Below are 57671 nucleotides of genomic sequence, written 5' to 3'. Positions count from 1 at the left end.
AACGATTATTCTTGATGACCCGGATACGGTAAAAACCGTTGCCGATCAAAATGCTGACGGTCCTGCTCACACGGAATATTCACCTCAGCACCCTGCTTATATCATTTATACCTCGGGCTCAACGGGCAGACCGAAAGGCGTTGTCGTCACATTAAAAAGCGTAAGCAATTTCCTCCTATCCATGCGGGAAATGTTCCCGCTCGGCGCACATGACCGCCTGCTTGCCGTTACGACTGCTGCGTTTGATATTTCCGGACTTGAGCTCTTCCTTCCGCTTATCAGCGGGGCGGGCTGCGTCATTGCCCGTAAAGAGACGATTCAGGAACCGCAGGCGCTTGCGCACATGATTCACTCATACGATATTTCAATCATGCAGGCAACGCCGACACTGTGGCATTCATTGGTCACAAATGAACCGGATTCACTCCGGGCGCTGCAGGTGCTTGTCGGAGGTGAAGCGCTTCCGAATACACTTAAGCATGCTCTGCTTGAATTGGACTGTACGGTGACGAATCTGTACGGGCCGACTGAAACAACAATCTGGTCGGCCGCACAGCCGCTTGCAAAAGGCCATAAAGGGACGCCTCCGATCGGAACGCCGATTTGGAATACGCGGGTATACGTGCTGGACGCCGCATTGCAGCCCGTCCCGCCGGGGGTTGCGGGCGAGCTTTATATCGCGGGCGAAGGACTTGCCAGAGGATATTGTAACCGGCCTGATTTAACAGCCGAGAGATTCATTGCCGATCCGTACGGGCCTGCAGGTGCGAGGATGTACAGGACGGGGGATCTCGTGCGCTGGCGTGAGGACGGCTCACTTGATTATATCAGCAGAGCCGATCATCAAATTAAAATTCGCGGATTCCGGATAGAATTAGGAGAAATTGAGACGGTGCTGTCGAACTATCCGGGTATTTTGCAGGCCGCTGTCATTGTCAGTGAAGATCAGCCGGGAGACAAGCGGCTGGCGGCTTATGCTGTTGCGGATCATCCCCTTGATATCGGCGGACTTCGTGCATTTATGGGCGAAAGCCTGCCGGATTATATGGTGCCGGGCGCATTTGTACAGCTGGAAGAATTGCCGCTGACACCGAATAAGAAGCTCGATCGCAGCGCTCTGCCTGCCCCGGATTTTTCCGCCGTCCTGTCTGACAGAGGGCCGCGGACGCCGCAGGAAGAAATATTATGCGATCTGTTTGCCGAGGTTCTCGGGCTCGCTCGGGTCGGAATTGATGACGGATTCTTTGAACTGGGCGGACATTCACTCTTAGCCGGACGCCTGATGAGCCGGATTCGGGAGACGATGGGCGCAGAGCTCGGCATTGGCCGCCTGTTTGATACACCGACTGTTGCCGGGCTCGCTGCACAGCTTGACACCGCAAAGAGTGCGCGCCCTAAGCTCAAGCCGTTTGACCGGCCGGAGCACATCCCGCTGTCATTTGCGCAGCTGCGTTTGTGGTTCCTTTACTGCCTTGAAGGTCCGAGCCCGACTTACAACATTCCGGTGATTGTCCGCATGTCAGGAAACCTTAACCAGTCAGCGCTGAAACGCGCCTTTTACGATGTTGTCAGCCGTCATGAAAGCCTGCGCACCGTTTTTCCGGAAAATAAGGGATCATCCCATCAGCTCATTTTACCTGCTGAAGAAGCCCGGCCTGCGTTTACAGTGACACGTGCAGACAAAAATGAGCTTCAAGACATGATTGCCGCTGCAGCACGCTACCGGTTTGATCTCGCAAAAGAGCCGGCCGTCCGGGCTGAGCTGTTTGATCTTGGTGACGATGAGTATACGCTGATGGTTCTCCTGCATCACATCGCGGGTGACGGCTGGTCCTTGAATCCGCTCATGCGTGACTTATCCGCAGCCTATACCGCCCGTCAAACAGGCGAAAAAGCAGAATGGACGCCGCTGCCGATTCAATACGCGGATTATGCGCTCTGGCAGCAGCAGCTTTTAGGCAGCGTGTCTGATTCTGAGAGTTTAATAGCGCGGCAGCTTGATTTTTGGAAGAAAACGCTTGAACATGTGCCGGATCAGCTGGAGCTGCCGTCTGATTTTCCGCGTCCCGCCGAATCAAGCTACAGAGGCGGCGTCATTCCGGTTAAAATCGGCGAGGAGCTTCATAGCCGTCTCCTCTCGCTAGCCAGAAATCAGTGCGTCAGTCTGTTTATGGTGCTTCAATCAGGACTTTCGGCGCTGCTGACCCGGCTCGGGGCAGGAACCGATATTCCGATTGGCAGTCCGATTGCCGGCCGCAGTGATGACGCATTGGGCGATCTTGTGGGCATGTTCATCAATACACTGGTACTGAGAACCGATGCCTCAGGCGATCCAAGCTTTAGTGAGCTTCTTGAAAGGGTGCGGGAGATGAATCTCGCGGCATATGAAAACCAGGACGTGCCGTTTGAACGTCTCGTGGAAGAATTGAATCCGGTTCGTTCCCGCTCAAGACATCCGCTGTTCCAAGTGATGCTCGCATTCCAAAATACGCCTGATCCTGTGCTCAGCCTTCCGGAAATGGAAACAAGCCTGCAAATCAGCAGCGTCGGGGCGTCCAAGTTTGATTTGACACTTGAATTGGCTGAACAGCGCCATGACGACGGCACGCCTGCCGGTATTGAAGGCCTGCTGGAATTCAGCACGGACTTATTTAAAAAAGAAACGGCTGAAGCACTTGCGGGACGTCTGCTTCTTCTGCTCGAAGATGCTGCGGCGGATCCGGATAAGCCGATCGGAAGCTTAACCATTCTTTCCGATGAAGAGCGCCGAAAGCTGTTGCCGGTTAAACGGACTACACAGCACATTCAGCCTCAGCAGACACTGCCTGAACTGTTTGAAATACAAGCCGCTGAAAAACCTGATGAAACGGCAGCAGTATTTGAAGAGCGCCGACTCACTTATAAAGAGCTGAATCAAAGGGCTAATCAGCTCGCGCATATGATGATCGCCCGCGGCGTCGGTCCGGAGCAGTTTGTCGCGCTGGCGCTGCCGCGCTCTTTAGATATGATTGTCGGGCTGTTAGCCGTCCTGAAGACGGGAGCCGCGTATTTGCCGCTTGACCCTGATTATCCGGCGGACCGCATCGCTTTTATGTTACATGATGCCAAGCCCGTATATATGCTCACCAATCGTGAAGGCGCAAGTAAGCTCTCTATCGGAAGCGGTATGCCCGCTTTCATCTTAGATGACCCGCAGAATAAAAAAATACTTGAGCAATATGCCGTCACCAACCCTGCGGATGCCGACCGGCTTTGTCCGCTGTCGCCGCTTCACCCGGCCTACGTCATTTACACGTCGGGATCGACCGGTGTGCCGAAAGGTGTCATCATTCCGCACAGCAATGTTATCCGGCTGTTTGAGTCGACACAGCACTGGTATCACTTCGATTCTGATGATGTATGGACGATGTTTCACTCTTACGCGTTTGATTTTTCTGTCTGGGAAATTTTGGGGCCGTTGCTTCACGGCGGACGTCTCGTCGTCGTGCCGCATGACACTAGCAGGTCGCCGGAAGCGTTTCTGCATCTCCTCGTGAAAGAGCGAGTGACCGTGCTTAACCAAACGCCGTCAGCATTTTACCAGCTGATGCATGCGGAAAAAGAAAACAAAGAGCTGGGGCGTCAGCTCGCACTCAGATATATCATCTTCGGCGGCGAGGCGCTTGAGCTGAGCCGGCTTGAGGACTGGTACAGCCGCCACCCGGACAATAAACCTGTGCTTGTGAATATGTACGGCATTACGGAAACGACGGTGCATGTCAGTTATCTTGAATTAAATAAAAACATTGCCGAACTGAAAGCAAACAGCCTCATTGGCTGCGGTATTCCTGACCTGAACGTATATGTGCTAGATGATCGGCTGGAGCCTGTACCCCCGGGCATAACGGGCGAAATGTATGTTGCCGGAGGGGGCGTGGCCCGCGGTTACTTAGGGCGGCAAAGCCTGACCGCGGAACGCTTCGTTGCTGATCCGTACGGTCCGCCGGGAACAAGGATGTACAGGACGGGAGACTTAGCCCGCCTGCGGCCGGACGGTTCTCTTGATTATATGGGCAGGGCGGACCACCAGATTAAAATCCGCGGCTTCCGGATTGAACTAGGAGAAATCGAAGCGGTTCTCGTCAAACATCCGGGTGTCGAGGACGCTGCCGTGGTCGTCCGTGAAGATCAGCCGGGAGATAAACGGCTCGCCGCTTACCTTGTCCGATCTGACACCAGTACCTTGGATGCGGGGGACATGCGCCGGTTTGCCGGAGAAAGCCTGCCGGATTACATGGTGCCGTCGGCTTTTGTCCAAATGGATGAACTGCCGCTGACACCGAATGGAAAGCTTGACCGAAAAGCGCTCCCTGCGCCTGACTTCCAAATGGAGGTCTCCGGCCGGGGGCCGAGAACCCCGCAGGAAGAAATACTGTGTGAACTGTTCGCAGAGGTGCTTCACCTGCCGCGTGTCGGTATTGATGACAGGTTCTTTGATTTAGGCGGCCATTCTTTACTTGCGGTTCATTTAATGAGCCGTATTCGGGAGGCGATGGGAGCTGAGCTGAGTATCGGAACATTATTCGAAGCTCCTACTGTGGCAAGCCTTGCTGAAAGGCTTGAGACGGGCACGGGCACAAGCGCGCTTGATGTTCTGCTTCCGCTCAGAACGGCGGGAGAAGAAACACCGCTCTTCTGTGTCCATCCGGCCGGGGGTCTCAGCTGGTGCTATGCCGGACTGATGTCTTCTTTAGAAGCTGATTATCCGATATACGGCTTACAGGCGAGAGGCATCGGGAAAAAAGAAGCGCTTCCGCAAAGCTTAGATGACATGGCGGCGGATTATATTGAAAAAATCCGCACCGTGCAGCCGAAAGGGCCGTACCGTCTGCTGGGCTGGTCACTCGGAGGAAATGTCATTCAGGCCATGGCGACACAATTACAGAGCCGGGGCGAAGAGGTTTCCCTCTTGGTGATGCTTGACGCGTACCCGAATCATTTTCTTCCGATAAAAAATGCGCCTGATGACGAGGAAGCCGTCATTGCCCTGCTTGCCCTTGGAGGGTACGACCCGGACAGCCTCGGGGATCAGCCGCTTGATTTTGATACCGCGCTGACCATTCTCCGCCGTGAGGGAAGCGCATTAGCCAGCCTGGACGAGTCAGTGATGATGAATTTGAAAGACACATACGTTAATTCTGTCGGTCTGTTAGGAACATACAAGCCGAAGCCATTCCATGGAGATGTTCTGTTCTTCAGATCCACGATTATTCCCGATTGGTTTGACTCGATTGAACCGGATACTTGGAAACCGTATATTACGGGGAAAATCGAGCGGTATGACTTAGACTGCCGCCATAAAGATATGTGCCAGCCGGGCCCGCTTGCCGAAATCGGCGCGATTCTGGCGGAGAAATTAAACGGACGGCGTACAGTCCGGTAAAGAAAGGAATGAGCTGATATGACAAATCCATTTGAACGGGAAGACGGCTTATATCACGTGCTCGTCAATGCTGAAGGCCAGTACTCACTGTGGCCGGCCTATCTGGATGTGCCGGACGGGTGGGAAACCCGCCTGACGAATGAAAACCGTTCCGTTTGTCTCGAATATATTGAAACAAACTGGCGTGACATGAGGCCTGAAAGCCTGAAATGGGCGGAACCCGCTGAGATGTAATAAAAAAAGCCTGCCGTTGATTCGGCAGGCTTTTTATGCGGAAATCAGCCGTTAAGCTGTGTGTGATTACAAAATTTATAAGGGTGGCCTTCTTCATTCGTGCACCATGACTGAGACAGAAAAGCCAAAAAGACCGCGGCCCACTGGTCTGCAAACTGGATTAAAATACCGCCGTCATGCCACGTTCCGTTATCCTTCTTCCAGCGTGTATCAATTGGATTTCCCTGATTCATATGAATATTATGCATGCCGTTTGTCGGTTTGAACCCGAAAATCTTATCAGCGTCCTGCTCCGGCCCGAATTTAGAGCCGTAAATATAGACGGTGGCTTTTTCTGTTTTTGCTTTTTGCATATACGTTTCAATAAAATCATTTAAGTCATTATCCGGCCCGGTGACTTCATGCGGGAGCGGCACCATGTTCCGGGGATCAAACAATCCGCCGCGGACATAATCCAGCGCCAGCTCACGGCTGGTTTCATCAATTGGGGTGTATCCATACGGTATGTTCGGCAGCAAGGTGATCGCGCTTGCGTCAAAATGATCGCGCGCCGCATACAGAACCTCTGATTCTTTTGAACTTGACATGACATTGATCGCACAGCGATAGTGCGTATCAGGCTCGCCTAGCACCTCGACTTGAAAATGCGGAGAATCATCATCTGTTTCCCTTCTCATATCTAACACAGTGCCTTTTAATACACCATAGTGCTGAACAGCCATATGAATCCTCCTTTTTCTTCCGGGATATGAATTGATATTCGAGACAGGGGGCCGTTTTTCCTTTTACGAGAAAGAAAAAAAGGACAGCCTGCTGGTCAGGCCGTCCTCTTCATATCTATTAAGCTTTTGCGGCTGAACCTTGCATCGCTTTTTCAGCAGGCACGTAGTCATAGCCTAAGTCTTTGGCTACCGCTTCATACGTGACGTGTCCGTTAGCCGTATTCAGGCCGGCTTTAAGCGCCGGGCTGTCTGCAATGGCTTTTGCCGCGCCTTTATTGGCGATTTCAAGCGCGTAAGGAACGGTCACATTCGTTAATGCGAGCGTAGATGTACGCGGTACGGCGCCAGGCATATTGGCGACAGCGTAATGAACGACGCCGTGTTTTTCATAAGTCGGATTATCATGTGTTGTAATATGATCAACGGTTTCCACAATGCCGCCCTGATCGATGGCAACATCAACAATGACGGAACCTGGTTTCATTTGTTTAACCATTTCTTCCGTAACGAGAGTCGGCGCTTTGGCTCCCGGGATGAGCACGGCGCAGATCAGAAGATCCGCTTCCGCGACGGAGTCTGCAATATTTACAGGGTTTGAGATCAATGTTTTAATCTGATGCCCGAAAATATCATCAAGCTGACGCAGGCGGTCTGCGTTCAAATCGATCATCGTCACATCGGCACCGAGTCCGACAGCCATTTTCGCGGCATTTGTTCCGACGCCGCCTCCTCCGATGATCGTAACTTTTCCGCGGGATACACCCGGTACGCCGGCTAATAAAATTCCTTTTCCGCCCTTTGGTTTTTCAAGGAACTGAGCTCCGATTTGAGCGGCCATTCTGCCGGCCACTTCAGACATCGGCGTAAGCAGCGGAAGTGAACGTCCGTCCGTTACCGTTTCGTACGCAATAGCCGTCACGCCTTTTTCTGTAAGCGCTTTAGCTAATTCCGGCTCTGCGGCTAAATGAAGGTAAGTGAATAAGATCAGGCCTTGACGGAAATACGCATACTCCTCAGCCAGCGGTTCTTTTACCTTCATGACCATTTCTGCATCCCATACTTGCTTTCTGTCTTCAAGAATTTCCGCGCCTGCGGATACATAATCTTCATTTGTAAAGCCGCTTCCGAGTCCTGCTCCGGATTCCACAAGAACCCGATGGCCGTTTCCGATAAGCTGTGAAACGCCTCCAGGTGTTAATGCCACTCGATTTTCATTGTTTTTGATTTCCTTTGGAACCCCGATAATCATGTCTGTTTCCCCCAATGTTTGTGTGATGTTTCAAGTGTAGCGCGATTGTTGCGAAAATTCTTTGTTTGAAACAGAAAATAAAAAAACACGGATTTGTGAAATTTCACGAATCCATACTGCGAAGCTTGATATCAAGGTAAATCGTAAACTTTTCATTCACATTTTTTAAGTCGATTTCTGCGATCTGGCTGATTCTTTTCAGCCTGTAATTCAATGTATTGACATGGATGTTAAGCGCTTTAGCGGCAGTGTTGACATTGCTGTCGGCATCGATAAAATGTTCGAGCGTTTTTACCATATCGGCCTGGTGCTCTCTGTCATACTGCTCAAGCTTTGACAGGGAATAGTTCATATAGCCGCTGTGCTTGCGTTTTTCATCCAAAACATCAAGGTACTGATAAATTCCGAGTTCAGAAAAGCTGAAAAGGTGTTTGGTTTCTCTCACAAACCGCTCTTTCGCTTTCAATACGGAGAGCGCTTCCTGATAGGAGCGGTAAACGTAAGAAATCGATTCGTAAATACCGCCGAAAGCAATCGACGCATCCTCAATTTTATATCGTTCTTTCAGCTGTTTTTGAACATAGAGGGCGAACTGCTTTAAATCTTTAAAAGGCTGATCGGATTTCGGCGCGGCTAATAAGATTAATTCATTTGAATCGACAGTCGCCAGCATGACATGGATCTGCTGTGTCGTTTCCTGCAAATATTGCAGCTGCTGTTCCGTCTTTTCAGTCAGCTCATCATGTAAACGGATGATCATGACGCTGAACACGGACGGCAGCGCCATTCCGAGCTTATGAAATCCTTCGGCCATCTCGGCTTCCTGATAAATATGGCCGGTCAGCATTTTCCAAAAAAACTCTTGGCCCCGCTCTTCGATTTTTGTTTTGCGGATCTGCAGGTGCAAAAGCTTGTTCCGCACCGCTTTGGCGGCCAGCTGAAGCGTCTTCAGATCGTCGTCATTGAGCTTTTTTTTGATCTCAAGCGCCCATATAAATCCGAGAACCTGGCTGTTTTTCCAAATGGAAATCGCCACGCGGTTGCTCAGGCCCACCTCGTCGATTTCTTTCACTTTGATCGGCTGGTCTGTTTTTAAAAGCGCCGGAATGGTTCCGTCTTTCCACAGTTTGTTGATGACTTTTTCAGGAACCCTCCGTCCGATAATCGTTGACGTCCGGGCCGGATCTGTACAATCGCTGTGCGTGCTGTATGCAAGCAGTTTATGATTCACGTCTTCTATTGTAATGGGGCATTGAAGAACTTCACTGATATGATCGGCTACGTCTTCAAGCCTGTCGAAACTGTACTTAAATGGATCTTTTGGATTGGTCATCTGTATCCCTACTTTTTCATAGCTTCATATCTTGATCTTACCATCTTGCTTTTCAGACTGAAAGGCATCTTTGAACGGAAATAAAATAGGAAAAAAAGATCATTTGATGAAATCAAAAAGAATAAGAAAATCATACCATTATATTTACAAAATGTGTAAATGTGACGAAAAATCCAGTATATCATAAGACTCATTTTGTAAAATTAAAACAGATTTGTTTGACTGTGCCGAATTGTTGTTTTTATAATAATGACGTTCAAAAAATAAGTGAATTAGCCCATATTTAGGCTGATGACACAGGAGGGTATAAGGAATATGTCTGGATTAATTCGTGTCACACCCGAAGAGCTAAGAGCGATGGCTAAGCAATATGGCGTTGAAAGTCAGGAAGTCATGAATCAGGTTGACCGCCTGAACCGCATGATTTCTGATTTGAAAGGCATGTGGGACGGTGCTTCAAGTGAAGCATTTGCGGATCAATATGAGCAGCTGAAACCTTCATTTATTAAAATGTCTGAATTGCTGCAAGATGTGAATCATCAGCTCGAACAAACGGCAAATACGCTTGAGTCTACTGACCAAGATATCGCTAACCAAATTCGCGGATAATAAGATGAATGAAGAAACGGAGCGCCTGATTCAATCAAGAAGACGGCGCTCTTTCTATGTAAGGGTGATATGAAAATGTATATCGATATTACAATAGATTTAACACATTATAACGGCAGCGTCTTCGATCTCAGATTGTCAGATTACCATTCTGTGAAAAAAGTCATCGATATTGCCCGGCAGGCTCAGCATGTATCCGTTCCGCCGCGTGAAGGCTATTGGATCAGAGTGGTCAATAAAGAAACGGTTTTTTCCGGAGAACAAAAATTATCTGACTGCGGTATTACGAACGGAGACCGTCTTGAAATTTTATGAGAGGACATGGTGGAATGACAGATCATAACAGATCTTATTTAGAAACTGAATTAGACGCCGTCCGGGCAGAAACCGAATCAGGCTTCACCTTCACCTTTCAGCGGGAAAAAGTCAAGCTTCTTGACGGGCTGGAAGCAAACGTGATTAAAGATGCTGATCCTTTTTTTCAAAAAGAGGTTTCAGTCTCAGAAGACGAAGTAACCATAACAATCAGACCCCCTTCTTCTTATCAGGCTTTCCGCTATATAAAAGGAAAAGATAAAAAAAGCAGATGGCAATTTGCCTACCGCCTCGTGCAAGCTGTGAAACAGCACAAGCTGAAACGCCTCAATCTGATTGCCGCGCCGGAAAATATCGTATTTGATAAAGCGCTGACGCCTTACTTTCTTCATTACGGCGTAAAGGAGAGTCTCCCGCCTTATGAAGAAGACAGACAAAGGGTGTGGAAAGAGCTCAAAGCCTGCGCGGCGCTTGCAGCTGACGGGGCGTACACCTTCGAAGAATATCTGAAGTACAAGGAGACGCTTCAATTCTCTCCTGAGGTGAAAAGCGTGTTAGAGGCTGAGACGTTTGAAGAACTGGAAGAAATAATTCAAACCACAATTGATTCCCTCGAAGCAAGGGACAAGACATACATAAAACTGCCGAAAAAGAAATGGAAAATCCAAAGATACACCGGCCTGGCGCTTGCAGTTCTCCTTGTGCCGGCGCTTCTGTATTCCTTGTACGTGCTGTTTTTCGCCCAGCCGAAGCAAGAGGCAATTACGGAAAGCAACCGCTATTTTCTAAATCAGCAGTACAGCAAAGTCATTGACACACTCGCTAAATACGATGCGGAAAGTCTCCCTGAATCTGTGCAGTACGAGCTTGCTTCCTCCTATGTGGCGGTTGAAAATCTGAGCGAAGAACAGCGGAAAAACATTGGGAATCTGGTCACGCTGCAATCAGATCCGAAGCACTTCCTTTATTGGATCGATATCGGCAGAGGGGAAAATGAAGAAGCCATCAATATCGGCCGCAATCTTGAGTACAACCCGTATATCTGGCTCGGGCTTACAAAATATAAACAGCAATTATTAGCGGACGACAGTATGAAAGACGATGAAAAGCAGAAAGAACTGGACGCCGTGGAAAGCGAGCTGGCGAAGGCGAAAAAAGAGCAGGAAGAGCAGAACAAAGAAGCGGAGGAAAACACCGCTGAAGCTTCCGCCGGACAGGATGAAGGCGGCAAAAAGGACGAAGCAAAGGATAACAAAGAGAGCGACAAGAAAGATGAGAAAAAAGATGAAAAAAAATAACAGCACACATCAAATGGCCGTAAGTAACGATCAGGCTGTCAGGAGGTTCGCCATATGAGTCTGTTATGGGTCTTTTACCGAGAGCACGTACAAAAGATTCAGCTGTCTGAACTCCCGCCGTCTCAGCCGATCACGATCGGCCCGGATATGAAGGATACAATCACGGTCGGCACACTGCCTTTACGGCAAACCGCCGCCACCCTTTATCGTAAAGAAACAGATCGTTATGATGTTTTCCTGGGAAATAACTGTGCCGGCGAATTGACAATAGGAAATGAAATTCCTTGCAGAATTGAAGAAGAGACGATGCGGCTTCTTCTCACTCCTGATCAGGAAGAATCCTCCGTTTATTTTGTCGGCGGTAAGGACGAGATCGTTTTCTCATCAGAAACAGAGGAAGCAGATATATACAAAGAGCCGTCGTCCGCTCAAAAAGGCGCTTTTTATCTCCGAAAAGCGGGAGGAAGCTGGTCTGTCATTCCTGATGACCAGGAAGTTTATGTGAACGGAGAGCTCGCAAAAGTCCCTGAAAGGCTCCGGACGGGAGATGAGCTTCTGTGGAGTTTTCTGCGTCTGAGGCTGGCGGAGGACGACCTTTTAGAAGTCGTTCATCACGAGAAGTTTCAAACCGGCTTAATCAAAACGGTAAAGCCAAGCACCGAAATGAAGAAGAAATACCCGCAATATCGAAGAACGCCGCGGATGGTCTACGATCTTCCCGAAGACCGCGTTTCATTCAGCTTCCCCTCACAGGAAAGCGAGCAGAATAACAGGGGGCTCTGGCTCGTCATTCTGCCTCCTTTGGTCATGCTGATAGTAATGGGGGTTGTCGCCATTATACAGCCGAGGGGCATTTTCATTCTCGTTTCTTTGGCGATGTTTATGATGACTCTCATTACGTCCACCGTGCAATATTTCCGAGAAAAAAACCAGCGGAAAAAACGGGAGGAAAAGCGTGAGCGTGTGTACAAGCAGTATTTAGAGAGCAAACGGAAGGAACTTCAGACGCTGTCGGAAAAACAATTGCAAGTACTGACGCACCATTTTCCCACGTTTGAAAAAATGAAATATTTAACCTCTGAAATCAGCGGCCGCATTTGGGAGAAATCGCTGGAAAGCAGGGATTTTCTGATACTCCGGCTCGGAACGGGCACGGTCCCGGCAAGCTACGAGATTTCGATGAGCGGGGGGGACCTGGCGAACCGCGATGTGGATGACTTGATGGAGCAGTCGCAGCACATGCAGCGTGTATATAAAGATATCCGCCATGCACCCGTGACCGTTGATTTACAAGAAGGGCCGATGGGGCTTGTCGGGAAACCCCAGATCGTCAAAAATGAAATTCACCAGCTGATCGGCCAGCTCGCTTTCTTCAACAGCTACCATGACCTGCGGTTTGTCTTTATCTTTCATGAAGACGAATATAAGGAATGGGAATGGATGAAGTGGCTGCCGCAATTTCAGCTGCCCCATATGTATGCGAAAGGGTTTATTTACAATGAGCAGACCCGTGATCAATTGTTATCTTCCATTTACGAGCTGCTGCGGGAGCGGGATTTGGAAGAAGATAAAGAGAAAAAGATCTTCCAGCCGCATTTTGTCTTTGTCATCACGAATCAGCAGCTGATCGCAGAGCACGTCATTTTAGAATATATCGAAGGCCGGCATGAGCATCTCGGCATCTCGGCGATCATCGCCGCGGAAACGAAGGAAAGCCTGGCAGAAAACATTCACACCCTCGTCCGCTACATTAATGAAGATGAGGGAGACATTCTCATTCAGAAGAAAAAAGCGGTGCAGATCCCGTTTAGGCTGGACAGGCATGAACGGACAAACAACGAACGGTTTTCCCGAACGCTTCGGACATTGCACCATCAGGTCGGGATGACGAACTCCATTCCCGAAACGGTCTCATTTTTGGAGCTGTTTCATGCGAAGGAAGTAAAAGAAATCGGCATCAGGCAGAAGTGGGAGACAAGTGAGTCGGCAAAATCACTGGCTGTTCCGATCGGCTACAAAGGTAAAGACGATATCGTGTATTTAAACCTGCATGAAAAAGCCCACGGGCCGCACGGATTGCTGGCGGGAACGACCGGTTCCGGGAAAAGTGAATTTCTGCAAACGTATATCCTGTCATTGGCCGTTCATTTTCACCCTCATGAAGCGGCGTTTTTGCTGATTGACTATAAGGGCGGAGGGATGGCGCAGCCGTTCCGCAAGATGCCGCACCTTCTCGGAACCATCACGAATATCGAGGGAAGCAAAAACTTCAGTATCAGGGCGCTTGCCTCTATAAAAAGCGAGCTGAAAAAACGGCAGCGGCTGTTTGATCAATATCGCGTCAATCACATTAATGACTATACAAAGCTGTATAAACAGGGGGAAACGGATATTCCGATGCCGCACCTGTTTTTGATTTCAGATGAATTCGCCGAGCTCAAAAGCGAAGAGCCTGACTTTATCAGGGAGCTTGTCAGCGCGGCACGCATCGGGCGGAGCCTTGGTGTGCATTTAATCCTTGCCACGCAAAAACCGGGAGGCATCATTGACGACCAGATATGGAGCAACTCACGCTTTAAGGTCGCGCTGAAAGTCCAGGATGCAAGTGACAGTAAAGAAATTCTGAAAAACAGTGATGCGGCGAATATTACAGTCACCGGACGCGGCTATTTGCAAGTCGGAAATAATGAAGTGTATGAGCAGTTCCAGTCAGCCTGGAGCGGCGCCCCTTACATGGAAGATGTATACGGCACCGAGGATGACATTGCCATCGTTACCGATACCGGCTTAATTCCGCTGTCTGAAGTGGATGCGGACGACTTGGCGAAAAAAGACGCCCCGGCAGAAATAGAAGCCGTAGTCGAAGAAATCGAGCGGATTCAAAAAGAAATGGGCATTGAAAAGCTGCCGAGCCCGTGGCTTCCGCCGCTTGCCGAACGTATTCCGCGCACGCTTTATCCCGCGAAGGAAAAAGACCGCTTCTTCATCGCCTGCGTTGATGAGCCTGATCAGCAAAGACAGGCGCCTCTCGCTTATACGATGATGGATGACGGCAACATCGGCATTTTCGGCTCATCCGGATACGGCAAGTCAGTGGCTGCCATCACTCTCCTGATGAACTTCGCGGAAGGGTACACGCCAAAAGAGCTTCATATGTACATCTTTGATTTCGGAAACGGCACGCTTCTGCCATTGGCAAAGCTTCCGCATACCGCAGACTATTTCTTAATGGATCAAATGAGAAAGATCGAAAAATTCATGATCCGCATCAAGGAAGAAATCGAGCGGCGGAAACGTTTGTTCAGAGAAAAAGAAGTCAGCCATATCAAAATGTACAATTCGCTCAGCGAAGAAGAGCTGCCGTTTATATTTATCACAATTGACAATTTCGACATCGTAAAAGACGAAATGCATGAATTGGAAACGGAGTTTATCCAGATTTCACGCGACGGGCAAAGCCTAGGCATTTACTTCCTGCTGACCGCAACGAGGGTAAACGCCGTCCGCCAGTCATTGTTAAATAACATAAAAACGAAAGTCGTCCATTATTTAATGGATCAGTCAGAAGGTTATTCCATTTACGGGCGCCCGCCGTTCAGTCTCGAACCGATCCCGGGCCGCGTCATGATCCAAAAAGAAGAACTGCATTTCGCGCAAATGTTTCTTCCGGCTGAAGCGGAAAATGACCTCGAGATGTTCCAAGCGCTGAAAGCCGATGTCAAAGCTTTAGCTGAGCGCCATGCCGGAACAGCCGGCCCAAACCCGATTCCGATGCTCCCGGACATGCTGACGGCCGGCGAATTTTCGCTCCGTCTCGGCCCGGATCAAGAACCGTTCCGCATTCCTGTCGGGCTTCATGAGGAAAAGGTCAGCCCTGTGTACTTTGATCTGGGTAAATATAAGCATTGCCTCATCTTAGGCCAGACACAGCGGGGAAAAACAAACATCCTGAAAGTCATGCTGAACCACCTGCTGCGTGAAGGCACGGAACGGATCGGACTGTTTGACTCGATTGACCGCGGACTGTCACAGTATGCGCAGGAAACAAAGGTCAGCTATCTGGACACAAAAGAAGACATACAGAAGTGGATTGAAACGGCTGAAGCCATTTTCACGGAGCGGGAAGCCCAGTATGCACAGGCCGTCAAAAATGGCGATGTGCACAAACTCAGTTTCTCTCCGATCGTGTTAATGGCCGACGGCATTACAAGATTCCAGCAGACAATCGATACCGCCATTCAGGACAAGCTGGCGATGTTTATGAAATCTTACGCGCATGTAGGCTTCAGTTTTATCCCGGCGGGCAATCACACCGAATTCTCAAAAGGCTATGATTCCTTAACGACGGAAATGAAACAAATCCGCCACGCGATGCTGCTTGTGAAAAAATCTGAACAAAATGTCATTCCGCTGCCTTACCAAAGGCAGGAACCGGACATTCAGCCGGGCTTCGGCTATTTGGTTGAAAACGGGAAGGAGCAAAAAATCCAAATACCTTTATGTTCAGAGGAAAGGGAGGCCGTCAGATGACTGAACAACGAAAAAGCCTGATCAAATTAATAGCCGCGGTCGTCATCATTCTGCTGCTGCCGGTGCTGTTTTTCCGGTTTATCGGCGATGACCCGGGAAAACAAAAAATCAATGCCACCCGCCAAATCGCAGTCGTGAATGAAGACATGGGCTTACAGGATGAAACAGATGAAAATGAGGATCGGGAATCCGTCCATTTCGGCAAAGAAGTAGCGGCGGCTCTCGGCGACCGTCCGGATTATTCCTGGACGGTCGTCAACAGAAGTGCGGCTGAAAACGGCCTGGCGGATAAGAAGTATGACGCAGTCGTTTACATTCCATCCGATTTTTCAAAAGACATTTTAAGCTATGACAAGGAGCGTCCGCAAAAAGCCACGCTGACATTCAATATTCAAAGCAACCTGAACGCCGTCAACAAAGAAAAAGTGCAGCGTGAGCTTGAAGACGCCCAAAAATCAATGAATAAAAAGATGTCGGCATTGTATTGGAATTTCGTCTCACAAAAAGTGAACAATGTCAGAGGCGATTTTGACAAGATCGTCAATAAAGAATCAGAATTTCAAAATGTCATGTACAACTTTTACAAGCCGAGCTCCAATGACTTGGCAGGTGAGATCAAACGGCAAAAAGACCTGATTGACGAACTGAAAAAATCAATGAACGAAGCGCAGGGCGCAGCAAAAGAAAAATTGACCTCGGCAGATGAAGCCAAAAACACGCTCAAAGACTTTGCCGATACGGTTGAGCGCTATAAACAATATCAAGAAAATCAGAAAAAACTGCTGCTGGCCGCGCAGGAACAAAATCAAAAGCAAATCACAACCGGACTGAACGCCATTAAAGCGCAGCAGGCCGCCAACCAGTTCAGCACCATGATGAGCGGGCTGTCTTCAGGCATAAACCGGGCGCAGACACAGCTTGACCAGACAGGATCGGCACTGGCAGCCGCCCAAAAGGTGAGAGAAGCGCAGGTTCCTGAGCAGGAACACGGGATGGCAAATATTCAATCCAATTTACTTGACAATTATTTGACTCAATATAAAGCCCAAGCAAGATTTGAAACACTGAACAGCATTCAAACCCTTATGAAAAGGGATCGCCAGAACTTAACCGTTCCGGAAAAGGACCCGGGGGATGACGGCTCGGATGAACCGAAAGAAGAAGAAAAACCGGAAGAAGAAAAACCCGGCGATCTGAAAATTGACCTTGATGATCAGCGTAACGAATTAAAACGTATCTCCGCTGAAATCAATTCGATTTCTGACGGTTTAAAAGAACCGGAAAAAGAAAATCCAGACCCTGAAAACCCGGGCCATGGGGATAATGGTGAAAACTCCGGCGGTACCGAACCGAATGAAGGAACGGCTCCCGGAGAAGACGGAAAAACGGATGACGGCACAAAAGAACAACAGCCTCCTTCCGATAACACAGGCGATCAGCAGACAAAAACAGCCGCAACCGCTAAAAACGTCACTCCGCTTGCTGATGACCCCGCGGATGATCCGAACGGCTCTGAAGGAGACGGCGGCACAGAAGTATCTAAGGCGAAAGAAAGGCTGAACCAAGCCGCAGAGCGCATTCAGCAAATTGAAAAAGAGTTGGAAGAGAAACAGCAGACACATAATGAAGAATTGAAAAAACGTCTTGATGCTCTTGATGAAGAAATCAAAGGCCTTAAAGACCAGATTGCCAAAGTTACAAAACGTGCGGACAAATTACAAAAAAAGCTTGAACAATCAGAAGAAACGAGAAAACAAGACTTTAATACCGTTTACAGAATGATTTTAAAAACAGAACAGAACATTCTGAACTACCCGTCATTGGACGGCGGCCGTAAATCTAATCTTGAACAGATATTTGCCGCTGACATCAATACAAAAGTGATATCCGATTTAATGAGTTACTATAATGATTTATCTCTGTATGAGGCAACACTTTATCATTCTCTCGACGCAGGCTCGCTGCCTGATGTGAAAAACAGGGTGCTGAAAGCCCAGCAAGGCGAAGTCCAAACCGTTCTCGCCATCAAACCGGTTGAAACGGCAAGCTGGGAAAACCTGAAAAACAATAAGATGCAGACAGATGAAGACATCAGCAATTTCATTAAAGGCATGACCGAATTCTCGGATAACTACAGCTCATATATCAGAGATGAACAAGCCGGAGTGCTCGATGAGCTCGCCAGCATCGCAGACAGCGCGGCTAAAGCATCTGATCAGCTTGCTGAAGGCGCTGTGCAGGAAGCGGCAACGTTCAGCGGAGACGGATTAACCGGAACGATGGCGCTCGGCGCTCAGGATACCGTCGGCCGCGAAGTGCTGCAAATGTCCGACACGATGGGCCATCTGTCAGAACGCCAGTCCGGCATCATCAGCTATACCGACAATATGCAGCAAAGCGTAAATGACGTCCAGCAGAAAGCGGACACCCTGAACAGCAATTGGGGGAAAAACGTTGATTCCACGAAATTGATCAGAAATGACGTGTACGGCATTTTAGGGAACGCGCTCGTTGACGGACAGGAAAACGGATACGTTTACGATTATCTCGCCAATCCGCTTAAAATCAGCGGAGAGGTGCCGGAAGACCGGGCTCAGAATGTTCCGCCGGTCGTCATTTTGGTGATCGTTTTGATCAGCAGTCTTCTGATCGGCTATTTCAGCTCGTATTATCAGCAGGCGCCGCTTCTCGTCAAAGGCGCGCTCTTTGGGATTTTAAACATTATGGTCGGACTGATGATCAGTCTGTTCGGTCTGAATATCTACTCGCTTCCGGACGATCAGACGATTAAATGGTCAATCTTTACGATTCTCTTGCTTGCGGCGAGTTCCGCTTTTATCCGGGCAGCCTTTGTCTTCGGCTCGATCACCGGATGGATCGCTTCGTCAGCGCTCATTCTCTTTTATGTGGCGCCTTTGATCGACTTGATTATGCCAAACTTTACCTTTGACAGCCCGGTTTCCAAAGTCTATATCGATATCCAATACGGAACGGGCCATCTGTTTGCGATGGGAATAACGGTTCTTGTGATTATTACGCTGATTGCGGCGGTGCTTCCGCTCATTATTCGACTGTTTGCGGAAAAAACGGAGGAAAGTGATCAGTCTTATGAGGCGTAACATATTCATGGAAAAAGGGGTCTTGCTGTTTGCTCTCTCCTTTTTCCTTTTCCTTCCTCAAGCCGCAGCCGCGAATGAGGACAACACTGATGTCAAGCCGAATGAATATGAAAAGAAAGACATTGAAATTCGTACGGATTACCTGCACGATGACGCCTACTCCGAAGAAAAAACGGCGCTCCCGAAAGAGCAGAAGGATATTACGTTTGATCAACCGGCCGAAAGCCCGGATGAAAAACTGATATCAAATTTGTTTACATCGTCAGACACTGAGCCGAATACGATCAAAGCGCAATCGAAAAAACTGGGGATCACTTTTGCCGAGCCGGCGGTACGCCATACCTCGGCAGACATGGAAACGGATGAGAAAAAGACTTCTTTGCTTTTGCCTGTCATTTATGCCGTCCTGATCCTCTTCGGCATTGCGGCGATGATTTATTTGATCCCGAAAGTCACGGCGCAGGAAAAGGCAAAGCGGTAAACAGATCGCTTGTGTTTGCGGGAAGACAGTCCGTAAAATAAGAAAAAAAGGAGGAGTTTCATGCAGTTTTTTCTGATAACAGGCGCATCAAAAGGATTGGGGCGGGCGCTTACGGAACAGGCCCTTCAAGAAGGAGCCGAAGTCGCCGCGCTTTCAAGAACGATAAGCGGAGAAAAGCGCGAGGGACTGACAGAATACAGTGTTGATTTAACCGATCTGGCAGACACCGAGCGGCAGATGAAGGCGATTCTTGATCAAGCTGATGAGAAGCGGTATTCCGCTGTCACACTGATCAATAATGCCGGAATGGTAGAACCGATCAAGCGGGCGAAAGAAGCTACCGCGGAAGAATTGAACCGCCATTACACCCTTAATCTGACGGCGCCCGTTTTGCTCAGCCAAATGTTCACGAAGCGTTTCGAAGCGTTCAGCGGCAGCAAAACCATTGTCAACATTACATCGGGCGCGGCGAAAAATCCTTATAAAGGCTGGAGCGCGTATTGCAGCTCAAAAGCGGGGCTTGATATGTTTACGAGAACATTCGGGTTTGAACAGGAAGATGAAGAGCTGCCGGTCCGCATGTTGTCATTCTCACCGGGAGTGATGGATACAGACATGCAGGCCGTCATCCGTTCTTCATCCAAAGAAGATTTTCACGACATCGACCGGTTCCGCAATCTGAAGGAAACGAACAACCTCAGAAGCCCGGAATACATCGCCGGTGTCATCCGCTCACTGATCGCAGGAGAGCCGGAAAACGGACGGATATACGATATCAAAGAGTTTTTGTAGAGCAGCTTCCGCGCTGCTCTTTTTTATTTGTACAATCACTTCGCGGCCCGGCGGCATATTATGACTGAAACGCAGTATAAGGGGTATAATAATGTATCGGATGAATTGAGTTTCTTCACGATTTATGTTAGGATTCTAAAAATATAAATAAGGAGGGGTTTCCATGAGAAATGTAACGTTAATGGATGTCTTCACCCATCCAATCGCACAAAAGTATTTACAGCGTTCCGGTGTCGCCCATGCGATTGCCTGCGCGTTTCATGCATACCGTCTTGCCGTAAAAGCAGGTGTCAGCCCGGATCTTGCGGCGAAAGCGGCTTTACTGCATGACATCGGCCATTACGAATGGTACACAGACGGCAAATGGGATTATGAAAAGTACAGAAGAAACGATATCCATGCCATTAAAGGCGCTGAACGGGCGCATAAGCTGCTCATACGGCTCGGTGAAGAACCGAAAGCGGCGAAAGAGATTGCGCTGGCGATTCTGCTTCACACCGATTCCTATCTGCCTGAAGGCGAACTGGACAAGAATACGCTCCAGCAAATCGTGAAACAAGCGGATGAACTCGATGAAGAACCCGGCGGACATCACCATTACCGCCAAATGGACCATACGGCCGCGCTCAAACAAATCCAAAAGCTTGATCAGTTAATTGACCAAGCCCAATATCCCATAGGAAGCTCAGTCTAGGCCACTCTTGCGGCCTTTTCCGCTTACATAACTCCGCATGCTCACTAACCCTTTTCCCCTCCGATAGACGTACTGTGTCAAAGCCTTTGTCCGCTGCATATGCTGAAGGAAAACATAGTAAAGGGGATCAGCGAAAATGGCCCATCAAGGAAGCCCGCAAATCGTCTCGTTAGTAGATCCTTACGTTTATCAGACCATCCATAAGCTTATCGGCTCAAGGTTTATCATTCAAACCGTCAGACGCATTGTCAGGGGACGGCTGATTGATGCCACTCCAGATCATATCGCCATTGAAGAAACGCATGACCGCGTATTTTATATCAGAAACCGCCATGTGGTTTCTGTCATGCCTGATTATACCGAACGTGTGTAACAGCCCGATAAGGCGCAAACCGGAGGCGGTCCTTACAAAACCCCGGTGCGTCTTCTTTTTTGAGATACATAGATGCACGGCGGCTTTTTTTGGTACAATCACAGTACAAGTTCACATGACAATAGGAGGAAACCGCTTGTTGAAATCAAAGGTCCATTTTTGGACGCTGCAAATTTTGCTCGTTTTGCTCATTATTTACGTATCAACAAAAGTCTCGTTTATTTTCGAGCCGTTTTTCGGTTTTATCACCACTCTGTTTTTTCCGATTCTGATCTCGGCCATTTTGTTTTTCATTTTTAATCCGATCGTGCGCCTGCTTGAGAAAAAAATCCCCCGGACATTGGCGATTCTGCTCATTTATCTCGTTTTCATCGGGCTGATAGCCTTTATGTTCGCCGCAATCGGACCGATCGTGGCTTCCCAGGTTACGGGGCTGTTTAACAATTTCCCTGATTACATTAATCAGATTCAAAGCTTGACGACACAATTATCCCACTCCAAATGGTTCACGTGGATGATGACGCAGGATTATGTGTCGATAGAAAAAATTCAGCAGTCTCTGACGGGATTTTTACAAAGTCTTCCGCAAAATATTACCGCAAGCCTGTCCGCCGTGTTTGGTGTCGTTACGAATATAACGCTTGTTGTGATCACCGTTCCGTTCATTTTGTTTTATATGCTGAAGGACGGCCGGCGTTTTCCGCTCTTGGCGGTCAAAATCCTGCCTTCTTCCTACCGGGCGGAGGGCCGGAAAATATTCAATGACTTATATGTCACATTGGCCGCATATTTCCAAGGCCAGCTGCTGATCTGTCTCTTTGTCGGGACGGCATGCTTTATCGGATATTGGATTATCGGCCTGCCTTACGCGTTAATTCTCGGGATGGTGATTGCCGTCACCAATATTATTCCGTACCTCGGACCGTTTCTCGGGGCTGCGCCGGCGGTAATTATCGCGTTTATGGATTCTCCGGCTAAGGCGCTGTTTGCCGTTATTGTTGTCGTTGTCGTCCAGCAGCTTGACGGAAACCTGCTTTCTCCGCTTGTTATCGGGAAACGGCTCAATACCCACCCGCTCACCATTATTCTTCTGCTTGTCGGAGCGGGCAGTTTCGGCGGCATTCTCGCAATGATTCTGGCCGTGCCGGTTTACGCGGTCTTAAAAGCATTCGTCTTAAATATCGTCTGCCTTATCAAACTTCGTCAGCGGTCAAAGCACGAAGATAACCGCAAGCCGAAATAAAAACGGGCACAACTCCCGGCGCACCGCATAAAATGCTGTAAAGAAAAGCGGAGGTGTGGGTATGCCTGCAATTGTGGGACCGATTTATATTATGAGCTTAGCCGGAGACGCTGCGGCGAGCTTCGGTGACGTGTTTGCCATTTCTCCCAAAGCCGTTGACCACTCAGGCGCGGGGGCAGGGGCGTTTCATTCCGGAGATTTTGTCAAAGTCACTAATAAATTCAGCAAAACGCTCTTTGAAGATATCGATCTGTTTGACGAACCTGATTGGTTTAACGCGTGACAGCCTCCCTTTAGGAGGCTGTCGCTTTTTTGTAGTATAATAGAATCAGTCTTTATAAAAGGGGAATTTTTATGAAAATCAGAAAAGCGAATATTACCGTTCAGTCCGGAATGATCGGCGATGTGTATCTCCATGAAAATAAAAAAGAACAGCATACCCTCGTAGCCGTTCCGGAACTTGAATGGAGCACGATTATTTCCTATGAGGAAGAGAAAAAGGCGCTGGCACAGCGGCTTTTACAATCATTCAGCAAGCTCATTGATGAAGAGCCTGCCGGAGAGCTCGCCGGCAAGATCTCCCATTGGGTCGCTGAAATGTAACGAAACGGTTTACCGCGTCCATGCCGGGGCGATAATTGTAAAACAAACTGAGGAGGGACAGGCCGATGAGCGACAAAACAGTTGACCTTTATTTACAGCAGGGTATGTACGGCCCTCTGCAGACGAAACCGGATGAACGCCATTTATTTTTAGGCTCGCTGCGTGAAAGAGTCATCATTGCCCTGACGAAGGGGCAGGTGCTGCAAAAGAAGCCGTATGAAGAAGTGAAACAGGCGCTGAAAAACCGAAAAGACGCAGTGCTCTATATAAACGGAAGGCTGCCGTATCATGCTTATTCACCATATATGAAGCTTGCCGCACTGGACGGTGTCCGAAGCTCCGTGATCTCGGACCTTCAATTTGAAACGCCGCTCGGCCTGGTTTTTGCCGCCGATCATGCCGTGAACCTGGACGGCATTTATGTTCAGGATGACATTTTTCAGCGTTCACTCCTGAAATAAATGTCATTTTACAATGCCAATTCACTTACAGGTGGAGATAGGATATAATGGTTTTCATATGAATGGCGGGGAGGCCGGCTATGAAAAAAGCATTTATATGCATTGATTATACGAATGATTTTGCAGCAGAGAACGGAGCATTGACCTGCGGAGAACCCGCAAGGCAAATTGAAGATACGATTGTCAGTTTGACGCAAGCTTTTATAGAAAACGGTGATTACGTTGTCTTTGCGGTGGATTCACATGATGCAGACGATGACTTTCATCCCGAAACACGCCTGTTTCCTCCGCATAATATCAACGGCACGGAGGGCAAGGAGCTGTACAGAAAGCTTTCGCCTCTTTATGAGAAACATAAAAACGCAAAAAACGTAAGCTATATGGAAAAAACGAGATATTCTGCTTTTGCGGGAACGGATTTAGAGCTGAAACTGCGGGAACGGCAGATCACTGAGCTGCATCTTGCGGGCCTGTGCACCGACATCTGCGTTCTTCACACGGCGGTTGACGCCTACAACAAGGGCTTTCAGATCGTCATTCATCAAAACGCTGTGGCCAGCTTTAATCCTGAAGGGCATGAATGGGCCCTGTCCCATTTTAAGAACAGCATCGGAGCGCAAGTGGCAGAGTAAGGAAGGGGAAAATAATTTTGGTGGAGCATGGTTTTAAAGACGACAGTTTGTCTTTACATACAGATCTTTATCAAATTAATATGGCCGAAACGTACTGGAGAGACGGCATTCATGAGAAAAAAGCGATTTTTGAGCTTTTTTTCAGAAAGCTTCCCTTTGAAAACGGCTATGCGGTATTTGCGGGCTTAGAAAAAGCAATCGAATACTTGGAGAACTTCAAATTTACCGACAGCGATCTGAATTATTTAAAAACGGAATTGCACTATGATGATGATTTCATTGAGTATTTACGGGATCTTACTTTTACAGGGTCTCTTTACAGCATGAAAGAAGGAGAGCTCGTTTTTAACAACGAACCGATTATGCGGGTTGAAGCGCCCCTCATTGAAGCGCAGCTGATTGAGACGGCTCTGCTTAACATTGTGAATTACCAAACATTAATCGCGACGAAAGCGGCCCGCATTAAAGGCGTTGTCGGTGATGAAGACGCCCTTGAATTCGGCACGCGGCGCGCCCATGAAATGGATGCGGCTATGTGGGGAGCGAGAGCGGCCCTGATCGGCGGCTTCAGCGCGACGAGTAATGTAAGAGCCGGAAAGCGCTTTAATATCCCGGTATCCGGCACGCACGCCCATGCGCTCGTGCAAGCGTACCGCGATGAATATACGGCTTTTAAGAAATATGCGGAGACCCACAGAGACTGCGTGTTTCTCGTAGATACGTACGATACGATCCGTTCAGGCATGCCGAATGCGATTAAAGTCGCGAAGGAATTCGGCGACCGGATCAACTTCATCGGCATCCGCCTGGACAGCGGGGATTTGGCGTACCTGTCAAAAAAAGCGCGTGAAATGCTTGATGAAGCGGGTTTCAAAGACGCAAAGGTCATCGCTTCAAGCGACCTTGATGAGCATACGATCTTAAACCTGAAATCGCAGGGAGCGAAAATCGACACGTGGGGAATCGGCACAAAACTGATTACCGCATACGATCAGCCGGCCCTCGGCGCGGTTTACAAGCTTGTGGCCATTGAAGAGGACGGCAAACTGACCGATACCATCAAAATTTCGTCAAACCCTGAAAAAGTGACAACGCCGGGAAGAAAGAAAGTATACCGGATTATCAACAAGCTGAATCATCACTCTGAAGGGGATTATATCGCTCTTTATGACGAGCGGGTAAATGACCAGAAACGCTTAAAAATGTTCCATCCCGTTCATACATTCGTCAGTAAATTCGTCACTGATTTCTATGCGAAAGACTTGCATGAGCCGATTTTTGAAAACGGCGTTTTATGCTATGATAATCCCGAAATTACCGACATCCAGCAATATGTGCAGGAAAACCTCAAACTTCTGTGGGAGGAATACAAACGGATCAGCAAGCCGGAAGAATATCCGGTCGATTTAAGTGAAGACTGCTGGAGCAACAAGATGCAGCGGATTCATGAGATCAAAAGCAAGCTGAAACGGGAGCTTGAATAGAAGATAAAACGGCCTTTCCTTTCTCTGGAAAGGCTTTTTGTTTGTGATAATATTTTTCACATTTAGACAAATTTCGTCAAGTTATTTGATATACTTATGTTCGAAGGCCGCACCTAAGGGGGTAAATGAATGAAGGTGTTTGTTGCGAGACAGCCTATCTTCAACAGAAACGAACAGGTTGTTGCTTATGAACTTCTTTACCGGGAGAGTGAAGAGAACCGTTATTCGGCCGCGGACGGAGATAAAGCTACTACTGATCTCATTATAAACAGCTTTATCAACATCGGGATCGAAAAGCTGACAGAGGGGAAACGCTGCTTTGTGAATTTTACAGAAAGCCTGATGTTTTCAGATCTCCCTACCTCCTTTGATCCTGACCAGCTCATTATCGAAATTCTTGAAGACATACCGATCACTCCGGCACTGATCTCAAGATGCAGACAGCTGAAGAAATTAGGATATACATTAGCACTTGATGATTTTTACGCCATCAATCCGGCAAATGAAGAATTATTGGAACAGCTGATGAAATATATTGATATTTTAAAAATCGATTTCTTGCAATCCTCGCGTCTGGAACGCAAAAAAATCATTCAGGCGTACAGCTGTAAAAATCTGATTTATTTAGCGGAGAAAGTGGAGACAAGAAAAGATTATAAACAGGCAGCCATAGACGGCTTTCACCTGTTTCAAGGATATTTTTTCAGTGAACCGCGTGTCATCAGCGGAAATGATCTGACGTTTCATTTTCATTCTTACTACCAGCTTTTAAACGAATTAAACCAAGACCAGCCCAATATAGAGCGCGTAACGGAATACATAGAGCGGGACGTTACATTATCGTATCAGATTCTGCGTTTTTTAAACGGATCGCAAACAAGGCTGAAAAAAAAGATAGACAGCATCCAGCAGGCCATCATGATGCTTGGGCTGAATGAGATTAAGCGTTTGATTTACATTCTTTCATTCAGAGATTTAACGGCGAAAAGCCACTCAAGCCAAAGAGAAATCATTAAGATTTCTTTAATCAGGGCCAAGCTGTGCGAACTGCTGGCGAAAAGAACCGGAAGACCGCAGCCTTCCTCTTACATGCTGATCGGCATGTTTTCACTCATCGATACGCTTCTCCAGAGAGAGCTTGAGGACATAGTCAAAGAACTGCCTTTAATCGATGAAGTCGGACAGGCGCTGCTCGGTCATGAAAACGATTATTATATGATGCTCGGGCTCGTCAAAGCTATTGAATGCAACAACTGGGACTGTGACGAGTGGGGAAAAGAACTGGACAAAGAAGAAGCGTATGAATGTTACTTACAGGCGATCGAATGGTGCCGGCAGCTTATCGTGAATTGAGGCGTTTAAGCCGACCACCTGAGGGCGATGATGAACCGGCTTTGCTCTCTGAACAGACTGACACGGATGCCGTCGGGATTAAATGTCACATCAAAATCATTTTTGATGCCGGTCTGCTTAATGAGCCGCTTGACCGCCGCGGCGTCAGATGATTGCGCTGCGGTGAGGATACGGCTCGCAAGCTCTTGTGACGCCGACAGCCGCGCAAGGAGCAGGCGGGCATCCTCCAGCATGCCCGCAGCCTCTTTTGCGGACGCTGTCAAAATATCTGCGTGAATCGGGGGAGCAGGCGAAGGATTGCGGTATGGCGCGGCGAAAACAGGACAGCATGGATACACATAAAGCATGCGGCGGCCTCCTTCTGAGATAACATTCGTTATACATGAGTATAGGCGGCGTGATAACGAGTTATGACATGCAAAAAGACCACAATGCGGGGGTTGCGGTCTTTTCGGTGTTTGTCGGTGGTTATGCGACGCTGTTCGCCCATTCTGTTTTGAAATTGCGACGTCAGGGACTATAGTCCTTATCGATTTGTCGGAAAACCGTTAAAAAACCAGCAGAACCACCAGATTGATCTGCTTCATCCCAAACGTCTGTCTATATGGTAGTTATATAGTCCTGTTCGCTAAATGCTCTGTTCGGGACTATAGAATTACCGCGGTTTGCGGTGTCACGCAGATACTTTTACACATACTTTTCGGTGAAAAATCCCGCAAAAACGTTTACACTATTAGTAACAGATCAAATACCTAGGACTCGTTCACCATACACAATTCATTGATCTTTCAAAAAAAGGAGTGTGGAAACGGTGAAAAAGAAATTAGAAGAAGTAAAGCAATTATTATTCCGACTTGAAAATGATATCAGAGAAACAACCGACTCATTACGAAACATTAACAAAAGCATTGATCAGCTCGATAAATTCTCATATGCAATGAAAATTTCTTAAAAAGACTTGGAAACAAGTCTTTTTTTTGTGCATTTTTCATCCATTTCATGGATAAAGTATTATACGATTGTTAAAAAACGAAAAACCTGCTGTCTTTCATCACCTGCATTTAGTAAAATAGAATGGGAGGGTGAAGACAATTATTGAGCAAATGTGTTTAGATGCCGAAACGATTAAAGGGAAGATGAAGGAGATTGTAAGTGTTAACCTTTACAATTTAGATTTGATCGGGACACTTGGTTCCTTTATCGACTCTAAAGAATCCTTTTTGTTCGGCAATTTAGCTTACAATCATTACATCGCATTTAATGGAGACAACAGAGCAGAAATTGAGTTACTGGCTGCCGGAATTGAACTGTTAATTTTGTCATTTGATATATTGGATGATCATGAAGATGAGGATAATGACAGTGCTCCTTGGATGAAAATTGACCGCTCAGTATCCCTAAATGCATCAACATCTCTCTATACAATTAGTCTACAGCTCATTTGTTCCCTTCAACCGATTGCGAAATTTTCTCAGTTGCCCTTAAAGTATGCTTTAGAAGCAATGCAGGGACAACATGATGATTTAAGGAATTTGGCTGAGACAGAAGAAGAGTGCCTTGAAATGATTAAACATAAGTCTGGTTCACTTACAGCGATGGCCTGTGTACTTGGTACTTTACTTGGTAGCGGCGAGTATAACGAGACAGTGGAGAATTATTCTTACTTTTTGGGAATTATTAAGCAAATAGAGAACGATTATTATGGGTTATTTAATGAAGAACGCAGTGATATTAGAAAAAAAAGAAATAATTTAATTTATCTGTATTTAAAGCGGAAATTTAATCCGATGTCGGTAACTATTCTAAATTTAATAAACTCAAAGAAAGATTATCAAGTGCTACTTTCAGATAAAAACAAGTTTAAAAAAAAGCTTTGGGATGCTGGAGTAACTCAATACATTTCTATAATGATCAAATTATATGAAGATAAAATAACTCAAGAATTAAGTAAACTAAATATTAAAAATAAGTTATCTATTATAAAACATTGAATGAGGGTACTATTATGAACCAAGACATCGTTAATTTTTTAATGAAAAATCCAGAAGTACTGGAAAAATTAAAAAGGGGAGAAGCAAGCTTACTGAGTATCCCAAATTCACTTATTCCGGCAGTTATTGAAATTTTTAATAATAAAATCAAATTAGGGAATGATGATCCTGCTTGGCGTACATAAAAAACAAGAGGGCCGCAGCCGTTTAAAACTGTTGATTAGATTTTTTTCGTTTGCTTTATTATTGTTCAGTATTTTCTACTTTATTCTTATCTTTTATTATACGTAAAATGGAGTAATAATCGGCACAAAAGTAGTGAAAACTTCCAACCAAGAATTGAAGGTCGTAGATATGACTAGGTCTTCATTTGGAAGATTCGTAGGATTGGAAATTGGAGATAAAATTGTTGAAATAGATGGGGAAAAACCTAGAGAAGAAAATAAATATGGACCATATTTGGCAAAAATTAAACAATTGAAAGTAGTAAGAGACGGTCATTTAGTTGAACTTAAAAATTTTGAATTCATTTATTTAGACAGTCCATACAGCTTCTTTACCTACATTGTGCCATGTATCTTTTTTATGCTCAGCTTAATATGTGTTTTTTACATTTTTAAGGTTAACTTAAAGAAAGATACCATATCCGCTTATATACTTATCTGTTTTTTGTTGTGTGTATCCCTTGCATATTTAAGTGCAGGGGGAGTAACAAGAGGTTATCCTATAAATAGGTACCTCAATCTCTTATCTTTTTTAGCAGTGCCTGTTTTATATCTTAATTTTTTGTATCAATATTTTAAAGAACTTAAAGTGAAATTTTCTAAAGGTATTTTCATTCTAATATTATATACGCTTCCTTTAATAAACATCATTTGTGAACTATTTGAAAAATATATAAATTATAATGTAATCACAAACCTAAACCTTTTAACTTTTTTATTTGAAATGATGGTAGTGTATGTATGTCTTATAATGTATCAAATAAAACACAGAAAAAAAGACTTCTCTTATTTATTAAAAGTATTATTGGTGTCTAATACCATTGCTTTCTTACCTTTTACTTTATTATATATTGTTCCGTTGGTCTTGTTTGGACAATATGTATATAGTGCTGTGGTTACCGCGCCTTTTCTTCTGCTTATACCTTTAGCATTGGTATATCAATTTGTTGTCAATAAGATTTATAACATTGATTTCTTATTAGGCCGGCTTCGGTACTATTGTTTATTAGCTGTAATTCCGACTACAGGAATTGTGTGGGTTTTTGTTGCATTTATTAACAACAAAGATGAAAATTTTAACACTTTTCAAATCACACTATTTGTATTTTTAATTATGCTTGCAGTTTTTTACTTTAAAGAAGTCCTAGACTATAAGTTTCGTTTGAAACGCTTTTCAGAAAAATATAATTACCAAGACAGCGTATTTAAATACACACAACTGATCAAAAGTGTGTCAGTTTTAAACCAAGTATTTATACATCTCAAAGCTACGATCTTAGATGTTTTGCCTGTTAGCAAAGCTTATATTTTTGAAATTAGTTCTGACGGAGAAATTGTGTATTTTGATAAACAAAGTACAGAGCCAAATTGGTATCCTTATAAGGACAAATTTGAAAAGGTCACATCGGAAATCGGCAAAATCATTGAAATCAATCAAGGGTTTCTTATGAAAATAGGTGAGCGAGGAACAAGTTCTTATGTGTTACTTTGTTTATCAAGCATAAATACACCAAGACTTACAATGGACGAGACCTCATGGCTGAAGACATTATCTTTCTACACTAGTGTTTCAATGGAAAACGTTGTACAGATTGAAGAACTCATGGACCACTTGCAAAATTTAAAACAAGAAGGCTCAAACCCTGTCTGGCTCAAAAAGCTGATGTTTACGATTGAGGAAAAGCAGCGGTCGGATTTGGCGCGTGATCTGCATGATTCGGTGCTGCAGGATTTGATTTCTTTGAAACGCCAGTGTGAGCTGTTTCTGGCCGATTTTAAGAAAGAAGAGCCTTGTCACATAGAGGTGCAGGACAAGCTTCATCAGATGAATGAGCAGATGTCGGATGTGATTTTGATGACCCGGGAGACGTGCCATGAGCTTCGGCCTCAGCTGCTGTATGATTTGGGTCTGGTGAAGGCGGTATCCAAGCTTGCCGCTCAGCAGCAGGAGCGTGCACCGTTTCATATCCGTCTGAATACGGGACGATTTACGGCGGCGCTGGATTTGGATACGCAGCTGAATTTGTACCGCATCATTCAGGAATTTCTTTCGAATGCAATGAAGCATTCACAGGCGAATGAGGTGCTGATTATGCTGATCAGCATTCAAAATAAAGTGATTCTGCATTATGAAGATGACGGGGTCGGATGCAATCAGGAAGAAGGCGGCGGACAGGCGATGAGTATGGGGCTTTCGGGTATTAAGGAGCGCGTCCGGGCGCTTGACGGCCGGATGAAAATCGACACAAGTGAAGGAAATGGTTTTAAAGCGGATATTGAAATGGAATTGTAACCAATTTATCACCAAATCGACTTGGCAGAAGCCAAGTCTTTTTAATAAAATGGAAATGAATGAGTAAAAGGGAGGAAACCATGAAAAAGATACTAGTGATTGATGATCATCCGGCTGTCATGGAGGGCACCAAGACGATTCTGGAAACGGACACGAATCTTTCTGTCGATTGCCTTAGTCCCGATGCCAGTGAACAATTCGTTCTTCGGCATGATTTTTCAGCTTACGATCTCATATTAATGGATTTAAATCTGGGTGATGACCTCAGCGGCATAGAGCTTTCCAAGAAAATCTTAAAAGAGAATCCTCTCTGCAAAATCATTGTCTACACAGGCTATGAGGTTGAAGATTATTTTGAAGAATCCATCCGCGCGGGCCTGCACGGCGCCATCAGCAAAACTGAATCTAAAGAGAAAATCATGCAATACATATATCACGTGCTTAACGGACAGATTTTAGTTGATTTCTCCTATTTCAAACAGCTGTTGACCCAGCAAAAAACAAAAACGTCTTCTTCCCCTCAAAGTGAGCAGGATCGGTTAACACCGAGAGAGCGCCATATTCTCCAAGAGGTCGAAAAAGGTTTGACCAATCAGGAAATCGCCGATGCGCTTCACTTAAGCAAGCGGTCGATTGAATACAGCCTGACATCCATTTTTAACAAGCTGAATGTCGGCTCCCGCACTGAAGCGGTGCTGATCGCCAAGTCAGATAATGTACTATAACCCTTGAAAGGAGAATGACCTATGAATCTGAACAATACATTGCTCGGCGCACTCGGCATTGAAATCACTGAAAACACGGCGGGAAGATGCGTCGCGGTTATGCCGGTGGATAAGAGGACGGTGCAGCCTTTCGGATATCTGCACGGAGGCGCGTCAGCAGCGCTGGCGGAGACCGCAGCCAGTGTCGGGGCCCATCATTTTATCGATCAGTCGTCACAGGCGTGTGTCGGACTTGAGATTAACGCCAATCATTTAAAATCCGTGAAAGAGGGCGGTACGGTCACGGCGATTGCGGAACCCATTCATACAGGCAGAACAACCATTGTTTACGAGATTAAAATTTTTGATGAAAGAGAAAGGCTGATCTGTGTTTCCCGCTGCACGCTGGCTGTTATAACAAAATAAACAAACAGCCGGAACCCTGAATCGTCCGGCTGTTTGTTTTTACAAATATGAATCTTTTTTTCGTTTGATCACAAAGTTTCTGATCCCTCTATAATCATCCTGAACGCTTCTTTTATCAAGCGCCGCTCCTGAATTGTACGCGGCCCTGCAGATGAGGTGCGCCCCGACCGGAGCCGTCAGCAGGATAAAAATAATCCCGAGCAGTATTTTTACAGAAATTTCTCCGGTCAGCATCCACAAGTAACCCAAAACGCCGAGCAATATCAAATTAACGCCGAGTGTCGAGCCTTTTGAAGAGGCGTGGGCGCGTGTATACACATCAGGAAGCCTGAGTGTGCCGAAAGACGCGACCAGACAGATCAGCGATCCCATCAGAATAAAAACGGCGACGGCCCATTTAACGATTTCGATCATTTTCGATAATCTCTCCTTTCTCCAAAAACTTAGCGAAGGCAATCGTACCGATAAATGATAAAATGCCGAGCAGCAGAATGATGTCCAAAAAGGCCGTTGTTTTTATGAGAATGGATACAAGCGCGGTCATGGCAATCAGATTAATGCCGATCCCATCAAGCGCGACGACCCGGTCCGGTATCGTAGGCCCTTTAATAACACGAATGACGTACAGAAGAGTCGAGACCGCCATAATGCCGAGCGATAATTGCAGAATAAACGTAAACATCAGCGGCTCACCTCCTGAATGGCTTTCTCAAAAGAGACACGGATGTCATGAATCGCTTTCTCCGCATCTTCAATGTCCATGGCGTGTATATAGAGAATCGACCGATCATCGGAGATATCCATCACAAGCGTACCCGGTGTTAAAGTGATTAACAGCGAGAGCAGCGTGATCTCCCAATCCTCCGTCAATTCCGTCTTAAACGCGAAAATACCCGGGCGGATGTTCATTTTCGGAGACATAATAGTTTTCAGCACGCTGACATTGGCCAGATATAATTCTTTTATAAAGATCAGCATCAGTTTGATGACTGAGCATATTTTCCAAATATAAAACGGCTGCGAGAAGAAGCGCCGGAAAAAAAACAGCGCCGCCAAGCCCGCGATAAATCCGGTAATAAATCCCGCCGCGCTGAGGCTGTTAGTGAGAAACATCCAGCAAACAGCGAGAAACACATTTAATAATAGTTGAAAAGCCATGCCATCTACTCCTTCAAAACAGCTTCAATGTATTTTTCCGGATTCAGCAGATTCTCAGCCGTCTGATTGACATACGGTGAAACCCATTCGGTTCCGAGTCCGAACAGAAGCGACAATAGGAGAAAAGCGGCTGCCGGATAAAGAAGTCCTTTTGCGGACCGTCTTGCCGCGCCCGGGATTTCTTTTTCTTCCCCCCAAAAAGCCGTCGTAAAAACCTTCAGCACGGAATACAGTACAAGCAGGCTTGACAGCAGAATCAATACGGAAAACAATGTTTCCCCCTTATCGAAACCGCCTTCCGCGATCTTCAGCTTGCCCACAAATCCGCTGAACGGCGGGATGCCGGCCAGAGATATGGCGGAGATAAAGAACATCCAGCCTAAAACCGGATAACGGGTGATCAGTCCGCCCATTTTATGCAGACTGGCAGTGCCTGTCAACGAGATAAGCGTGCCCGCCAGCATAAACAGCGCTCCTTTAATCAGCATATCGTGAATCAAGTAATAAACCGCTCCTTGAATGGAGGCCGGCGTGTTCATGGCAATGCCGAACAAAATCACGCCGACGGCTGTAATAATATTGTAGATGACGATTTTCATGACATCCGAAAAGGCGATAGATCCGATTACGCCGAATAACACCGTCAGCATCGCAAGCCACATCATTAATTGGTGGGTAAAACCTGTATCGTGAATAAAAATCAGGGTGAATACTCTCAAAATGGCATACAGGCCGACTTTCGTCAAAAGAGATCCGAATAAGGCCGAAATTGCAGCCGGCGGGGCGTAATAAGAGCCCGGCATCCAGAAATACAGCGGGAATATCCCGCCCTTTAAACCGAAAACGACGATAAACAGGACGCCGATGACGGTTATCAGCCCGGTCTGGCCTGATTCGCTTATTTTTACGCTCAGATCAGCCATATTCAGCGTGCCCGTCACCGCATATAAGTAACCGACACCGATGACAAAAAACGCGGATGACACAATGTTAAACACGATATACTTCAATGATTCTCTTAATTGAATTTTCGTTCCGCCAAGCACGATCAGCATGTAAGACGCGATCAGCAGTAACTCAAAAAAGACGTACATGTTGAACAGATCACCCGTCAAAAACGCTCCGCTTACACCGGCCAGAAGAAACTGCACCCCTGAATAATAGAAAGCGCGCTCCCGTTTTTCTCCGATGGAGCGGAAGGAGTACAAAATGACGAGTAATCCGATGACCGCGGTTGTCAAAACAAGCAGTGCGGCGAGCTGATCTGCGGCGAGCACAATGCCGTACGGCGCTTTCCAGCCGCCGAGCGTCAGCGTCTGAATCCCGTGTGTAAATACCGTCTGTACGAGAATCGCGCTGATGACGATGGAGACAGCGGAAGCGGCAGTGCTGAATATCCGCATCAGCATAATGTGCCTGTTCATAAAAATCAGCAGCACTGCGGCAAGCAGCGGCACCAGGATAGGCAATATCACAAAGTTATTCATGTTGATCATTTCCCCTCATTCGATCCATATCGTCCGATTTCAGTTCCTGATAGGCGCGAAACGCCATCACAAGCAGGAAGGACGTGACGCCGAACGAAATAACAATCGCCGTCAGTATGAGTGCCTGCGGCAGCGGATCGACAAACAATGTGCTTTTCCCGCCCAGTATGGGAGGGGCGCCTTTTTTCAGTCCGCCCATGGTCAGAAGCAGCAAATGGACGCCGTGGCTTAAAAGCGCGGTGCCGATAATCACGCGCAGCAGACTTTTAGAAAGCAGCAGGTAGGTTGCCGCCATAAACAAAATACCGGCAATGACAGACATTAAGATTTCCACTATTCTTCCTCTCCAATCGTTTGAATAATGGTCATCGTAACGCCGACAACAACGAGATACACACCTAAATCAAACAAAGTGGCCGTCGCAAGCTCCGTATTCCCAAGCACCGGGAGATGAAAATGGCCGAATGTATGGGTGAGAAAGGGCGCCCCGAATAAGAACGAACCTGCACCCGTCGCAATTGCGATAAGCAGACCCGCGCCCGCTACATAAATAAAATTGACGGGCAAAATCGATTTAACGGTTTTTAAATCAAAGGCCAAAAGCAAAAGCACGATGGCCGAAGACGTAATCAGCCCGCCGACAAATCCTCCGCCGGGAGCGTTATGTCCCGCTAAAAATAAATAGAAAGAGAAAAGCAGAATGATAAAAGATACAAGCTTCGTTGCCGTCTGAAGGATGATGTCGTTTGTTTTTTGCTGTCTCAACGCTCTTCTCCCTCCTCTTTTACTTTCGTTCTGATCATGCTGTAAATGCCGAGTGCGGCAATCGACAGCACTGTGATTTCAAACATCGTATCAAATCCCCTGAAATCAACAAGGATGACGTTGACGATATTGTTGCCTCCCCCGAGCTTATGGCTGTACGCGGTGAAAAAGGAGGCGATGCTGTCTTTTGTTTTTTCGCTGGAAGACGCGATCCCGAGCATTGTCACGATGACGCCGACACCGAGAGAAATGATAAAATTCGTCATCCGGAATGTTCTTGTCTTCTTTTTCCGCCGCATTTTCGGCAGATGATAAAAACAAAGAAGAAACAAGGCGACGGATATCGTCTCAATGACAAGCTGTGTGAGTGCCAGATCGGGCGCTCTGAAAATCACGAAAAACAGCGCGAGCGTGTACCCGACAACACCGAGTGAGATAATGGCCGTCAGCCGTGATTTGGCGAACACAGTCGCCGCCGTCGCGCTCACCATAACGAGGGAGAGCACGATTTCATACAGGCCGATTTCAGCCATTCCTTTCGTTGTCACGGAAAAGCCGTCTTTCATCACAAACGCCGTTCCGATGAGAATGATAAACGCCGCAAAAGTATACAGCAGATAATCCCGCAAGAATCCGGTCATATAAGATGACGTCAGCTGATAAGATCTTTTTTCCATATTGCCCGTCACCGCATCGTAAAGCCGGTTCAATGACAGTTTTTTCGGAAACAGACCGTACAGCCGCTCCCATTTAGACAGCGTCACGTAACCGATTGTGCCGACAATGATAATCCCGAGAGTCATCATCAACTCAGCCGTCACCCCGTGCCACTGGGAAATATGGACGTGGAATGTATCTCCGCCGGTTAACAGAGCCGGATAAATGGAATTCATCGCCGGTTCAATCAGGCTGTAGGACAAAACGTTCGGTGCGAAAAACAGACTGACGGCGCAAGCGGCAAGAATTACCGGCGAAATCAGCATGCCGAGCGGAGCTTCATGCGGCGTCTTCTCAAGCTGATCAGGTTTGCGCGCGCCTCTGAACGTTCTGAAAAACAGCTTCATGCTGTAGATAAAAGTGAAGACACTGCCGATCCATGCGAGAACGGGGAACAGCACGCCCCACGTATCAAGATTGAAAATATCTGCATGAGCAATCCGCAGCATGCTTGTAAAGAACATTTCTTTACTTAAAAAGCCGTTAAAAGGAGGGAGGCCCGCCATGGAAAACGTTCCGATCAATGAAACGGTGAACGTTATCGGCATGAGCGCCATCAGTCCGCCGAGCCTGCGGATATCCCGCGTTCCCGTTTCATGGTCGATAATGCCGACGGCCATAAATAAACTTCCTTTAAAAGTAGCATGGTTTATTAAGTGAAACACAGCCGCGGTCACAGCCGCCGTAAAATACTCTGAATGCTGATAATGAAGCGCGGCGGCTCCTGCGCCGAGCATAGATACAATCATACCGAGCTGGCTGACTGTGGAAAAAGCCAGAATCGCTTTTAAATCAGTTTGTCTGACCGCATTGAAGGAAGCCCATACCATCGTGATGAGACCGACTGAGGCAACCGTCCAAAACCAGACGGGTGAAAATGCAAAAATCGGACTGAATCTGGCAATCAGATAAATGCCTGCTTTCACCATTGTAGCCGAGTGCAGATAGGCGCTGACAGGAGTCGGCGCCTCCATGGCATCAGGCAGCCAGATGTAAAACGGAAACTGCGCTGATTTCGTAAAGGCTCCCAGTAACAGGAGAATCATTGCCGGAATAAAGAACGGATGGCCGGCAATAATATGCACCTGATTGACCATTTCTCTGATACTGAATGAGTCTGTCATCAGATACAGCAGGATAAAGCCGCCGAGCATACACAGTCCGCCGCCGACGGTAATCAATAGTGATTTTTCCGCCCCGTAGCGTGATTTCTTCCGCTTATACCAATACCCGATTAATAAGAAGGATGACAGGCTTGTCAGCTCCCAGAACATATAAAGCACAATGACATTATCGACGAGCACAACGCCGAGCATCGCGCCCATAAACATCAGCAGATACACATAAAAGGGGCCGAGCTTTTCTTTGTCCTTCGATAAGTAAAAAATGCTGTAAAGAGTCACCAAAGAGCCGATTCCCGTAATCAATAAAGCGAATAACAGCCCGAGTCCGTCAATATAAACGGTGTAGTTAATGCCGAGGGACGGAATCCATTCGGCCGCATACCGGACGGTCTCTCCGGCCATTGTAATAGGGAGCTTGCTGATAAAGTAAACAAACAGCACAACGGGCAATATCAGCACAAACCAGCCTGTATGGACCCGTTTTACCCGTTTATAGAGAAAGGGAACGATAAATGCAAATAAAAAAGGCGCCAAAATCGCGAAATGTAACAGCTGCAACAGAAGACCTCCTTTGCTTGTTTTTCATCAAGCAACTGCTTTATGTAAGAGTGAACCAATCAATTCACGGTCATAGGACCCAGTACAAATTATATCGCACTTTTTTTTACCCTGCTACGGCATAATGTATTCCTCTCTGTATTTTTGTGGTCTTTTGAACTCAAAATAAATTTATCAAATATCCTGATCTTTGTATATACTTTTATCTTTCAGATCAAGCTTTAAAAAAGGAGCTGGTCAGATGAAGAGAAAGGCGGCGGCCTGTATTGGAATATTTTGCTCTATTATCGCAGGAACATTCATAGCGGACGATTTTTGCAAAGGACGGCAGCAGACGGAGGCAGATGAATGGGAGAGTTTTTTTCTCGGTGCGGAATACGCACACGGCAAGCTGAGTGCGGCTGAATCAATACAAACGCCGTTTCAGCCGCGTGAGTATATAAGAATCGTCTATAAATGAAAAGAGTTCCGGCACCAGGGCGCGGAACTCTTTTTTTTTGTGATGATCAGCGTTTTCCTTTAATGTAAGGGATGCCGTTGGCTTTAGGCGCATCCGCACGGCCGATGAAGCCGGCAAGCGCGAGAATGGTCAGAATGTAAGGGGCCATCAGCATGTATACATTCGGAATGTCTTTGAACAGGGGCAAAAGCGAGCCGATAATGCTTAAACTTTGCGCAAATCCGAAGAACAGCGCCGCCCCTAGCGCGCCGATCGGATGCCATTTGCCGAAAACAAGAGCGGCAAGAGCGATAAAGCCTTGCCCGGAAATGGTGGAGTGCGTGAAATCAAGCGCGATCGTGGAAGCATATACACCGCCGCCGAGCCCGCCGAACAGCCCGCTGATCATGACGCCGATATAGCGCATGCCGAACACGTTGATTCCCATCGTATCGGCCGCCATCGGGTGTTCGCCGACAGAACGGATACGGAGGCCGAACGGCGTTTTGAATAAAATAAACCAGGAAACAAAGGCCAGTACGATAGCTAAAATCGACGTATAATATACGTCAGAAAAGAAAATCTTTCCTAAAACCGGAATATCGCTTAACCCGGGGATGTTCGTTTTGTAAAAGGGCTCGGGAATTTTATCAGTCTGAGCTTTTCCGTAAATCAGCTTGACGATAAACAGCGTCGCTCCTAACGCGAGCATATTGATCGCCACACCGGTTACCGTCTGGTCGGCGCGGAAAGAAACCGCAGCAGCCGCGTGAATCAGCGAGAACAGCCCGCCCGCAATCATGGCGGCAGCCAAGGCGAGCCACGGAGCAGCGGCACCGAGCTCGCGTCCGAAAAATAAGTTGAACATGACGTTTGTAAAGGCGCCGATAATCATCAGTCCTTCAAGCCCGATATTGACAACTCCTGATCTTTCGGAGAACACGCCGCCGAGAGCGGTTAAAATAAGCGGAGCCGCATATACGAGTGTTGCCGGGACAATAATGGATAAAATCTGCAGGAAGTCCACTTACTTCGCCCCCTTATTTTTCAATTTATCAAGGATGAGCCGGATGGCGTAGCTTGATGCCACAAATAAAATAATAATGGCGATGACGATGTCAACGACTTCAGAAGGCACGCCGGATTCAATCGGCATATTTAAGGCGCCGACTTTAAGGCCGCCGAGAAGACATGCCGCAAGAACCACGCCGATTGCCGTGCTGCCGCCGAGAAGCGCAACCGCGATGCCGTCGAACCCGACTCCGGTAAACGCGCCTTTAACCGCCGCATATTGAAAGGTTCCGAGTCCTTCCATAGCGCCGGCCAGCCCCGCGAATGCACCGGAAATCATCATGGCGTACATCATATTTTTTCTGACGCTCATTCCGGCGTATTGTGCGGCGTGCTGGTTAAAGCCTACAGCCCGGAATTCGAATCCGCTTTTTGTTTTATGAATGATAAACCACATGAAGACAGCCATGAAGAGAGCGATCAGAATGCCCCAGTGAAGGCGGGAGTAATCTGTCAGCTGCTCTAAAAACGGCGAGCGGAGCGACGCGCTTTCATGAATTTTGCCTGTTTTGTCCCGGTGATCGGTCATGACATCGGAAATGAGATAATTGGTTAAATGAAGAGCGATATAGTTCATCATGATCGTGACAATCACTTCATGGACAAAAAAACGGGCTTTTAAAAATCCGGGAATCAGCCCCCAAATGCCTCCCGCGGCGGCAGCCGCCAATAACGCAAGCGGAAGGTGGATGTAAGCGGGGGCGTCAAAGGAAGTACCGACCCAAACCGCGGCGGTCCAGCCGACAAGGAGCTGTCCTTCAACACCGATATTGAACAGGCCGGTCCGAAATGCGAACGCCACAGCCAATCCGGACAAAATATAAGGCGTAATCTGCCGGATTGTTTCCCCGATGTAATACACCTCGCCGAAAATGCCGTTCCAAAGAGCCGAATACCCGCTTGCCACATTGTAGCCGCTGGCGAGCATGATGACCGCGCCCGTAGCCAAACCAAGGATGATCGCAATCAGCGGCACAGCCAGATGAGAAAGTCGATTAATCATGTATTTTCCCTGCCTCCATTTGCTTACTTCCCGCCATTAAAAGTCCGAGCTCTTGCTCATTTGTTTCAAGCGGATTGACGTTTGCGATGATGCTGCCTTCAAAGATGACGGCGATGCGATCGCTGAGATTCATGATTTCATCAAGCTCAAAAGACAATAGCAGCACCGCTTTACCGGCGTCACGCTGCTCAATGAGCTTTTTATGGACGAATTCAATCGCGCCGACATCGAGTCCCCGCGTCGGCTGGGCCGCAATTAAAAGATCCGGATTTCTGTCCACTTCCCGCCCGATTATGGCCTTTTGCTGATTTCCTCCCGACAGCGCGCGCGCAGGCGTATATTCATCAGGCGTTCTGACGTCGTATTCTTCAATCAGGCTTCGCGCTTTGTCATAAATCGCGTGTTTATTTAATATGCCGAAAGAAGAGTAGGGCTTTTGATAATAACTTTGCAGCACGATATTTTCTCCGATCGGAAAATCAAGGACGAGCCCGTGTTTATGTCTGTCCTGCGGTATATGCCCGATTCCGGCTTCAGTAATTTTCCGCGGGGGCATGTTTTGCAGCTGTCTGCCGTTTAACGTGATGGTGCCGGCATGTGTTTTTCTGAGACCTGTAATAGCCTCAATTAATTCAGACTGGCCGTTTCCGTCAACGCCCGCAATGCCGACGATTTCACCGGCTCTGACAGAGAGGGAGAGCTGTTTGACCGCCTCAACTCCGCGCGCGTCTTTAACCGTTACATCAGAAAGCGAAAGCACTTCTTGTTTCGGATCAGCCGGTTGTTTATCCGTTTTGAATGAAACTTCGCGCCCGACCATAAGGCTTGCCAGTTCATCTTGATCCGTCTGTGCGACATCGAGTGTTGTAATGCCTTTTCCTTTCCGGATGATGGTGACACGGTCGCAGACTTCCATAATTTCTTTTAATTTGTGGGTGATGAGGATAATTGATTTTCCTTCATTGACCAGGTTTTTCATAATCTGAATCAGTTCTTGAATTTCGTGCGGGGTCAGCACCGCGGTCGGTTCATCAAAAATGAGAATGTCGGCACCTCTGTAGAGGGTCTTTAATATTTCCGCCCGCTGCTGCATGCCGACAGAAATATCGGCAACTTTGGCTTCGGGATCAATCTGCAGGCCGTAACGGCCGGAAATATCGCGCACGTCCCGGGCGGCGCGCTGTCTGTCAATCCGGCCCAATGTTTTCGGCTCTTTTCCGAGAATAATATTTTCTGAGACGGTAAAGGTATCCACAAGCATAAAATGCTGGTGCACCATCCCGATGCCGAGATCATTGGCTTTGTTCGGGCTGTTGATGTGAACGCGTTCACCCCGCACCCGGATCTCGCCTTTTTCCGGCTGATACAGGCCGAATAAAACGTTCATGAGTGTCGATTTTCCCGCGCCGTTTTCACCGAGCAGGGCGTGTATTTCGCCTTTTTTCACTTGAAGCGTGACGTCATCATTGGCGACGATTCCGGGAAATTCCTTGCGTATATTAAGCATTTCAATGATATAATCCACCGATTTGACGCTCCTTTTTAGAGATGCTTTGATGAAAAAGAGCTTGGCAAAAGAAAAGCTGCAAAAGATGCAGCTTTTCCTTCACCGCTCTTTTCAAAAAAGAGAGGGGATAAGCACGAAAGTCTCCTTATCCCCTGATTCTTACTCAGCCTTGAAGGATTTCAATTCTTTTTCAGTTGAAGGGATCTTGAGTCCGTCCGCGATTTTCTTCTTCCAATCGTCTGTTGCTTTGATGACATCGTCAGAAAGGTTTTCCTTGTGATCCGAGATGCCGACTGCATCTTGCGCCAATCCGTATGTTAATGTTTTGCCGCCCGGGAATTTTCCGTCACTTGCTTTTTTCGTTAAGTCCTTCACGGCTGTATCCACTTTTTTGACCATTGATGTAAGTGTGACATTGTCTTTTGTGCCTTCGACTTGACCTTCTGCGTACTGGTCTTTATCAACACCGATGACCCATACGTTCCGCTTCGGATCTTCTTTTTTAAGATTTTTGGCTTCAGTGAAGACGCCCGTTCCCGTTGCGCCGGCCGCGTGATAAATGACGTCAACGCCGGATTTGTACATGCTTTCAGCCGTCGCCTTGCCGACATCGGCTTTGTCAAATCCGCCCGCATATTTCACTTCGACGACCGCTTTCGGATTTGCGGCTTGTACACCGGCGCGGAAGCCGATTTCGAATTTTTTGATCAATTCAGACTCCATTCCGCCCACGAATCCGACTTTTCCCGTTTTGCTCGATAACGCAGCGGCCGCTCCCACGAGGAATGAACCTTCCTGCTCTTTAAATGTAAGGCTCGCCACGTTGTCTTTTTTGACAACGGCGTCAATAATCGCAAAATTCGTGTCTTTGCGCTGATCGGCGATTTCGCTGATGGAATCCTGCATCAAATACCCAACTCCGTATATCAGGTCAAAGTGTTCACGCGCTAATTTATTTAAGTTCGTTGTATAATCCGCATCTGATTTTGATTGAAGATAGTCAAAACCGCTTTTGCCTTTCGTAAGCCCGTTGTCCTTTCCGAATGCCTGGATGCCTTCCCAGGCGGACTGGTTGAATGATTTGTCATCGACGCCGCCGATATCTGTGACCATGCCGACGGTAAAGTTTTTGCTTCCGGAGCCGTTTGCTTTGTCACTTGAACCGCATGCGCTTAATATGGTTCCGGCAGCCGCGATGAGCGCCATCGCCATTCCGATTTTGCGTTTTTTCAAAGATATAACCCCCCTGTAAAATATGGCTGATGCCGTTCCTTTCAGACTCGAGTCACCGTCCCGGATACAGAATCGAAAAAACTTTCTGATAATAATGATGAGACGATCTCTCTTTTTCCCGCCTAAGCGGCTGTCTCTTCCGAATTGGGACTTATGGCTTACCTGAAAAGATCAGCTAACCAATCATAATTTATCATTTTACCCGCCATAAATAAATAGAAATTTGCTTATTTTTAAAAAATATCAATTTTATGAACCGCTTTCCTCATCTGGATAAATCATAGGAGGATCCGCCGGGTCATTATTCTTATATAGCATATAAAAAAGGAACCGCAAGCCTTTTGTCACGGGGAATGGCAGTAAAAAAGCACCGTTCACGGCGGAACGGCGCTTTTTGACATTATAAATATTGTTTTATGCTGCTGACATTGCCGGTGTTGATATGGTATTGAAAGACCGGTCTGCCGATCGTGCCGTACGCCATCTCTACGTTCAGCACTTGAGTATCCTCCAAAAATTTAAGGTATTTCCGGATGGAGACTTGCGAGATTTCAGTATGCTTGGCGAGATCTTCAGTGGTAAAAGAGCTGTCTCCGAAAGATTCGATGCTTGCCCAGATGAGTTTAAGCGTGCTTTTTGTCAGGCCCTTCGGAAGGTGAACTTTTTCAGCCGCTTCTTTCTTTTGAAAAAGCTCCGCATCCAATTCTTTCTGTGTCATGCTTCTGTGTGATTGATAAACCTTCTGCTTGCGTCTGTAGTCGGAAAGGGCGGTTTGAAAGCGGTCAAACTCAAATGGTTTGATTAAATAATCGACGGCGCCGTACCGAAGCGTTTTTTTGATGACATCCAGCTCGCTTGCGGCTGAAATGACGATGACATCGACCGATTCATTTTGTTTGCGGATTTCCGTTAAAAGCTCAAGCCCGTTTTTTCCCGGCATGTAAATGTCAAGAAGGACGAGGTCGATATGATGCTCGCTTAACACGTGCAGCGCGCTTTGAAAGGATGAAGCGATCCCTTTCAGCTGAAAGCCTTCAATCTGGCTGAGATAGCGTTTATTTAATTCACCCACCATGGGGTCGTCTTCAACTATGAGTACATTAATCATCATTTTCCTCCTTCGGTTCATACGGAATGCGAAGACTGAAAGTCGTTCCTTCATTCTTTTCACTTGTCACAATCATGTGGCCTTTTAAATTTTCTGTTGCCTGCTGGGTAAAATAGAGGCCGAATCCCCGGTTTGTTCCTTTCGTGGAATACCCCTGTTCAAAAATGCGGGTTTGGTCTTCGGCAGACATTCCGGCCCCGGTGTCCGTAATTTCTATATTAAGCTGGCGATCCTGAAACCGCATCGAACACGTGATGTTTTTCTTCGGCATTTGCGCCACCGCGTCAAGCGCGTTGTTTAACAGATTTCCGATAATCGTAATGAGCTCATGGATGACGGCAGGATCCGCCGCATTCGGAATCAGGCTGCCAAGCTGAATGTCCAGATCAGCGCCCTGTTCGCGTATGTAGCTTTGTTTTCCTAAAAGAAACCCTGCGAGAACCGGGCTTTTAACATCGCTTATAATTTCGCTTGTTTCCGTCTTTTGCTGAATAGCGATATCTTTAATATAAGTGCCGAGGTCATCGTATTCTTTTAACTGTACAAGTCCTAAAATGACATGGAGCTTATTCATGAATTCATGAGACTGTGCTCTTAACGCGTTTGCATACATTTTAACACCGGACAGCTGTTCTGCTAAATGTTTGACCTCCGTTTTGTCCCTGAAAGTCGCGATTGCTCCGACGGTTTGTCCCTTCAGATGAATCGGAACCTCATTAAAGACCAGCTCTAGGCCGTTAATGCGGATATCCCTGTCCTGAAGCGGTTTTTTCGTTTCAATCACTTGCTTCAGCCGGCTTTTCGGAAGAATATCGTTCACATCTTGATCGACCGGATTAGTCGGAATACCCATTTTAATAAAAAGGCGTTTCGCTTCCGCATTGGCAAGCTTAATTTTTCCCCCCGCGTCAACCGCCAGGATGCCCTCCTTTGTGGATTCGAGCATGGCGCTCCGCTCTTCCAGCAGGGTGGCGATTTCATAAGGCTCAAGACCGTACATGATGTTTTTGACGGTGCGGGCGACAATCACAGCTCCTATGACGCCGACAAAAATACTTACGCAGATAATGAAATAAAGCGGTCTCAAACTGTGGCTCACGACATCCTGTATTTTGTTCAGCGAAATTCCGACTGAAACGACGCCCAATTGTTTTTTATCTTTTCCATAGATCGGAACGAAGGCTCTCATGGATTTCCCGAGCGTTCCCGCTGATGTGCTCGTTTTGATATGGCCGTGCATCGCCGGCTGCTCGTCTCCGCCGGTGAATTTCTTCCCGATTTTATTTGCGTCGGGGTGGGTGAGGCGGATGCTGTTCATATCCATAACCACGACAAATTCGGTTCCTGTCGTGTGCTGGACGTCCAATGTATAATCCTGGAGCTCTTTCAGCCCTTTTCTTGTTTGCAATGCCTGTGCGACACCCGGTGTTTCCGCGACCAGTTTTGCGGTGCGCAGCGCGGTTGTCCGTTCTTCTTCTTTCACGCGGTCTGCGGTCTGGACGCTGATGGTGAAAAAAGTGATACAAAGTGCGATCAGAACGACAATACAGACGAATATCGTTAATCGGGTTTGCAATTTTAATGTTTTTTTCATAACAGCCTTCCTTACGTTTATCATTCCCGCGTTCTACTTTACTCCGAAAAAGCCGGTTTGTGAAGATCGGGCTCATATTTCGTAAAAGTGAGGAAAAATGGAATTTTTTATCTTGTCAATGTGTTTTAAGTCCTCCATAATAAGTGAGGTAGATTACAGAAAGGGACTTATTATATGAAAAATACTTATTGGACGGGTTATTTTCCGCTCGTTGCGATTCTGCTTTTTAGTTCGTCATTATCCATATCTACCTCGCTTTATGCCATGAAGATGCTTCAGTCGCTCGGCATGTATCAGGGGATGCTGGATTATTTCTCCGAGAAAGGGATCAGACTGGCGCTTTTTGCAGCGTTCGCCCTTGTGTATTTTATGCTTTTTTCGGCTTTAAAGCTGATTGCAAACACAGTGACAGAGCTGTCTCTTTTGTTTTTCACAAATGACCCTGAAGGGGACAACCTGAAAAAAATCAGATTAGGCTCTTTAATTTATGTAGGCGGAGGAATTCTTTCCTTTGCGCTTGTGCAGAATGGTTTCTGGATTGCGGCGTTATTTGCCGTCATTACGCTCGTTTATTTGATCTTCATGGTGTACAGAATCTATTCAACGCTCTCGATCGTTTCCCTGATCGGTTTTATATTGTTTGAGATTCTGTTTTGGTTTACTTTTGTTATCGGTATTTTGTACATTTTTATCAAGCTTTATAATAGCATAATGGCTAGCTTACCTGTGTAAGCTAGCCATTTTTGTTAAGACAGAAATCTGTTTTTGATCTCAGGGGAGGGGAGCATGCATGCTTCCCTTTTTCCGAACCATTTGTAACGGCGCCGGGCGATGAAAGAATAGGCTCTGTCCCTGAGGGGGCGGGGCACTGCGAAAAAAACCGAAGACAGCCGCCAGGCTCCGCGGAGATGACGGGCAACCTTCAATACCGCTTGGGATTTTCTGTATATCCGTCCGTTTTCGATAAAAATCATGCTGTCAAATTGTTCTGTCGGAAGTCCTTCTGATGCCAAAAGCTCACGGGCGGTATCTGATTGCAATGAAGCAAATGAGATCAGGCCGGCCGGATCGCGTTTAATGATGAATTGAACGGCGCCGTTGCATAAGTTGCAGACGCCGTCAAACAAAAGTACGCGGTCCGGAAGCTGAGCTGGTTTCAAGGCGGATCCCCTCCGTTATCTTTAATAGGCTGCTTGCAGCGTGTTTTTCCAGATCGAAAGCTGAGGGCTTGCGTCATGAAGATATTCGACGCTTGACGGTGTATCCTTGCCGACCCATACCCCCATTGTATAAGCATCCGTCAGGCCGACAAACCACATGTCGTGATAGTCATTTGACGTACCTGATTTTCCGCCGACGTACGGAGCTTTAAAATTCGCTTTTTTTCCTGTTCCGCTTTTGACGACGGCTTTCATCATTTCTTTGATCTGCATGTTGGTCCGTACGCTGAAAACCTGCGCCGGCTGGTCTTTCCATTTTAATATCGTTTTTCCTTTTAAATCAGTCACTTTAGTAATCGCGTGACTCGGCGTATAAACGCCGTTGTTGCCGAATGTGGTGTACGCATTGGTCATTTCAAGAGGCGTCATCCCGTTTGTAAAACCGCCCAGCGCCGCAGGCAGACGGTAATCCGCGCTGACCAGCTTCGCGAAATGAAACGGTTCAAGGTAGCTGAACGCCTTATTGACGCCCACGCGGTCCATAATTCTGATGGCCGGTGTGTTGTACGAGTATTTAAACGCCGTTTCCAGCGTCACCGTGCCGTACGTGCGGTTATTGTAGTTTTGCGGGCAGTAATCCGCACTGCAGAATTTGCTTGCGTCAATCTTGCTGTTTGGCGTGGCGCCGGTCTTTTCAATGTAAGGCCCGTAATCAAGCAGCGGCTTAATGGATGAACCGGGCTGTCTGTATGCCTGATAGGCACGGTTGAAATCATATTTATGATAATCTTTCCCGCCAGAAAGTGCGATAATCTGATGCGTCTGATGATTAATCACGGCCGCTCCGCCCTGAACGCCTGCATACGGCAGATTTTGGTTCACTTGGGCGACGACCTGATTTTGCATATACGGATTCAGCGCCGTATAAATCTTCACACCGTCTTTCAACAGCGTGCTGACTCTTTCGGAAAGCTCGCCCTGAATTTTTTGTTTCGCCTTTCCGGAAGCTTTTTCAAGGCGTTTGTCATAGCCTTCAGATGATGAAACAAGCTGTGTGAATTCATCATTTACATAGGAAACATAGTCAGGATACTTGTTTGTTTTTTCGTTTATATCAAGTTTGATATGTTCCTTTTCGGCTTTTTTAAGCTGTTTTCCGGATATAACGCCTGCTTTTTTTAATCCGTTAAGCAATCTGACTTGTCGTTTTTTCGTATAGTCAAAATGCTTGAGAGGATCATATAATGTAGGGTTATTAGGGATGGCGCAGATGAAAGCCATTTCTCCCAAGGTGAGAGATTTCAGCGGCTTGCTGAAATAAAATTGTGCCGCCGAACCGACACCGTATACCCCGTTATTAAAATAAATCGTATTTAAGTAGCCTTCTAAAATCTTATCTTTGCTGTATTTTTTCTCAAGCTGATAGGAATAGGCCAGCTCCGTCAGTTTTCGGCTGAAGGTGCGTTCATGGCTTAAATACACGTTCCTTGCCAGCTGCTGGGTGATGGTGCTGGCGCCCTGGTCAATTTTATGATCTTTGAAATTGGAGGCGGCCGCCCTGACCATCCCCATAAAATCAAATCCTTTATGCTCATAAAAATGACGGTCTTCAGAGGTCAAAAACAGCTGTTTTACCTCATTCGGTATTTTATTGAAGGGCACGATTACGCGGTTCTCATGATCGCTGACAATTTCAGAAACAAGGCTTCCGTCCCTGTCATACATGTAACTGTTTTGAACCAGATTGATTGCTTTTAAATCAATATGTTTATCGAGCACCTGATCAAAAGGCTTGATTTGTTTTACCTCTTTGCCGGAAGCAATAACTGTAAATGCAAACAACGGGATAATGCCGAGCAGCAAAATCCATCCGATTATTTTACGTACCATGGTCACTCTCTTTTCTCCTGATTTCTAGCCATATCGTATCATTCTTTTAAGAATACGAGAAGGTTAAATTTAGAAGAAATCGTGATTGCTGATCGGTCAGCCCGCATTTGACGCTGTATCCTTTTGCAGATGTCCGGCCATCCATAAAAGCCCCGCGCCTGCCAAAAAGAGAAAGGCGGTGACATAGAAAGCAGCCGAAATGGAAAAACCGCTCGATACCGCGCCTCCGAGCAGAGGGCCGAGCACATTTCCGAGAAACCGAAAGCTGACGTTATAGCCGAGCACCTCACCCTGAATGCTGCCCGGCGCCCTGACGCGGATCGCTGCCGTAATGCAGGGCAGCGTGCCGCCCATGACCATGCCGAACAGAAATCTGAAGACTAAAAGGATGGAGAGAGAGGAGGCGAGCGCCTGCGGAATAAAAAACACCGCTGATGCGATCAAAAGCACGATTAAGATCCGGCTGTGGCCGAAGCGGTCGCCGTAGTCTCCCCATTTCCGGGCAAGCAATAAGCTTCCGAGTCCGGTAGCTGAAAATGCCATTCCGGAGAAAAAAGCTAAATTAACAGGCCCGTGCAGCTCATTGACATATAAAGCGAGCAGCGGCTGAATGCTGAAATTGCCGGTTTGCACGATCATGGTAAGCACCATCATCGCCCAAAGCGCGGGCTGGTGAAAAATATAGGAGAGCACCTGTTTTCTGGAATAGGTTTTCCGCTTGCTTTGTTTCTCGCCGAGCGGCTGCTCATTGACCTGAAATAAAACGAGAAGCACGGATGCGAAAATGACAAAAGACGTTATAAAAAACGTGTACGTAAACCCGAAGCTGTCAGCGAGCAGCCCGCCCAGCATCGGTCCGAATAAAGTGCCTGACACCTGACCCATCTGCAAGGTGCCGAGTGTTTTCCCGGCAGTCTCTTTCGGCGTCTGCGCCGAAATCATGGCAAGCGATGTCGGAACAAAGCCTGTCACAAGGCCCATTAGCAGCCGCAGGACAAACAGCTGATAAACCGATGTCACAAACCCCATCAATAAAATGCTTGCGGCAATGCCGGTTCCTGTAATCAAAAGAATTTTTTTGTAGCCCTGCTTATCGCCGAATCTTCCCCAAAACGGAGAAATCACAAACGCCATTAAAAACGTGACGCCGAACACATACCCGCTCCATCTCTGCACATACCCGCCGGAGTGGGGGCTGATCGATTCGATATACAGCGAAAGAAACGGAACAATCATGGTCATGCTGGCGGAAACAAAGAAATTTGTAATCCAAATGACGACGAAGTTCTTCTTACGGACAGAAATAACATCACCTTCTTTACTTTTCGTGTGTCTAATAATAAGTATATAGGAATGAATTCGGTATTTGTATTTTCGATGCGGATATAGGAAAATTCATTATTTTTAGAAAATGAAGAAAGTTTCAGAGGGGAAACTGATATACTATCATAAAATATCATTTTTGATCGGAGGAAAGGCAGGTGTAAAAAAAGTGGATCAGCGCAGTCTGCTCATTATTGATTTTGAATTTACGATGCCTGACGGAAAATACAGCCCGCAAAATTTCTTTCCCGAGATTATTGAAGCGGGGATTGTCAAAACGGTGGATGACGAAGTGGCTGAAACGTTTTCGAGTTATATCAAACCGAAAAAATTTCCGAAGCTGACGAAACGATGCAAAACCTTTCTGAACATCACTCAAGAAGACGTGGACGGCGGAATCACGTTTAATGAATTCATCCGCAAATTAAATGAGCTTGATCCTGATAAAAACTGCACGATCGTCACCTGGGGCAATATGGACATGAAAGTGTTAAAGCAAAATTGCATGTTTAACCACATCCCCTTTCCATTTAAAGGAGAACTCCGGGATCTGTCCCTTGAATACAAAAACTTCTTCGGCGACAGAACATTGACCGGCCTGTGGAAAGCGGCTGAAGAGTATGGCGATAAAGGGACGGGCACGCATCATAAAGCGCTGGATGATGCGATGACGACTTACAAGTTATTCAAGCTTGTCGAGCGCGATAAACAATATCTTGAAAAACCGAAACCTCCGACGATCGGTGATCGCGTCGATCTGACTGAACTGTTTCGCCGGGCCACATAAAAAAACCCAATCATGCCGACTGGGTCAAAGTTCTTTAAAATAGTCACGCTCTAACGCGGCCAAGCTGGCGAGTGAACGTTCCGCCCATTCTGAGCCGTCCGCTGTGAGCTGATCTTTCAGCCGGGCAGCCGCAGCCTGTAAGGAAGCCGTATAGTCAGGCACCTCGCCTTCAAACGGTTTGACCATCTGGTGCGGTATGTTTGTCTGTTCCCCGTATGCAAGCGCTCTTCTTTCATGAAAAAACGGAACATCCGCCTGCTTCGGATGATGAAGATCTCCTTGAGCGGGATGCGTCAGAACGGCTTTAATTTTTACTAAATAGTGCTTAGGCCTGACGTCTGTCACTTCCCCTATGTATGCTCCTGTTTTATAAAACCCTTTTACGATTGTGCCGATTTCAAATGAATCCATAGCGTTCACCTCTCTGGTTATTCTATAAAAGATCAGCGCGATTGGCTAGTGAACAGCTGCCGGAAGCCAGACGGAGGCCGTTGTGCCCGAGTGCTCGCCGCTGGTGAAATAGACGGAGCCTTCATGATGCTGAATAATCGAGAATGTCACAGTAAGTCCGAGCCCGGTGCCGTTAGTCTTGAGTGTATAATACGGCTTGCCGAGTTTCTGAAGTTCGTCGTCGGACATGCCGATTCCGTTATCCGTAATCTGAATGAGAATCATCTGTTCCTGTTTTTGAACGGAGACCTCGATTCGGCCATTTTCAGAAGGTACAGCTTCAATACTGTTTTTAATCAGATTAATGAAGGCCTGTTTCAGTTTTTTTATGTCCCCGTACACATATAAATCCGGCTGGCTTCGAACGGTAACCGTCACCGATTTAAAATTGGCGTATGACTCCATTAAGGAACTTGTTTCCTTCACAAGCAGAGAAATATCAAATCTTTCCTTTTCATAATCATCCTGCTTCGCCATATCCAGATAATTCGTTATGATCGTCTGAGCCCGGTCGAGTTCGGACAGCACAAGCTTCTGATACCCGGAGTGTGATTTGTCCTGAAGCTGTTCGCCGCTGAACAGCAGCTGCACAAAACCTCTGACGACTGTAAGCGGATTGCGGACTTCATGGGCGACGCTCGCCGCAAGCTCGCTGACGACAGCCATTTTTTCTGAGTGTATCAGCCTTGCCCGCATGGACGTGTTCTCATCAATGATCTCAATCAAATAAATGCACAGCACCAGGGCGCTGACCTGAAAAAAAACGGATATTGCCGCCTCGTAATAAATGGAAGATAGATTTTGAAAATTGAAAATATTGGTTACGGAATAGATGAAGACAGCTGCGGTTAATAGGGCGGCTTCAGTGCAGCCGATGAGAAGAGCGAAAAGCAGTTTCTTCCGCTTTGAAAAAAAAGGCCATTTCGTTTGGAGCCGGATAGGAATGATGATTAAAAAAGGAATTAAGGATAAGAAAAAAAGAGCGGAAGGTTCAAACCATATGAGCTGAAAAAAAACGGATACTGCTCCTGCGGCAAGTCCTGCGGCAGTTCCGGAGTAAAGCAGGCAGACGATAATGGGAATCAGCTGCAATCCGTAACGGACGTAATGAAGTTCCTGGATGGGAAATGCCGTACATAATGATGAAGATGACGCTGCAAATACGGCGACCAGCAGGCGGTTCGCTCTCGGCACAAGCAAATCAGGCTTGCTGAGCCAGAAGACTTGATAAAGAAAAATAGGGAATAGTATAAAAGAGAAGTGAAGCAGGTAATCCTTTACAATCTCCATTTATGCGAAATCCTTTCCTATGTAAATATGAATCTATTATAACATCTTTACCGGCAAAAAAAGTATATTTTTTCTCTAAAGCGAACGCCCTTATCTCTTCTGATAAAGGCGTTCTTTCGGCTGCTAAGCGAGCGCTGCTTTGATTCTCTCAAGCCCTTCTTTTACGGCGGCGGCCGAACAGCCGACATTTAGTCTCATAAATCCTTCACCGCCGGGTCCGTATTTCGTGCCCGGTTCTAAAATGATTTTCCCTTTTTTGAGCATTCTTTCTCTGAGCTCTGCGTCCGAAAACCCGTATTCGCTGAAATCCATCCAGATCAAATAGGAGGCGTCAGGCCTCATCATGCGGACTTTCGGCAATTCTTTTCTTAAAAAGTCCTCAGCCAATTTCATATTTCCCTCAATGTAAGGGATCAGCGCGTCGAGCCAAGGGCCGCCCTTTGTATAGGCGGCTTCGATTGCTGCAACCGCAAATGTGTTCAGGCTGGAAATCCCGTTCTGATGCAATGCGGCGGAGAATTTCACCCGCTTATACCGATCGGGAATGATAATGGCGGATGCCTGAATGCCGGCGATATTAAACGTCTTGCTCGGCGCGACACAAGTAATGGAAATCCGCGCAAAATCCTCAGACAGAGAAGCAAAAGGCGTATGCGGCTTTCCGTACAGCATCAAGTCGGAATGTATTTCGTCAGAAACGACGGTGACGTTATGCGCGGCGCACAGCGATCCGAGCTTCAAAAGCTCATCCCGGCTCCACGCTCTGCCGGACGGGTTGTGCGGATTGCAGAGAATCATCAGCTTAACCTCGGAATCGCTCAGCTTTTTCTCAAGATCCTCAAAATCCATGCAGTAGATTCCGTTTTCTTTCCGTAATGGGTTATGTAAAACCCGCCGTTTGTTTTCCTCGATCATCTGATAAAAAGGCGTATACACGGGTGACTGGATCAAAACAGGATCTCCCGGTTCGGTAAAGGCCTGGACGGCCATGCTGATCGCCGTGACAACCCCGGGGCTGAACACGATGCTTGCGGGCTCGGGCCGGTAGTCGTGTCGAGTATGAAGCCATGAAGCGACGGCTTCTCTTGTATTTTCGTCAGGAGACGTATAACCGAATATGCCGTGGTCAAGGCGGGCTTTTAAGGCTTCAGTGACCGCTTCGGGAGCTCGGAAATCCATATCGGCCACCCACATCGGAAGTGCGTCCGATACGCCGAATAACGCTTCTGCCGTGTCCCATTTCACCGATTGTGTGCCAAGCCGGTTTTCTCGAAGGTCAAAGTTCATGTATGTCACTCCTGTAGTATCATTATTTTCACAGTGTATCTATGGTAAAATAGATTTACAAACTTTATTATAAGCGGTGATGAAAATGGAAGAAAGCCAAGCGGTCATGGGAATGATGAAAATCATTGCCAAGTGGGACCCGTTTAAATATGGAGAAGAATTTTATGAGACAGAAGCCGTCGATATCGTTCAGGCCGTCTATCGTGAAGATCGTGCCGACAAGCTGGCAGAAGCCATTCAGGATATCTTTGAAGCTTCATTTGAACAAAAACTTCCGATCGAAGGCTGCCAAAAGGTGGCCGAGCAGCTGCTGTTCATAAAAGAAAGCAGCTCCTGCACCCCTTAAAAACCGGCGGAATCGCCGGTTTTTGTTATTGGATGAATTCAAAAATCCGCTCCGAAACAAACTCCGGACGCTCTTCGGGGACGAGATGCCCCGTATCTTTAAGCGAATACAAAATGGAATCCGGGAGGTCGCGGTGAAGCCGTTTTCCGACTGAGACCGGCACGACCCGGTCTTCTTCTCCCCATATTAAAAGAGTGGGGTTTTGTACTCTCTTCAAATCTTCAGAGTCCAAATCGCCCTCCCTGTGCCTGATGAACCTTGTCATTGCTTTGAAAATCTGCCGGTCTGTAAATGGTTTTTCATAACCGTCAATCATTTCCTGGTCGATAAGCGTCCGGTCATGTACGACATTTAACAGGTTTTTCAGCACGCCGTCTTTTGAAAGCCAATGCTTAAGATACAAGTCAAAACAAGGGATATGCGTTCCGAATATAATCGACGGGTGCGAGCGTTTTAAATACCCCGAGCTGCACAGCAGGACGATTTTAGAAAAAAGCTCGGGTTTAAGAAGAGACGCGGATAAGGAAATCTGGCCGCCCATCGAATGGCCGACGAGCGCGGCCCGGCTGATATTGAGCTTTTCAAGAAGTCCGATCAGAAGCTTGGCGAGGTTTGCATAAGTATATACGAACGTCCGTGATTTTTCCGATTGTCCGAAAGGAGGCAGGTCAACGGCGATAATATCATAATGGCTTCTGAGCAGCGGTATCAGTTTTCTGAAGCTGAATGCCGAAGATAAAAAACCGTGTACGCAGACGAGTGTGTCTCTGCCGGGATTTTCATAATGCTCGTAATACAGCTCAACTCCGTGTATCGCGGCCCGTTTAATCGGTGAAACAGCTTCCATAAAAGGCTTCGCCGTCCTTTCTTTGGTGTGATGTAAAGGCTTTTTTGATTGTCAGATTTTAGCTCTGGTTTCTTTCGCGTTTTTCTTAGCATTTGTCGAAAATCGTGATATAATGTCATGAAGATTTTTGATAATGCAAAGGTGTGAAATATATGAAGCTGACTGAAAAAGAAACAGAAATATTAGAAATTTTAGACGAAAACAGCCGCGTTGATGCGGAAACGATTGCAAAAATGGCGAACATTCCCGCCGATGAAGTCAAAAGCATCATTGAAAAGCTTGAAAAGGAAAAAGTCATCATTGATTATGCAGCGATGATTGATTGGCGCAAAGTCGACGGTTTGGAAGGCGTCACGGCGATGATTGATGTAAAAGTCACTCCGAAACGAAATGTCGGCTTTGATGAAGTCGCTGAACGGATATACAGATTCCAGGAAGTTGAATCAGTGTACCTGATGTCGGGGGTGTATGACCTATCTGTCGTTATCCGCGGCAACACGATGTCAGACGTTGCGAGCTTCGTGTCTGAAAAACTGTCCACCCTTGATTCCGTCGTTTCCACGACAACGCACTTTATCCTGAAAAAATATAAGCATGACGGCAAAGTCTTTGAAAGCGGAGACGATGACAAAAGAATCGTGGTGTCTCCGTAAATGGAAACGAAGACTTCTTATTTATCTGACTATGTGCAGCAGATTAAACCGTCAGGCATCCGCAAATTCTTTGATCTGGCCGCTACGATGGAAGGCGTCATTTCACTGGGAGTGGGGGAACCTGACTTTGTGACGGCCTGGAACGTGAGGGAAGCGAGTATTCTTTCTTTAGAACAGGGCTATACGGCTTATACGGCAAATGCGGGTCTTTATGAACTGAGAGAAGAAATCAGCCGCTATTTAGATCGGCGGTTCAGCCTGAATTATTCGCCTGACAGTGAACTGATTGTTACGGTAGGGGCAAGCCAGGCGCTTGATCTCGCTGTCCGCGCCATTATGAATCCGGGAGAGGAAATGTTAATTCCCGAACCGTGTTTTGTCGCCTATGAATCACTCGTGACGCTGACGGGAGCGAAGCCGGTGCCGATTCAGACTACCGCTGAAAAAGGATTCAAAGCATCAGCAGCCGATTTTGAAGCGGCTTTGACGGATAAAACAAAAGCGCTGCTTCTTTGTTCGCCGTCAAATCCGACAGGTTCCGTCTATTCAAAAGAAGAGCTTGAATCAATCGCTGCTTTCGCTGAAAAACACGACATCATTGTGCTTGCCGATGAAATTTATGCCGAATTGACGTATGACGAGCCATTCACGAGCATGGGGGCCATCCGCGGCATGAAGGAGCGGACGATTCTTATTTCAGGGTTCTCCAAAGCATTTGCCATGACGGGATGGAGACTCGGGTTTACGGCTGCGCCTCCCGTGATCAGGGACGCCATGCTCAAAATTCATCAGCACGCGATGATGTGCGCGCCTTCTATGGCGCAGTACGCGGCGCTTGAAGGGCTGAAAAACGGTCAGGAAGACGTGGAAAGAATGAAAAAAAGCTACCGGAGACGCCGAAATCTCATTGTGGAAACGCTAAACGAAATCGGACTCGGCTGCCACCATCCCGGCGGAGCATTTTACGCCTTTCCTTCCATTCAGTCGACCGGCATGAGTTCAGAAGAATTCGCAGAACAGCTGCTTCTTGAAGAAAAAGTAGCCGTCGTTCCGGGGAATGTGTTCGGCCCGAGCGGCGAAGGGTACATCAGATGCTCCTATGCAACATCCATTGAGCAGATTCAGGAAGCGCTCGTCAGAATCAAACGGTTTGTTGAAAAAAGGGCATAAAAAAAGATACGAACCCAGTTCGCATCCAAATAAAAGGGGGGGAATACTAGAAAGCCTTCGTAATCATAGTATACCCCCCTTTTTCCGTGCTTAAACATCATCATAAAAAAAGTTCTCTT

General features: G+C 46.9%; 53 protein-coding genes and 1 pseudogene (1 of these 54 only partly in view). 30 read left to right on the top strand and 24 right to left on the bottom strand.

Features of this window, described 5'->3' with window-relative positions; translation table 11 throughout:
* Positions 1-5422, top strand: the 3' portion of a protein-coding gene (locus QRX25_RS15415; protein ID WP_212099110.1) for a non-ribosomal peptide synthetase. It extends 1706 nt beyond the left edge of the window; only the last 5422 of its 7128 coding nucleotides appear in the window; its start codon lies off the left edge, out of view; its stop codon occupies positions 5420-5422.
* 18 nt (positions 5423-5440) lie between these two features.
* Positions 5441-5656 (top strand): MbtH family protein, encoded by a 216-nt coding sequence (locus QRX25_RS15410; protein WP_212099107.1) that lies wholly within the window; start codon positions 5441-5443, stop codon positions 5654-5656.
* Between the two features lie 44 nt (positions 5657-5700).
* On the opposite strand, the gene QRX25_RS15405 is transcribed toward QRX25_RS15410, so the two are convergent.
* From QRX25_RS15405 to adeR, 3 genes are all read right to left on the bottom strand, one after another.
* The gene (locus QRX25_RS15405; RefSeq protein ID WP_212099104.1) at positions 5701-6378 is read right to left on the bottom strand and encodes a YukJ family protein; all 678 of its coding nucleotides are present in this window, start codon (positions 6376-6378) and stop codon (positions 5701-5703) included.
* Positions 6379-6496: 118 nt separating this feature from the next.
* Positions 6497-7627 (bottom strand): alanine dehydrogenase, encoded by a 1131-nt coding sequence (ald, locus tag QRX25_RS15400; RefSeq protein WP_045509437.1) that lies wholly within the window; start codon positions 7625-7627, stop codon positions 6497-6499.
* 103 nt (positions 7628-7730) lie between these two features.
* The gene (adeR, locus tag QRX25_RS15395) at positions 7731-8960 is read right to left on the bottom strand and encodes a sporulation transcriptional activator AdeR (RefSeq protein WP_071347688.1); all 1230 of its coding nucleotides are present in this window, start codon (positions 8958-8960) and stop codon (positions 7731-7733) included.
* Between the two features lie 315 nt (positions 8961-9275).
* On the opposite strand from adeR, the gene QRX25_RS15390 reads away from it, so the two are divergent.
* The 16 genes from QRX25_RS15390 to pdeH all read left to right on the top strand — a co-directional run bounded on the left by QRX25_RS15390 (position 9276) and on the right by pdeH (position 26947).
* Positions 9276-9569: a WXG100 family type VII secretion target gene (locus QRX25_RS15390; protein ID WP_013353414.1), complete on the top strand. Its 294-nt coding sequence runs from the start codon at positions 9276-9278 to the stop codon at positions 9567-9569.
* 75 nt (positions 9570-9644) lie between these two features.
* Positions 9645-9884, top strand: a complete 240-nt coding sequence (yukD, locus tag QRX25_RS15385; RefSeq protein WP_003152015.1) for an ESX secretion system protein YukD — start codon at positions 9645-9647, stop codon at positions 9882-9884.
* Positions 9885-9898: 14 nt separating this feature from the next.
* A complete protein-coding gene (gene essB / locus QRX25_RS15380) occupies positions 9899-11182 on the top strand; it encodes a type VII secretion protein EssB (RefSeq protein WP_115997031.1) in 1284 nt (427 codons plus the stop codon).
* Positions 11183-11236: 54 nt separating this feature from the next.
* On the top strand, positions 11237-15712 hold the full coding sequence (essC, locus tag QRX25_RS15375; RefSeq protein ID WP_212099101.1) for a type VII secretion protein EssC: 4476 nt from the start codon (positions 11237-11239) through the stop codon (positions 15710-15712).
* A complete protein-coding gene (gene esaA / locus QRX25_RS15370) occupies positions 15709-18831 on the top strand; it encodes a type VII secretion protein EsaA (RefSeq protein ID WP_220160556.1) in 3123 nt (1040 codons plus the stop codon). Before essC ends, esaA begins: the two co-directional genes overlap by 4 nt.
* 7 nt (positions 18832-18838) lie before the next feature.
* Positions 18839-19312: a type VII secretion protein EssA gene (gene essA / locus QRX25_RS15365; RefSeq protein ID WP_212099095.1), complete on the top strand. Its 474-nt coding sequence runs from the start codon at positions 18839-18841 to the stop codon at positions 19310-19312.
* A gap of 60 nt (positions 19313-19372) precedes the next feature.
* Entirely contained in the window at positions 19373-20104 is a 732-nt protein-coding gene (locus tag QRX25_RS15360) for a (S)-benzoin forming benzil reductase (protein WP_212099092.1), read from the top strand.
* Positions 20105-20267: 163 nt separating this feature from the next.
* Positions 20268-20798 (top strand): HD domain-containing protein, encoded by a 531-nt coding sequence (locus tag QRX25_RS15355; RefSeq protein ID WP_065982203.1) that lies wholly within the window; start codon positions 20268-20270, stop codon positions 20796-20798.
* A gap of 136 nt (positions 20799-20934) precedes the next feature.
* Entirely contained in the window at positions 20935-21171 is a 237-nt protein-coding gene (locus QRX25_RS15350) for a DUF2642 domain-containing protein (protein WP_003152023.1), read from the top strand.
* 136 nt (positions 21172-21307) lie between these two features.
* Positions 21308-22414 carry an AI-2E family transporter gene (locus tag QRX25_RS15345; protein WP_212099088.1) on the top strand — a complete coding sequence of 369 codons (1107 nt, stop codon included), beginning with the start codon at positions 21308-21310 and terminating at the stop codon, positions 22412-22414.
* Between the two features lie 61 nt (positions 22415-22475).
* Complete coding sequence (locus tag QRX25_RS15340) at positions 22476-22697, top strand: spore germination protein (RefSeq protein ID WP_013353405.1); 222 nt, start codon at positions 22476-22478, stop codon at positions 22695-22697.
* Between the two features lie 71 nt (positions 22698-22768).
* Positions 22769-23017 (top strand): YueH family protein, encoded by a 249-nt coding sequence (locus QRX25_RS15335; RefSeq protein WP_013353404.1) that lies wholly within the window; start codon positions 22769-22771, stop codon positions 23015-23017.
* 65 nt (positions 23018-23082) lie between these two features.
* Complete coding sequence (locus QRX25_RS15330; protein ID WP_013353403.1) at positions 23083-23478, top strand: YueI family protein; 396 nt, start codon at positions 23083-23085, stop codon at positions 23476-23478.
* Positions 23479-23558: 80 nt separating this feature from the next.
* On the top strand, positions 23559-24110 hold the full coding sequence (locus QRX25_RS15325) for a cysteine hydrolase family protein (protein ID WP_212099085.1): 552 nt from the start codon (positions 23559-23561) through the stop codon (positions 24108-24110).
* Positions 24111-24127: 17 nt separating this feature from the next.
* Entirely contained in the window at positions 24128-25594 is a 1467-nt protein-coding gene (locus QRX25_RS15320) for a nicotinate phosphoribosyltransferase (RefSeq protein WP_115997037.1), read from the top strand.
* A 129-nt stretch (positions 25595-25723) separates the two neighbouring features.
* Entirely contained in the window at positions 25724-26947 is a 1224-nt protein-coding gene (pdeH, locus tag QRX25_RS15315; RefSeq protein WP_115997038.1) for a cyclic di-GMP phosphodiesterase, read from the top strand.
* A gap of 5 nt (positions 26948-26952) precedes the next feature.
* On the opposite strand, the gene QRX25_RS15310 is transcribed toward pdeH, so the two are convergent.
* A complete protein-coding gene (locus tag QRX25_RS15310) occupies positions 26953-27294 on the bottom strand; it encodes a YuzC family spore coat inner layer protein (protein WP_115997039.1) in 342 nt (113 codons plus the stop codon).
* 464 nt (positions 27295-27758) lie between these two features.
* On the opposite strand from QRX25_RS15310, the gene degQ reads away from it, so the two are divergent.
* The 6 genes and pseudogenes from degQ (at position 27759) to QRX25_RS15280 (ending at position 32585) form a co-directional block, all read left to right on the top strand.
* Positions 27759-27899, top strand: a complete 141-nt coding sequence (gene degQ / locus QRX25_RS15305) for a degradation enzyme regulation protein DegQ (protein WP_289707641.1) — start codon at positions 27759-27761, stop codon at positions 27897-27899.
* A gap of 130 nt (positions 27900-28029) precedes the next feature.
* The gene (locus QRX25_RS15300; protein ID WP_249199260.1) at positions 28030-28938 is read left to right on the top strand and encodes a polyprenyl synthetase family protein; all 909 of its coding nucleotides are present in this window, start codon (positions 28030-28032) and stop codon (positions 28936-28938) included.
* Between the two features lie 14 nt (positions 28939-28952).
* Positions 28953-29123 carry a competence pheromone ComX gene (gene comX / locus QRX25_RS15295; protein ID WP_212099082.1) on the top strand — a complete coding sequence of 57 codons (171 nt, stop codon included), beginning with the start codon at positions 28953-28955 and terminating at the stop codon, positions 29121-29123.
* A pseudogene (locus tag QRX25_RS15290) lies at positions 29101-31455 on the top strand (sensor histidine kinase). Before comX ends, QRX25_RS15290 begins: the two are co-directional and overlap by 23 nt.
* Positions 31456-31535: 80 nt before the next feature.
* A complete protein-coding gene (comA, locus tag QRX25_RS15285) occupies positions 31536-32180 on the top strand; it encodes a two-component system response regulator ComA (protein WP_014472195.1) in 645 nt (214 codons plus the stop codon).
* Between the two features lie 21 nt (positions 32181-32201).
* The gene (locus QRX25_RS15280) at positions 32202-32585 is read left to right on the top strand and encodes a hotdog fold thioesterase (RefSeq protein ID WP_212099079.1); all 384 of its coding nucleotides are present in this window, start codon (positions 32202-32204) and stop codon (positions 32583-32585) included.
* 39 nt (positions 32586-32624) lie between these two features.
* Here QRX25_RS15280 and mnhG read toward each other — a convergent pair whose 3' ends face one another.
* Genes mnhG through QRX25_RS15245 form a run of 7 tightly spaced genes read right to left on the bottom strand, consistent with a single transcriptional unit; the run spans position 32625 to position 38394 of the window.
* The gene (gene mnhG / locus QRX25_RS15275) at positions 32625-32999 is read right to left on the bottom strand and encodes a monovalent cation/H(+) antiporter subunit G (RefSeq protein WP_115997042.1); all 375 of its coding nucleotides are present in this window, start codon (positions 32997-32999) and stop codon (positions 32625-32627) included.
* The gene (locus QRX25_RS15270) at positions 32983-33267 is read right to left on the bottom strand and encodes a Na(+)/H(+) antiporter subunit F1 (protein WP_045509491.1); all 285 of its coding nucleotides are present in this window, start codon (positions 33265-33267) and stop codon (positions 32983-32985) included. The genes mnhG and QRX25_RS15270 overlap by 17 nt, the downstream gene beginning before the upstream one ends.
* Entirely contained in the window at positions 33267-33743 is a 477-nt protein-coding gene (locus tag QRX25_RS15265) for a Na+/H+ antiporter subunit E (RefSeq protein WP_212099076.1), read from the bottom strand. The genes QRX25_RS15270 and QRX25_RS15265 overlap by 1 nt, the downstream gene beginning before the upstream one ends.
* A 5-nt stretch (positions 33744-33748) precedes the next feature.
* Positions 33749-35230, bottom strand: coding sequence for a Na+/H+ antiporter subunit D (locus QRX25_RS15260; protein WP_065982195.1), 1482 nt, complete (start codon positions 35228-35230; stop codon positions 33749-33751).
* Positions 35223-35564, bottom strand: coding sequence for a Na(+)/H(+) antiporter subunit C (locus QRX25_RS15255; protein WP_013353388.1), 342 nt, complete (start codon positions 35562-35564; stop codon positions 35223-35225). The genes QRX25_RS15260 and QRX25_RS15255 overlap by 8 nt, the downstream gene beginning before the upstream one ends.
* The gene (locus tag QRX25_RS15250) at positions 35564-35995 is read right to left on the bottom strand and encodes a Na(+)/H(+) antiporter subunit B (RefSeq protein ID WP_045509497.1); all 432 of its coding nucleotides are present in this window, start codon (positions 35993-35995) and stop codon (positions 35564-35566) included. Before QRX25_RS15250 ends, QRX25_RS15255 begins: the two co-directional genes overlap by 1 nt.
* A complete protein-coding gene (locus QRX25_RS15245; protein WP_212099073.1) occupies positions 35992-38394 on the bottom strand; it encodes a Na+/H+ antiporter subunit A in 2403 nt (800 codons plus the stop codon). Before QRX25_RS15245 ends, QRX25_RS15250 begins: the two co-directional genes overlap by 4 nt.
* Positions 38395-38635: 241 nt before the next feature.
* Here QRX25_RS15245 and QRX25_RS15240 point away from each other — a divergent pair, with 241 nt between their 5' ends.
* Positions 38636-38854 carry a hypothetical protein gene (locus QRX25_RS15240; protein ID WP_065982193.1) on the top strand — a complete coding sequence of 73 codons (219 nt, stop codon included), beginning with the start codon at positions 38636-38638 and terminating at the stop codon, positions 38852-38854.
* A 46-nt stretch (positions 38855-38900) separates the two neighbouring features.
* On the opposite strand, the gene nupQ is transcribed toward QRX25_RS15240, so the two are convergent.
* The 6 genes from nupQ to malK form a co-directional block, all read right to left on the bottom strand.
* On the bottom strand, positions 38901-39860 hold the full coding sequence (nupQ, locus tag QRX25_RS15235; RefSeq protein ID WP_212099070.1) for an ABC transporter permease: 960 nt from the start codon (positions 39858-39860) through the stop codon (positions 38901-38903).
* A complete protein-coding gene (locus QRX25_RS15230; RefSeq protein WP_212099067.1) occupies positions 39861-40907 on the bottom strand; it encodes an ABC transporter permease in 1047 nt (348 codons plus the stop codon).
* Positions 40900-42432 carry an ABC transporter ATP-binding protein gene (locus QRX25_RS15225; RefSeq protein ID WP_065982192.1) on the bottom strand — a complete coding sequence of 511 codons (1533 nt, stop codon included), beginning with the start codon at positions 42430-42432 and terminating at the stop codon, positions 40900-40902. The genes QRX25_RS15230 and QRX25_RS15225 overlap by 8 nt, the downstream gene beginning before the upstream one ends.
* Positions 42433-42573: 141 nt before the next feature.
* Entirely contained in the window at positions 42574-43647 is a 1074-nt protein-coding gene (locus QRX25_RS15220) for a BMP family lipoprotein (RefSeq protein WP_065982191.1), read from the bottom strand.
* A 400-nt stretch (positions 43648-44047) separates the two neighbouring features.
* Entirely contained in the window at positions 44048-44755 is a 708-nt protein-coding gene (gene maeM, locus QRX25_RS15215) for a two-component system response regulator MaeM (RefSeq protein WP_065982190.1), read from the bottom strand.
* Complete coding sequence (gene malK, locus QRX25_RS15210) at positions 44748-46349, bottom strand: malate sensor histidine kinase MalK (protein WP_065982189.1); 1602 nt, start codon at positions 46347-46349, stop codon at positions 44748-44750. Before malK ends, maeM begins: the two co-directional genes overlap by 8 nt.
* Before the next feature lie 174 nt (positions 46350-46523).
* On the opposite strand from malK, the gene QRX25_RS15205 reads away from it, so the two are divergent.
* Positions 46524-47081 (top strand): YufK family protein, encoded by a 558-nt coding sequence (locus QRX25_RS15205; RefSeq protein ID WP_071347705.1) that lies wholly within the window; start codon positions 46524-46526, stop codon positions 47079-47081.
* Between the two features lie 14 nt (positions 47082-47095).
* On the opposite strand, the gene QRX25_RS15200 is transcribed toward QRX25_RS15205, so the two are convergent.
* The 3 genes from QRX25_RS15200 to QRX25_RS15190 all read right to left on the bottom strand — a co-directional run bounded on the left by QRX25_RS15200 (position 47096) and on the right by QRX25_RS15190 (position 50740).
* The gene (locus QRX25_RS15200; RefSeq protein ID WP_013353377.1) at positions 47096-47509 is read right to left on the bottom strand and encodes a thiol-disulfide oxidoreductase DCC family protein; all 414 of its coding nucleotides are present in this window, start codon (positions 47507-47509) and stop codon (positions 47096-47098) included.
* A gap of 21 nt (positions 47510-47530) precedes the next feature.
* Positions 47531-49405, bottom strand: coding sequence for a transglycosylase domain-containing protein (locus QRX25_RS15195; protein WP_212099064.1), 1875 nt, complete (start codon positions 49403-49405; stop codon positions 47531-47533).
* Positions 49406-49495: 90 nt separating this feature from the next.
* Entirely contained in the window at positions 49496-50740 is a 1245-nt protein-coding gene (locus tag QRX25_RS15190) for an MFS transporter (protein WP_076983244.1), read from the bottom strand.
* A 151-nt stretch (positions 50741-50891) separates the two neighbouring features.
* Between QRX25_RS15190 and kapD the strand changes: the two genes are divergently transcribed.
* On the top strand, positions 50892-51509 hold the full coding sequence (kapD, locus tag QRX25_RS15185) for a 3'-5' exonuclease KapD (RefSeq protein ID WP_045509527.1): 618 nt from the start codon (positions 50892-50894) through the stop codon (positions 51507-51509).
* Positions 51510-51533: 24 nt separating this feature from the next.
* Here kapD and kapB read toward each other — a convergent pair whose 3' ends face one another.
* The 3 genes from kapB to QRX25_RS15170 all read right to left on the bottom strand — a co-directional run bounded on the left by kapB (position 51534) and on the right by QRX25_RS15170 (position 54536).
* Entirely contained in the window at positions 51534-51920 is a 387-nt protein-coding gene (kapB, locus tag QRX25_RS15180) for a kinase-associated lipoprotein KapB (protein ID WP_065522129.1), read from the bottom strand.
* Between the two features lie 45 nt (positions 51921-51965).
* The gene (locus QRX25_RS15175; protein ID WP_212099059.1) at positions 51966-53249 is read right to left on the bottom strand and encodes an ATP-binding protein; all 1284 of its coding nucleotides are present in this window, start codon (positions 53247-53249) and stop codon (positions 51966-51968) included.
* A 123-nt stretch (positions 53250-53372) separates the two neighbouring features.
* Positions 53373-54536, bottom strand: coding sequence for a MalY/PatB family protein (locus QRX25_RS15170; protein ID WP_212099056.1), 1164 nt, complete (start codon positions 54534-54536; stop codon positions 53373-53375).
* An 85-nt stretch (positions 54537-54621) separates the two neighbouring features.
* Here QRX25_RS15170 and QRX25_RS15165 point away from each other — a divergent pair, with 85 nt between their 5' ends.
* Positions 54622-54882: a DUF1871 family protein gene (locus QRX25_RS15165; protein WP_013353370.1), complete on the top strand. Its 261-nt coding sequence runs from the start codon at positions 54622-54624 to the stop codon at positions 54880-54882.
* A 25-nt stretch (positions 54883-54907) separates the two neighbouring features.
* Here the strand turns inward: QRX25_RS15165 and QRX25_RS15160 are convergent, their stop codons facing one another.
* Positions 54908-55729 (bottom strand): alpha/beta fold hydrolase, encoded by an 822-nt coding sequence (locus QRX25_RS15160; RefSeq protein ID WP_212099053.1) that lies wholly within the window; start codon positions 55727-55729, stop codon positions 54908-54910.
* Positions 55730-55881: 152 nt separating this feature from the next.
* Between QRX25_RS15160 and QRX25_RS15155 the strand changes: the two genes are divergently transcribed.
* Together QRX25_RS15155 and QRX25_RS15150 are read left to right on the top strand one after the other, a co-directional pair.
* On the top strand, positions 55882-56382 hold the full coding sequence (locus QRX25_RS15155; protein WP_013353368.1) for an Lrp/AsnC family transcriptional regulator: 501 nt from the start codon (positions 55882-55884) through the stop codon (positions 56380-56382).
* The gene (locus QRX25_RS15150) at positions 56383-57552 is read left to right on the top strand and encodes an aminotransferase (RefSeq protein ID WP_065982183.1); all 1170 of its coding nucleotides are present in this window, start codon (positions 56383-56385) and stop codon (positions 57550-57552) included.
* Positions 57553-57671: the final 119 nt, after the last annotated feature.

It is taken from the genome of Bacillus sp. L381 (assembly GCF_030284525.1).
Taxonomy (GTDB): Bacteria; Bacillota; Bacilli; order Bacillales; family Bacillaceae; genus Bacillus; species Bacillus amyloliquefaciens.
Note: the sequence above shows the minus strand (reverse complement) of the source record. Positions and strands in the feature narration are given on the sequence as shown.

Bases quoted from the DNA above. Each gene is read 5' to 3' on its own strand.
- QRX25_RS15410 (WP_212099107.1), top strand. From the start codon at position 5,441: ATGACAAATCCATTTGAACGGGAAGACGGCTTATATCACGTGCTCGTC.
- QRX25_RS15405 (WP_212099104.1), bottom strand. From the start codon at position 6,378: ATGGCTGTTCAGCACTATGGTGTATTAAAAGGCACTGTGTTAGATATG.
- ald (WP_045509437.1), bottom strand. From the start codon at position 7,627: ATGATTATCGGGGTTCCAAAGGAAATCAAAAACAATGAAAATCGAGTG.
- adeR (WP_071347688.1), bottom strand. From the start codon at position 8,960: ATGACCAATCCAAAAGATCCATTTAAGTACAGTTTCGACAGGCTTGAA.
- QRX25_RS15390 (WP_013353414.1), top strand. From the start codon at position 9,276: ATGTCTGGATTAATTCGTGTCACACCCGAAGAGCTAAGAGCGATGGCT.
- yukD (WP_003152015.1), top strand. From the start codon at position 9,645: ATGTATATCGATATTACAATAGATTTAACACATTATAACGGCAGCGTC.
- essB (WP_115997031.1), top strand. From the start codon at position 9,899: ATGACAGATCATAACAGATCTTATTTAGAAACTGAATTAGACGCCGTC.
- essC (WP_212099101.1), top strand. From the start codon at position 11,237: ATGAGTCTGTTATGGGTCTTTTACCGAGAGCACGTACAAAAGATTCAG.
- esaA (WP_220160556.1), top strand. From the start codon at position 15,709: ATGACTGAACAACGAAAAAGCCTGATCAAATTAATAGCCGCGGTCGTC.
- essA (WP_212099095.1), top strand. From the start codon at position 18,839: ATGGAAAAAGGGGTCTTGCTGTTTGCTCTCTCCTTTTTCCTTTTCCTT.
- QRX25_RS15360 (WP_212099092.1), top strand. From the start codon at position 19,373: ATGCAGTTTTTTCTGATAACAGGCGCATCAAAAGGATTGGGGCGGGCG.
- QRX25_RS15355 (WP_065982203.1), top strand. From the start codon at position 20,268: ATGAGAAATGTAACGTTAATGGATGTCTTCACCCATCCAATCGCACAA.
- QRX25_RS15350 (WP_003152023.1), top strand. From the start codon at position 20,935: ATGGCCCATCAAGGAAGCCCGCAAATCGTCTCGTTAGTAGATCCTTAC.
- QRX25_RS15340 (WP_013353405.1), top strand. From the start codon at position 22,476: ATGCCTGCAATTGTGGGACCGATTTATATTATGAGCTTAGCCGGAGAC.
- QRX25_RS15335 (WP_013353404.1), top strand. From the start codon at position 22,769: ATGAAAATCAGAAAAGCGAATATTACCGTTCAGTCCGGAATGATCGGC.
- QRX25_RS15330 (WP_013353403.1), top strand. From the start codon at position 23,083: ATGAGCGACAAAACAGTTGACCTTTATTTACAGCAGGGTATGTACGGC.
- QRX25_RS15325 (WP_212099085.1), top strand. From the start codon at position 23,559: ATGAAAAAAGCATTTATATGCATTGATTATACGAATGATTTTGCAGCA.
- pdeH (WP_115997038.1), top strand. From the start codon at position 25,724: ATGAAGGTGTTTGTTGCGAGACAGCCTATCTTCAACAGAAACGAACAG.
- QRX25_RS15310 (WP_115997039.1), bottom strand. From the start codon at position 27,294: ATGCTTTATGTGTATCCATGCTGTCCTGTTTTCGCCGCGCCATACCGC.
- comX (WP_212099082.1), top strand. From the start codon at position 28,953: ATGAACCAAGACATCGTTAATTTTTTAATGAAAAATCCAGAAGTACTG.
- comA (WP_014472195.1), top strand. From the start codon at position 31,536: ATGAAAAAGATACTAGTGATTGATGATCATCCGGCTGTCATGGAGGGC.
- QRX25_RS15280 (WP_212099079.1), top strand. From the start codon at position 32,202: ATGAATCTGAACAATACATTGCTCGGCGCACTCGGCATTGAAATCACT.
- mnhG (WP_115997042.1), bottom strand. From the start codon at position 32,999: ATGATCGAAATCGTTAAATGGGCCGTCGCCGTTTTTATTCTGATGGGA.
- QRX25_RS15270 (WP_045509491.1), bottom strand. From the start codon at position 33,267: ATGTTTACGTTTATTCTGCAATTATCGCTCGGCATTATGGCGGTCTCG.
- QRX25_RS15265 (WP_212099076.1), bottom strand. From the start codon at position 33,743: ATGGCTTTTCAACTATTATTAAATGTGTTTCTCGCTGTTTGCTGGATG.
- QRX25_RS15260 (WP_065982195.1), bottom strand. From the start codon at position 35,230: ATGAATAACTTTGTGATATTGCCTATCCTGGTGCCGCTGCTTGCCGCA.
- QRX25_RS15240 (WP_065982193.1), top strand. From the start codon at position 38,636: ATGAAGAGAAAGGCGGCGGCCTGTATTGGAATATTTTGCTCTATTATC.
- QRX25_RS15230 (WP_212099067.1), bottom strand. From the start codon at position 40,907: ATGATTAATCGACTTTCTCATCTGGCTGTGCCGCTGATTGCGATCATC.
- maeM (WP_065982190.1), bottom strand. From the start codon at position 44,755: ATGATTAATGTACTCATAGTTGAAGACGACCCCATGGTGGGTGAATTA.
- malK (WP_065982189.1), bottom strand. From the start codon at position 46,349: ATGAAAAAAACATTAAAATTGCAAACCCGATTAACGATATTCGTCTGT.
- QRX25_RS15205 (WP_071347705.1), top strand. From the start codon at position 46,524: ATGAAAAATACTTATTGGACGGGTTATTTTCCGCTCGTTGCGATTCTG.
- kapB (WP_065522129.1), bottom strand. From the start codon at position 51,920: ATGGATTCATTTGAAATCGGCACAATCGTAAAAGGGTTTTATAAAACA.
- QRX25_RS15175 (WP_212099059.1), bottom strand. From the start codon at position 53,249: ATGGAGATTGTAAAGGATTACCTGCTTCACTTCTCTTTTATACTATTC.
- QRX25_RS15170 (WP_212099056.1), bottom strand. From the start codon at position 54,536: ATGAACTTTGACCTTCGAGAAAACCGGCTTGGCACACAATCGGTGAAA.
- QRX25_RS15165 (WP_013353370.1), top strand. From the start codon at position 54,622: ATGGAAGAAAGCCAAGCGGTCATGGGAATGATGAAAATCATTGCCAAG.
- QRX25_RS15160 (WP_212099053.1), bottom strand. From the start codon at position 55,729: ATGGAAGCTGTTTCACCGATTAAACGGGCCGCGATACACGGAGTTGAG.
- QRX25_RS15155 (WP_013353368.1), top strand. From the start codon at position 55,882: ATGAAGCTGACTGAAAAAGAAACAGAAATATTAGAAATTTTAGACGAA.
- QRX25_RS15150 (WP_065982183.1), top strand. From the start codon at position 56,383: ATGGAAACGAAGACTTCTTATTTATCTGACTATGTGCAGCAGATTAAA.